This is a genomic window from Duganella vulcania (assembly GCF_009857655.1).
Classification (GTDB): Bacteria; Pseudomonadota; Gammaproteobacteria; order Burkholderiales; family Burkholderiaceae_D; genus Rugamonas; species Rugamonas vulcania.
Map to the genome: position 1 here is coordinate 1 of NZ_WWCX01000034.1, position 57,671 is coordinate 57,671.

48 protein-coding genes and 1 pseudogene (1 of these 49 running past the window's edge) are annotated in these 57,671 nt (G+C 66.5%); 29 read left to right on the forward strand and 20 right to left on the reverse strand.

Translation table 11 applies throughout. The features are described from left to right. A pseudogene (locus GTP90_RS18415) lies at window positions 1-465 on the reverse strand (DUF58 domain-containing protein); the annotation flags it as partial. Between the two features lie 6 nt (window positions 466-471). Further along, window positions 472-1,392 carry an AAA family ATPase gene (locus GTP90_RS18420; protein ID WP_161084929.1) on the reverse strand — a complete coding sequence of 307 codons (921 nt, stop codon included), beginning with the start codon at window positions 1,390-1,392 and terminating at the stop codon, window positions 472-474. 110 nt (window positions 1,393-1,502) lie between these two features. Between GTP90_RS18420 and GTP90_RS18425 the strand changes: the two genes are divergently transcribed. Next, complete coding sequence (locus tag GTP90_RS18425; RefSeq protein ID WP_161084930.1) at window positions 1,503-2,429, forward strand: histone deacetylase family protein; 927 nt, start codon at window positions 1,503-1,505, stop codon at window positions 2,427-2,429. A gap of 48 nt (window positions 2,430-2,477) precedes the next feature. On the opposite strand, the gene GTP90_RS18430 is transcribed toward GTP90_RS18425, so the two are convergent. Beyond that, on the reverse strand, window positions 2,478-4,463 hold the full coding sequence (locus tag GTP90_RS18430; protein ID WP_161084931.1) for an alpha/beta hydrolase family protein: 1,986 nt from the start codon (window positions 4,461-4,463) through the stop codon (window positions 2,478-2,480). Between the two features lie 56 nt (window positions 4,464-4,519). Beyond that, a complete protein-coding gene (locus GTP90_RS18435; RefSeq protein ID WP_161084932.1) occupies window positions 4,520-6,505 on the reverse strand; it encodes an OPT family oligopeptide transporter in 1,986 nt (661 codons plus the stop codon). Between the two features lie 134 nt (window positions 6,506-6,639). Between GTP90_RS18435 and ylqF the strand changes: the two genes are divergently transcribed. Beyond that, on the forward strand, window positions 6,640-7,590 hold the full coding sequence (ylqF, locus tag GTP90_RS18440) for a ribosome biogenesis GTPase YlqF (protein WP_161084933.1): 951 nt from the start codon (window positions 6,640-6,642) through the stop codon (window positions 7,588-7,590). A 20-nt stretch (window positions 7,591-7,610) separates the two neighbouring features. Here the strand turns inward: ylqF and GTP90_RS18445 are convergent, their stop codons facing one another. Further along, a complete protein-coding gene (locus GTP90_RS18445) occupies window positions 7,611-8,408 on the reverse strand; it encodes a DODA-type extradiol aromatic ring-opening family dioxygenase (protein ID WP_161084934.1) in 798 nt (265 codons plus the stop codon). Between the two features lie 153 nt (window positions 8,409-8,561). Here GTP90_RS18445 and GTP90_RS18450 point away from each other — a divergent pair, with 153 nt between their 5' ends. The 5 genes from GTP90_RS18450 to GTP90_RS18470 all read left to right on the forward strand — a co-directional run bounded on the left by GTP90_RS18450 (window position 8,562) and on the right by GTP90_RS18470 (window position 11,976). Then, the gene (locus tag GTP90_RS18450; protein ID WP_161084935.1) at window positions 8,562-9,467 is read left to right on the forward strand and encodes a cobalamin-binding protein; all 906 of its coding nucleotides are present in this window, start codon (window positions 8,562-8,564) and stop codon (window positions 9,465-9,467) included. Between the two features lie 83 nt (window positions 9,468-9,550). After that, entirely contained in the window at window positions 9,551-10,216 is a 666-nt protein-coding gene (locus GTP90_RS18455) for a thiol:disulfide interchange protein DsbA/DsbL (protein ID WP_161084936.1), read from the forward strand. An 8-nt stretch (window positions 10,217-10,224) separates the two neighbouring features. Beyond that, window positions 10,225-10,557: a hypothetical protein gene (locus GTP90_RS18460; protein WP_161084937.1), complete on the forward strand. Its 333-nt coding sequence runs from the start codon at window positions 10,225-10,227 to the stop codon at window positions 10,555-10,557. 49 nt (window positions 10,558-10,606) lie between these two features. Beyond that, complete coding sequence (locus GTP90_RS18465) at window positions 10,607-11,353, forward strand: SDR family oxidoreductase (RefSeq protein WP_161084938.1); 747 nt, start codon at window positions 10,607-10,609, stop codon at window positions 11,351-11,353. Between the two features lie 128 nt (window positions 11,354-11,481). Further along, window positions 11,482-11,976 carry an ester cyclase gene (locus GTP90_RS18470; protein ID WP_161084939.1) on the forward strand — a complete coding sequence of 165 codons (495 nt, stop codon included), beginning with the start codon at window positions 11,482-11,484 and terminating at the stop codon, window positions 11,974-11,976. Here the strand turns inward: GTP90_RS18470 and GTP90_RS18475 are convergent. Genes GTP90_RS18475 through GTP90_RS18505 form a run of 7 tightly spaced genes read right to left on the reverse strand, consistent with a single transcriptional unit; the run spans window position 11,936 to window position 18,498 of the window. Next, window positions 11,936-12,850 carry a LysR family transcriptional regulator gene (locus GTP90_RS18475; RefSeq protein ID WP_161084940.1) on the reverse strand — a complete coding sequence of 305 codons (915 nt, stop codon included), beginning with the start codon at window positions 12,848-12,850 and terminating at the stop codon, window positions 11,936-11,938. The genes GTP90_RS18470 and GTP90_RS18475 overlap by 41 nt on opposite strands. Beyond that, the gene (locus GTP90_RS18480) at window positions 12,843-13,703 is read right to left on the reverse strand and encodes an HlyD family secretion protein (RefSeq protein ID WP_161084941.1); all 861 of its coding nucleotides are present in this window, start codon (window positions 13,701-13,703) and stop codon (window positions 12,843-12,845) included. Before GTP90_RS18480 ends, GTP90_RS18475 begins: the two co-directional genes overlap by 8 nt. 25 nt (window positions 13,704-13,728) lie before the next feature. Further along, a complete protein-coding gene (locus GTP90_RS18485; RefSeq protein WP_161084942.1) occupies window positions 13,729-13,929 on the reverse strand; it encodes a DUF1656 domain-containing protein in 201 nt (66 codons plus the stop codon). Next, complete coding sequence (locus tag GTP90_RS18490; RefSeq protein WP_161084943.1) at window positions 13,919-16,153, reverse strand: FUSC family protein; 2,235 nt, start codon at window positions 16,151-16,153, stop codon at window positions 13,919-13,921. Before GTP90_RS18490 ends, GTP90_RS18485 begins: the two co-directional genes overlap by 11 nt. Window positions 16,154-16,164: 11 nt before the next feature. Further along, entirely contained in the window at window positions 16,165-16,662 is a 498-nt protein-coding gene (locus GTP90_RS18495) for a MarR family winged helix-turn-helix transcriptional regulator (RefSeq protein ID WP_161084944.1), read from the reverse strand. 48 nt (window positions 16,663-16,710) lie between these two features. Then, on the reverse strand, window positions 16,711-18,153 hold the full coding sequence (locus GTP90_RS18500) for an efflux transporter outer membrane subunit (RefSeq protein WP_161084945.1): 1,443 nt from the start codon (window positions 18,151-18,153) through the stop codon (window positions 16,711-16,713). A gap of 15 nt (window positions 18,154-18,168) precedes the next feature. Continuing rightward, window positions 18,169-18,498 (reverse strand): DUF4148 domain-containing protein, encoded by a 330-nt coding sequence (locus GTP90_RS18505; protein WP_161084946.1) that lies wholly within the window; start codon window positions 18,496-18,498, stop codon window positions 18,169-18,171. A gap of 167 nt (window positions 18,499-18,665) precedes the next feature. Between GTP90_RS18505 and GTP90_RS18510 the strand changes: the two genes are divergently transcribed. Continuing rightward, entirely contained in the window at window positions 18,666-19,025 is a 360-nt protein-coding gene (locus tag GTP90_RS18510) for a hypothetical protein (RefSeq protein WP_161084947.1), read from the forward strand. A 21-nt stretch (window positions 19,026-19,046) separates the two neighbouring features. Here GTP90_RS18510 and mgrA read toward each other — a convergent pair whose 3' ends face one another. Then, window positions 19,047-20,084, reverse strand: a complete 1,038-nt coding sequence (gene mgrA / locus GTP90_RS18515; RefSeq protein ID WP_161084948.1) for an L-glyceraldehyde 3-phosphate reductase — start codon at window positions 20,082-20,084, stop codon at window positions 19,047-19,049. A gap of 189 nt (window positions 20,085-20,273) precedes the next feature. Here mgrA and GTP90_RS18520 point away from each other — a divergent pair, with 189 nt between their 5' ends. From GTP90_RS18520 to GTP90_RS18530, 3 genes are read left to right on the forward strand one after another with little or no spacing between them, the layout of a single operon-like run. Beyond that, window positions 20,274-22,757 (forward strand): ABC transporter permease, encoded by a 2,484-nt coding sequence (locus tag GTP90_RS18520; RefSeq protein WP_161084949.1) that lies wholly within the window; start codon window positions 20,274-20,276, stop codon window positions 22,755-22,757. Window positions 22,758-22,765: 8 nt separating this feature from the next. Then, complete coding sequence (locus GTP90_RS18525) at window positions 22,766-23,467, forward strand: ABC transporter ATP-binding protein (RefSeq protein ID WP_161084950.1); 702 nt, start codon at window positions 22,766-22,768, stop codon at window positions 23,465-23,467. 11 nt (window positions 23,468-23,478) lie between these two features. Beyond that, window positions 23,479-24,234, forward strand: a complete 756-nt coding sequence (locus GTP90_RS18530) for a hypothetical protein (protein WP_254451929.1) — start codon at window positions 23,479-23,481, stop codon at window positions 24,232-24,234. A gap of 48 nt (window positions 24,235-24,282) precedes the next feature. On the opposite strand, the gene sodB is transcribed toward GTP90_RS18530, so the two are convergent. Beyond that, entirely contained in the window at window positions 24,283-24,861 is a 579-nt protein-coding gene (sodB, locus tag GTP90_RS18535; RefSeq protein ID WP_117014711.1) for a superoxide dismutase [Fe], read from the reverse strand. A gap of 125 nt (window positions 24,862-24,986) precedes the next feature. Next, on the reverse strand, window positions 24,987-25,967 hold the full coding sequence (locus GTP90_RS18540) for a LacI family DNA-binding transcriptional regulator (protein ID WP_117014710.1): 981 nt from the start codon (window positions 25,965-25,967) through the stop codon (window positions 24,987-24,989). 249 nt (window positions 25,968-26,216) lie between these two features. On the opposite strand from GTP90_RS18540, the gene GTP90_RS18545 reads away from it, so the two are divergent. Beyond that, a complete protein-coding gene (locus GTP90_RS18545; RefSeq protein WP_175048141.1) occupies window positions 26,217-27,209 on the forward strand; it encodes a glucokinase in 993 nt (330 codons plus the stop codon). Window positions 27,210-27,222: 13 nt separating this feature from the next. Here the strand turns inward: GTP90_RS18545 and GTP90_RS18550 are convergent, their stop codons facing one another. Continuing rightward, a complete protein-coding gene (locus GTP90_RS18550; protein ID WP_161084951.1) occupies window positions 27,223-28,089 on the reverse strand; it encodes an AraC family transcriptional regulator in 867 nt (288 codons plus the stop codon). Between the two features lie 252 nt (window positions 28,090-28,341). Between GTP90_RS18550 and GTP90_RS18555 the strand changes: the two genes are divergently transcribed. From GTP90_RS18555 to GTP90_RS18565, 3 genes are all read left to right on the forward strand, one after another. Next, on the forward strand, window positions 28,342-29,568 hold the full coding sequence (locus GTP90_RS18555) for an RICIN domain-containing protein (protein ID WP_161084952.1): 1,227 nt from the start codon (window positions 28,342-28,344) through the stop codon (window positions 29,566-29,568). Between the two features lie 124 nt (window positions 29,569-29,692). After that, window positions 29,693-32,344 carry a TonB-dependent receptor gene (locus tag GTP90_RS18560; RefSeq protein WP_161084953.1) on the forward strand — a complete coding sequence of 884 codons (2,652 nt, stop codon included), beginning with the start codon at window positions 29,693-29,695 and terminating at the stop codon, window positions 32,342-32,344. Window positions 32,345-32,539: 195 nt separating this feature from the next. Further along, window positions 32,540-34,654 (forward strand): beta-glucosidase family protein, encoded by a 2,115-nt coding sequence (locus GTP90_RS18565; protein ID WP_254451934.1) that lies wholly within the window; start codon window positions 32,540-32,542, stop codon window positions 34,652-34,654. Window positions 34,655-34,663: 9 nt separating this feature from the next. On the opposite strand, the gene GTP90_RS18570 is transcribed toward GTP90_RS18565, so the two are convergent. From GTP90_RS18570 to xseA, 3 genes are all read right to left on the reverse strand, one after another. Beyond that, window positions 34,664-35,248: a CPBP family intramembrane glutamic endopeptidase gene (locus GTP90_RS18570; protein WP_161084954.1), complete on the reverse strand. Its 585-nt coding sequence runs from the start codon at window positions 35,246-35,248 to the stop codon at window positions 34,664-34,666. After that, window positions 35,245-36,870, reverse strand: a complete 1,626-nt coding sequence (locus GTP90_RS18575; RefSeq protein WP_161084955.1) for a hypothetical protein — start codon at window positions 36,868-36,870, stop codon at window positions 35,245-35,247. The genes GTP90_RS18570 and GTP90_RS18575 overlap by 4 nt, the downstream gene beginning before the upstream one ends. A gap of 72 nt (window positions 36,871-36,942) precedes the next feature. After that, window positions 36,943-38,304, reverse strand: coding sequence for an exodeoxyribonuclease VII large subunit (gene xseA / locus GTP90_RS18580; RefSeq protein ID WP_161084973.1), 1,362 nt, complete (start codon window positions 38,302-38,304; stop codon window positions 36,943-36,945). A 1,337-nt stretch (window positions 38,305-39,641) separates the two neighbouring features. On the opposite strand from xseA, the gene GTP90_RS18585 reads away from it, so the two are divergent. From GTP90_RS18585 to GTP90_RS18625, 9 genes are all read left to right on the forward strand, one after another. Beyond that, entirely contained in the window at window positions 39,642-40,247 is a 606-nt protein-coding gene (locus GTP90_RS18585) for a MotA/TolQ/ExbB proton channel family protein (protein ID WP_161084956.1), read from the forward strand. A gap of 9 nt (window positions 40,248-40,256) precedes the next feature. Further along, window positions 40,257-40,691 carry an ExbD/TolR family protein gene (locus tag GTP90_RS18590; protein WP_161084957.1) on the forward strand — a complete coding sequence of 145 codons (435 nt, stop codon included), beginning with the start codon at window positions 40,257-40,259 and terminating at the stop codon, window positions 40,689-40,691. After that, window positions 40,692-41,753: a tetraacyldisaccharide 4'-kinase gene (gene lpxK, locus GTP90_RS18595; RefSeq protein WP_161084958.1), complete on the forward strand. Its 1,062-nt coding sequence runs from the start codon at window positions 40,692-40,694 to the stop codon at window positions 41,751-41,753. Next, window positions 41,734-41,910 carry a Trm112 family protein gene (locus tag GTP90_RS18600; RefSeq protein ID WP_161084959.1) on the forward strand — a complete coding sequence of 59 codons (177 nt, stop codon included), beginning with the start codon at window positions 41,734-41,736 and terminating at the stop codon, window positions 41,908-41,910. Before lpxK ends, GTP90_RS18600 begins: the two co-directional genes overlap by 20 nt. A 3-nt stretch (window positions 41,911-41,913) precedes the next feature. Then, entirely contained in the window at window positions 41,914-42,660 is a 747-nt protein-coding gene (gene kdsB / locus GTP90_RS18605; protein ID WP_161084960.1) for a 3-deoxy-manno-octulosonate cytidylyltransferase, read from the forward strand. A 211-nt stretch (window positions 42,661-42,871) separates the two neighbouring features. After that, entirely contained in the window at window positions 42,872-43,528 is a 657-nt protein-coding gene (gene adk / locus GTP90_RS18610) for an adenylate kinase (RefSeq protein WP_161084961.1), read from the forward strand. 181 nt (window positions 43,529-43,709) lie between these two features. Beyond that, on the forward strand, window positions 43,710-45,986 hold the full coding sequence (locus GTP90_RS18615) for a sodium-translocating pyrophosphatase (RefSeq protein ID WP_161084962.1): 2,277 nt from the start codon (window positions 43,710-43,712) through the stop codon (window positions 45,984-45,986). An 82-nt stretch (window positions 45,987-46,068) separates the two neighbouring features. Next, window positions 46,069-46,479, forward strand: coding sequence for a hypothetical protein (locus GTP90_RS18620; RefSeq protein WP_161084963.1), 411 nt, complete (start codon window positions 46,069-46,071; stop codon window positions 46,477-46,479). Next, on the forward strand, window positions 46,440-46,940 hold the full coding sequence (locus GTP90_RS18625) for a hypothetical protein (RefSeq protein WP_254451930.1): 501 nt from the start codon (window positions 46,440-46,442) through the stop codon (window positions 46,938-46,940). Before GTP90_RS18620 ends, GTP90_RS18625 begins: the two co-directional genes overlap by 40 nt. Here the strand turns inward: GTP90_RS18625 and GTP90_RS18630 are convergent. Further along, a complete protein-coding gene (locus GTP90_RS18630) occupies window positions 46,937-47,863 on the reverse strand; it encodes an acyltransferase family protein (RefSeq protein WP_161084964.1) in 927 nt (308 codons plus the stop codon). The two genes, GTP90_RS18625 and GTP90_RS18630, sit on opposite strands and share 4 nt — an antisense overlap. 146 nt (window positions 47,864-48,009) lie before the next feature. Here GTP90_RS18630 and GTP90_RS18635 point away from each other — a divergent pair, with 146 nt between their 5' ends. From GTP90_RS18635 to GTP90_RS18655, 5 genes are all read left to right on the forward strand, one after another. Next, window positions 48,010-48,768: an SDR family NAD(P)-dependent oxidoreductase gene (locus tag GTP90_RS18635; RefSeq protein ID WP_161084965.1), complete on the forward strand. Its 759-nt coding sequence runs from the start codon at window positions 48,010-48,012 to the stop codon at window positions 48,766-48,768. Between the two features lie 82 nt (window positions 48,769-48,850). Then, on the forward strand, window positions 48,851-50,641 hold the full coding sequence (ggt, locus tag GTP90_RS18640; protein ID WP_161084966.1) for a gamma-glutamyltransferase: 1,791 nt from the start codon (window positions 48,851-48,853) through the stop codon (window positions 50,639-50,641). Between the two features lie 48 nt (window positions 50,642-50,689). Next, the gene (locus tag GTP90_RS18645; RefSeq protein ID WP_161084967.1) at window positions 50,690-51,865 is read left to right on the forward strand and encodes a patatin-like phospholipase family protein; all 1,176 of its coding nucleotides are present in this window, start codon (window positions 50,690-50,692) and stop codon (window positions 51,863-51,865) included. Window positions 51,866-51,931: 66 nt separating this feature from the next. Continuing rightward, window positions 51,932-56,887, forward strand: a complete 4,956-nt coding sequence (locus GTP90_RS18650) for a two-component regulator propeller domain-containing protein (RefSeq protein WP_254451931.1) — start codon at window positions 51,932-51,934, stop codon at window positions 56,885-56,887. A gap of 125 nt (window positions 56,888-57,012) precedes the next feature. After that, on the forward strand, window positions 57,013-57,671 hold the 5' portion of the coding sequence (locus tag GTP90_RS18655) for a response regulator (RefSeq protein WP_161084968.1). It continues 58 nt past the right edge of the window; the window shows 659 of its 717 coding nt (coding positions 1-659); the start codon lies at window positions 57,013-57,015; its stop codon lies beyond the right edge, outside the window.

Below are 57,671 nucleotides of genomic sequence, written 5' to 3' on the forward strand. Positions count from 1 at the left end.
GGCGGCCGACAGCTTCACCACGCTGGCGCCGCCGGCCGGCACGTCGGTGACCTGGCGCGGCTCGCCGTCGGCCTGGAAGCCCAGCCAGACGGCGTAGCGGTCACGCTTGCCCGGGTTGTGCAGCAGCAGCTCGAACTGCGCGGCCTCGCCGGCGAACACCGGCTGCGCGCGGCCGGGCGCGAGCCGCAGGCGGGCCAGGTTGTGCGCGGTCTGGACCATGTCGGCCACGGCGCAGGCGCCGGCAAAGAAGGTCAGCGCGAAGCCCAGGCCGAGGTTGTAGTTGAGCGCGCCGATCAGCATCAGCAGCAGCAGGCCGGCGAAGGCCATGCCGGGCCGGGTCGGCATGATGAACACGCGGCGCATGGTCAGCGTCACCTCGCCGGTCTCGCTGGGGCCGAGCTGGAACAGCCACTGGTCGCGGGCCCGCCGGTACAGGCCTTGCAGCGAGGGCAGCGGGCCGGCCATGATGGTCTAGACGGGCACCGACTTTTGCAGCTGCAGCACCAGGTCGCGGCTGGCCAGCGCCACGCCGTGCGCGGCCTTCAGCGGCCGCAGCCGGTGCGCGCACACCGGCACCAGCACCGCCTGCACATCCTCCGGCAGCACGTGGTCGCGGCCCTCCAGCGCGGCCCAGGCGCGCGCGGCCTGCAGCAGCGCGATGGCGGCGCGCGGGCTCATTCCCTCGGCGAACAGGCCGTTCTGACGCGAGGCGGCGGCCAGCGCCTGCACGTAGTCGATCAGCGCCGGCGCGGCGTGGATGCGCTTGAGCGCCTGCTGCGCTTCGGCCAGCTCGGCCGGCGCCATGGCCGGCTGCAGGGCCTTGAGCAGCACGCGGCGGTCCTCGCCCATCAGCAGCGCGCGCTCGGCGGCGGCGTCCGGATAGCCCAGCGACAGGCACATCAGGAAGCGGTCGAGCTGGGACTCGGGCAGCGGGAAGGTGCCGATCTGGTGGGTCGGGTTTTGCGTGGCGATGACGAAGAACGGTTCCGGCAGCGCCCGCGTGACGCCGTCGGCGCTGACCTGGCGCTCCTCCATCGCCTCCAGCAGGCCGGACTGGGTCTTGGGCGTGGCGCGGTTGATCTCGTCGGCCAGCAGCACCTGCGTGAAGATCGGGCCGGGGTGGAACACGAAGCCGTTCTTCTCGCGCTCGTAGATCGAGATGCCGTTGACGTCGGCCGGCAGCAGGTCGCTGGTGAACTGGATGCGGTTGAAGCGCAGCCCCAGCGAGATGGCCAGCGCGTGCGCCAGCGTGGTCTTGCCCACGCCCGGCACGTCCTCGACCAGCAGGTGGCCGCCGGCCAGCAGGCAGGTCAGCGCCAGGCGGATCTGCTGCTCCTTGCCGACGATGATGTCGCCGACCTGGCGGGCCACTGCGTGCAGTTTGGTGTACATGGTATCGATGGGAGTTGGGCGCTGTTCAGATTCTATGCGAGAAACCGAGCGGGCGATACCATGCCGTCCATCTATGGTAGATTAGCGCCTACACGCAGCAAGACAAGCACATGACCACAGCCATTTACAGCCATCCCGATTGCGCCCGCCACGACATGGGCGACTGGCATCCTGAATCCCCCGCGCGCCTGCAAGCGATTGCCGACCAGCTGATTTCCTCGCACATCAGCGACCTGCTGGAATACCGCGAGGCGCCGCTGGTTGAGCTGTCGGACCTGGAGCGCAACCACAGCCGCAACGCCATCGGCATCGTGCGCGACAACGTGCCGGAACCTGGCGAGACCTACCCGATCGACGGCGACACCACGCTCAACCACTACAGCTGGCAGGCCGCGCAGCGCGCCGCCGGCGCCGCCGTGGCCGCGACCGACGCGGTCATCGACGGCGAGATCGACAACGCCTTTTGCTCGGTGCGTCCGCCCGGCCACCATGCGCGGCCGATCGAGCCGATGGGCTTCTGCCTGTTCAACAACGTGGCGGTGGCGGCCAAGCATGCGCTGGACGTGCGCGGGCTGGCTCGGGTGGCGGTGGTGGACTTCGACGTCCACCACGGCAACGGCACCGAGGAGGCGCTGCTGGATGAGCCGCGCGCGCTGATGGTGAGCTTCTACCAGCATCCGTTTTATCCGTACACCGACCCGCTGCCGATCAGCGGGCACATGGTCAACGTGCCGGTGCCGGCGCACACCAAGGGCGACGGGGTGCGCAAGGTCGTGCTGGAGCAATGGCTGCCGGCGCTACACGCGTTCAAGCCGGAGATGATCTTCATCTCGGCCGGCTTCGACGCCCACCGCGAGGACGATATCGGCGGCATGGGGCTGGTCGAGGCGGACTATGCGTGGATGACGCAGCAGGTGATGGAGGTGGCCAGGCTGTACGCCAGGGGCCGCGTGGTCAGCTGCCTCGAGGGCGGCTACAACCTGTCGGCGCTGGGCCGCAGCGTGGTGGCGCATGTGAAGGCGCTGGCCGACCTGTGACCGCTTCAGAGCGGTGCCCCAGGCCGGCATCCGCGGCCTGGGCGGGGCTTACTTGGCCTGCGCCAGGTTCAGGTCCAGGAAGGCCTCGGCCTGTTTCCAGAAGTCGATGCGGTTCTCCTCGTGGCGCCAGCCATGGCCCTCGTTGTTGTAGGTGATGTAGCGGACGTTGGGGTTATGCGCCTTGACCGCGTCGCGGAAGCTGTCCGCGTGCACCTGCGGCACGCGTCGGTCCTCCAGGCCGTGTGCCATCAGCAGCGGTTGCTTGAGCTCGGCCGCGCGCAGCAGCGGCGAATTGGCGCGGAACAGGGCGGCGTCGGCCTGCGGGTCGCCGACCAGCGTGCGCATGCCGTAGTTCAGGCTTTCCTCGGAAGCGTCCGACTGCGGCGTCGAGAACATCAGGCCGATATCGGTCACGCCCGCCCACTCGACGCCGCAGCGGAACAGGCCGGGCTCCTTGATCAGGCCCATCAGCGTGGCGTAGCCGCCGTAGCTGGCGCCCATCAGGCCGATGCGCCTGGGGTCCGCCCAGCCCTGCTTGACTGCCCAGCGCGCGGCGTCGGTCAGGTCGTCCTGCATGGCGGCGCCCCATTGCTTCCAGCCGGCCTTGAAGTGTTCGTAGCCGAAGCCGGTGCTGCCGCGATAATCCGGCTGGATCACCACGTAGCCGCGGCTGGCGAGGAACTGCGCCTCGGCGTCCCAGTCCCAGTAGCCGCCGCGGACGTAGGGGCCGCCGTGCACCAGCACCACCGCCGGGCGCGGACCGTCGGCCTTGCCGGGCGGCAGGGTGACGTAGGCGGGGATGTCGCGGCCGTCGCGCGCCTTGTAGCGGTGCAGGTCGCGCTGGCCCATCTGCCGCGGCTCGATGTCGGGATGCGCGCCGCCCAGCCCAGCCAGCTGGCCGGTGGCGCGCGTGTAGATGGCGTACTGGTCCGGCTGGCGGTCCGACGAGGCCACCACCAGCAGCACCGGCGCGGCCAGGCAATCCTGCGCGCAGCGGACGGTGTTGGTGGTGGCGGGCAGGGCGGCGTCGATCCTGGCCTGGTCGGCCTTGAGCGCGGGATGCAGCCAGTAGGTGGTGCCGGCGTCGGTCTGCATGTGGATGCCGAGCAGCTTGCCGCTCGCCCCGTCCAGTTCGGGCGTGCCGTTGAAGTCGAAGCCGGGGACCGAGATGAACGGCTGGTCGGCCAGCTTCATGGTCTTGAGATCGTAGCGGAACAGCGCGCCGTAGCCCTGGTGGCTGGCGCGCACATACAGGGCGTCGTCGGCAAGGAACATCGGCGTGAAGCGGGTGTCCTGCTGGCAGTTGCCGTTGGATAGTTCGGTCCAGCCGGTGTCCTTGCGGTAGGAACTGATGCAGCGTCCCTGCCGCACCGAGATCGCCACGCGCGGCGCGTCGTGGATGTCGGTCAGCCAGTCGCCCACCGTCTCCGGCTGCGGCCCCTCGAAGGTGGAGCTGAGCTGGGCGGTGCGGGTGTTGAGGCGGTACAGCCGGGAAGACTCGGGCGTGCTGTCGACCGCGTTCCAGTGGTAGCGCTCGACCAGGATATCGTCGGAGCCGTCATGCGTCACGTCGTAGAAGGCGTAGTCGGCGGTCAGCTTGTGGGTCTTGATCATGCTGCCCGTGACCTCCTGCTGGTGTTCCCAGTTGCCGGAAATGAGGTGCACCACATTGCTGCCGTCGACGTCGGCCGCCAGCTCGTCCTGGTTGCCGTCGAATTCGATGCGCAGGTTCTTGACGGTGAAGCCGATGCGTTTCTCGTTGACCCAGTGAACCGCGGTGATGGCCTCGGTGTTCGAGGTCTTGATGATGACCTTGAACTTGCCCAGGTCGGCGGTGTCGTGCACCACCAGGCCGGAGACGCCGCCGGGCAGCATCATCACCTTGGCCACGTGGCCGCCCTTGGGCGAGAGCGCCACGTGGCTGGTTTGCGGTTCCTGGAAGAAGGCTGCCGCGTCGGGCGCCGCGGCGCGCGCGACGCACGGCAACAGCAGGCTTAGCAGCAACGGGGTGTAGCGGAACGGCGATCTGGACATGGGACCCTCTATGATGTTTTTTTCAACATCCTAGAGGGTAATTGCTTTTTTGTCAATCAGGCGGCGACGGCGCGCCCGCTCCTGGCCGACCAGCGGTACAGGCCCCACACCATGGCCACGCCGAGGACCAGCGCCACGATCATGGTCTGCGCCTCGCTCAGCGAGTTGGCGATGGCCAGCGGCTCACCCTTGCCGCTGACCACGATCAGGCCGGCCAGCGCGACGTTGAACAGGCTCTCGCCGACGATGAAGCCCGACATCACCAGCACGCCCAGGCGCTTGGCGGTGTCGCCGCCGACCTTGTGCTCCATGGCGCGGTCGAACAGGTAGCCGGTCACGGCGCCGATGCACACCGGCGTGATCACGGCGCTCGGCAGGTAGATCGCCAGGCCCACGCCCAGCGGCGGCAGCGAGTACTTGCCGTTGCTTGAGCGCTTCAGGCCGAAGTTGATCAGCACCAGCAGCAGGCCGACCAGCGCGCCATAGGCCAGCAGGTCCCAGCGCAGCTGGCCGCCGATGACGCCCTTGGCCAGCGTCGAGATCAGCAGCGCCTGCGGCGCGGCCAGCGGCTGGTCCGAGATCGAGTTGAGGTTGGGCGCGCCGACGAAGCCGTTGGCGTGGTTGAGCAGCTCCAGCACCGGCGGCACCACGCAGGAACCGGCCACCACGCCGATCAGCAGGCCGACCTGCTGCTTCCACGGCGTGGCGTCGACCAGCTGGCCGGTCTTCAGGTCCTGCAGGTTGTCGTTGCCGATCACCGCCACCGCCAGCACCACGGTGGTGACGAACAGCGCGTAGGCGATCAGCGCCTGCGCCACCTCCGGGCCCATGACGCTGCGCCCGACCATGCCCACGCTCAGCGCGGCGCCGAGGATGGTGAGGATGGCGATGCCCGACACCGGCGAATTGGAGGAACCGATCAGGCCCGCCATGTAGCCGCAGACGGCGGCGGCGAACATGCCGGCGATCAGGATGTAGCCGATGCCGACCGCCACCAGCGGGAAGGCCAGCGACGACAGCGGGCCGCCCTGCAGGAAGGAGGCTAGCAGCCAGCCGGCCGGCACCATCGACAGCAGCGTGACCAGGCCGACCACGAAGATCGGCAAGTCCTGCTCGGTGCGGTCGACCACGCCGCCATTGAGCTTGGCCTTGCGCGCCGATTCCATCGCCGACTTCAGGCCGCCCAGGATCGGCTTGGCCAGGCCGGCCAGCGTGATGATGGCGGCCATGCCGATCACGCCGGCGCCCATCATGCGCACTTCCTTGGACCAGATGCCCAGCGCGTGGGCCGCGGCGTCGACGCCGGCGGCGGCCGGCGACAGGTGCGTCATCAACGGCACCATGATGCCCCAGGCGATGACCAGGCCGGCCAGCATCGCGATGCCGACCGTGATGCCCATCAGGTGGCCGGCGCCGATCAGGGCCAGCGAACTGGAAGCGCCGATGCCGGTGGCGCCGGTGCCGGTGCGGAAGTAGATGGCCACCTCGCCGGCCATCAGCTTGACGGCGGCGCCGGCCGCGAACACGGCGGAGGCGACGCTGCCCCAGATCACGGCCCACAGGCCGGCCTTGCCCTCGGCCGCGCCGGCGCGCGAGGCCATGCCGACTTTGAGCACCTCGGCGGCGGCCACGCCCTCGGGATACGGCAGGTCGGACTGCGACACCAGCGCGCGGCGCAGCGGCATGGTGTACATCACGCCCAGCACGCCGCCGATGGCGCAGGCGCCGAAGGTCGGCCAGAACGGCACCTTGGCCCACCAGCCGATCATCAACAGGCCAGGCAGCACGAAGATCACCGAGGCCAGCGTGCCGGCCGCCGAGGCGATGGTCTGGACGATGTTGTTTTCCTGGATGGTGGCGTCCTTGAAGGCGCTCAGCAGCGCCATCGAGATCACGGCGGCGGGGATCGAGGTGGCGAAGGTCAGGCCGACCTTCAGTCCCAGGTAGACCTGCGCCGCGGTGAAGACCAGCGTAATCAGAATGCCCAGGATAATCCCGCGGACGGTGATTTCCTTGGGGTTGGATAGTGCAGCTATGCTCATCTTCAGCACTCCGGTGGAGAAAATAATATTGTTTATATGGTCAGGAAACGGAAAAAGCGCCCCATGATATCCGAAGTCCAGACGGGGTAGCAGGTAAAATAGCGGATTGTCAGAACGAATTTGAAGGTCAGAGCATGTCGATACAATGGTACCCGGGGCACATGAACGCCGCCAAGAAGAAGGCGGCCGAGCAGATGGAGAACACCGATCTGGTGATCGAGGTGGTCGACGCGCGCCTGCCCGAGGCCAGCACCAACCCGATGGTGGAGGAGCTGCGCAAGTTCCGCCAGCGTCCGTGCCTGAAGATCCTCAACAAGATCGACCTGGCCGATCCGGCCGCCACGGCGGCCTGGGTGGCCTACTACAACGCGCAGGAGGGCGTGACCGCGTTCGCGATGACGACCAAGAAGCCGGCCGACGTGGCGCGCGTGCCGGAGCTGGCCAAGCAGCTGGCGCCGCACCGCGGCGTGCCGACCAAGCCGCTGCGCATCATGATCATGGGGATCCCCAACGTCGGCAAGTCGACCTTGATGAACGCCCTGCTGAAAAAGCGCGTGGCCAAGGTCGGCGACGAGCCGGCGGTGACCAAGCAGCAGCAGAAGCTCTACCTGGACAAGAACACCATCCTGGTCGACACGCCCGGCATGCTGTGGCCGAAGATCGCGCTGCCGAGCGACGGCTTGATGCTGGCCGCCAGCCACGCGATCGGCTCGAACGCGCTGATCGAGGAGGAGGTGGCTGTGTTCCTGGCCGACGAGATGCTCAAGCACTACCCGCAGCTGCTGGTGGCGCGCTACGGCTTCAAGGACATCGAGAGCTTCGACGGCATCGCGGTGGTGGAGGGCGTGGCGGCCAAGCGCGGCTTCCGCCAGAAGGGCGGCGACCTGGATTTCGAGAAGGCCTCGCACACCTTCCTGGGCGACTACCGCAGCGGCATCCTGGGCCGCATCTCGCTGGAGACGCCGGCCACCCGCAAGGAGCGGCTGGAGGAGCACAACGCCGAGATGGCGGTGAAGGCCGCCGAAAAGGCCGCCATCGCCGCCGCCAAGGCCGAAGCCTACGCCAACGGCAAGCGCGGGACCTAACCGCCTGGCCGCTTGGCGGCTTAGCCGAAGCGGAAGCTCGACACCGCCAGCGATCCCATGAACGCGTCCTCGTGATACGGCACGGACGCCGCATCATTCTCCGCCGCGCCCAGCACCACCATCAACGGCAGCAGATGCTCCTCGCGCGGATGCGCCATGCGCGCAGCCGGCGCCTGTTCCCAGGCCAGCAGCTGCGCCTTGCGTTCTTCCGGCGGCAGCGCCATCGCCGCGCGCAGCCAGCCGTCGAAGGCGTGCGAGGCCGCCGCGCCCTGCGCGTTGAAGGCGCGCAGATTGTGGTAACTCAGCCCGCTGCCGACAATCAGCACACCCTGCTCGCGCAAGGGCGCCAGCAAGCGGCCCACCTCCAGGTGCGTCAGCGGATCGAGCCCGCGCTTGAGCGACAACTGCACGATGGGTACGTCCGCCTCCGGATACACCGGATACAGGGCGCTGAAGGTGCCGTGGTCGAAGCCGCGCTGCGGATCGAGCCGCGCCGGATGGCCGCCGGCCTCCAGCAGTTGCTGGACCTGCGCCGCCAGCTCCGGCGAGCCGGGCGCCTGGTAGCGCACCTCGTAGGTGTGCGGCGGGAAGCCGCCGTAGTCGTAGATCATGGGCGGCGCGGCCGACGACGACAGCGTGAACTCGTGCTCCTCCCAATGCGCGGTGATCACCAGCACCGCCTTGGGCGTCACGCCGATCTGGCGCGGCATGTCGCGCAGCGACGCGTCCAGCCGGGCGTACAGATGGCCGACCTGGTCCATCATGAACGGCCAGGGGCCCCCGCCGTGGGACAGGAAATAGGTGGGCAAGACTTTCATGGCAAAGCTCCGGTATGAGTATGGCACCACTATAAGCACCGGCACGGCGCCGATCAATGCACGAAATGTAGATAGGTCCTATCTAAAATGTGAATGGTCGAGGCGCGCGCGTATAATCCCCGGCTTCCGCCGCCCGCCGCCATGCCCACGTCCATGACCACCACCACCTATCAAGCGCGTCTGCTGAGCACTGCCTTGCTGGCCTGCGCCACAGTGTGCGCCATACCCGGCGCCCACGCCGCCGTTACCGTGCGCGACGACGCCGGCAACAGCGTCACCGTCGCCAGGCCAGCGCAGCGCATCATCGCGATGGCGCCGCACATCACCGAGCTGCTGTTCGCGGCCGGCGGCGGCGAGCGCGTGGTCGGGGTGATGAACTACAGCGACTACCCGGAAGCGGCCAAGCGCCTCCCGCTGGTGGGCAGCAACGCCACCATCGACATGGAGCGCGTGCTGGCGCTGCGCCCGGACCTGCTGGTGGTGTGGAAAAGCGGGAATACCGCCGGCCAGCTGGAACAGCTCAAAAGCCTGGGCATCCCGATTTTCTACAGCGATCCGCAAAAGCTGGAGGAGGTGGCCACCAGCCTGACCCGCCTGGGCCAGCTGATGGGCACCGAGGCCGCCGCGCAGAAGGCCGCGCAGGACTACCGCCAGCGGATCGCCGGATTGTCCGCCACCTACGCGCAGCGGCCGGTGGTGCGGGTGTTTTACCAGATCTGGGAAAAGCCGCTGTTCACGCTCAGCGGAGAGCACATCGTCAGCGACGCGCTGCGCGTCTGCGGCGGCCGGAACGTGTTCGCCGCGCTGAAGGCGCCGGCGCCCACCGTCAGCACCGAGGCGGTGTTGCAGGAGAACCCGGAAGCGATCATCGGCGGCGTCGCGCACGACGCCGAATCGGGCATCAATATCTGGAAGCCTTACCGGGGCATGCTGGCGGTCCAGCGCGGCAACCTGTTCATGCTGGGCGGCGAACAGCTGGTGCGCGCCACGCCGCGCATCGCCGACGGCGTGGCGGCGCTGTGCGAGCGGCTGGAGACGGCGCGCCGGCGCCGGCCCTGAGGCTTAATGCCGCCTTAATTTGCATGGCGCGGAAAAAGTGGTAACCTCGCGGCGTTTGCCACTCACCTGATTGAAGGACTGTTATGCGTTTCCTGAGCTTCCTGCGGCCGCTGATCGCCACCGCCGCCTTCGTGGCCGCCGCCGCTGGCGCCCATGCCGCCGACTTCAAGAACGGCGTGGACTTCAATACGGTGGACCTGACGAGCCGCCCGGACACCGGCAAGAAGGTTGAAGTGCTGGAAGTGTTCATGTACCACTGCCCGCACTGCAACGCGCTGGAGGCGCCGTTGGCGGACTGGGTGCGCAAGCAGGGCGACAAGATCGTGTTCCGCCGCATGCACCTGGGCGAGGACGCGCAGGCCAAGGCCTTCTTCACGCTGGAGGCGATGAACGCGCTGGGCAACGGCATGCACGAGAAGCTGTTCCACGCCATCCACGTCGAACACAACCGCCTGAACACCGACCAGCTGCTGCTGGATTTCGTCGTCAAGAACGGCGTCGACAGGGCCAAATATCTGGAATTCTTCAATTCGTTCGCGGTCCAGACGAGGATGAAGCGCGGCACGCAGGTGGCGAACCAGTATAAAATCGACAGTGCGCCAACCCTGGTGATCGACGGCCACTACACGACCTCGCCCGCGCAGGCCGGCCACGACCTGGCATCGGTCCAGGCGGCGCACGCGGCGCTGTTCGCGGTGATGGATAGCCTGGTAGCCAAGTCGGCCCAGGAACGCGCAGCCAGGAAGTGAGGAGAGCCATGAAACAGATCAGCGACGAACAGAAGGCGGCCGAGGGCGAGGTCATGAAGATCTACAAGGAGTCTTCGCCGGTCATCGAAACCTTGTTCGAGTGGGCCTACATCAACCACGTGGCCTGGAGCCTGGCGGTGCTGGCGCTGGGCTTCATCGTCTGGCTGCTGATCGCGCTGACCAACGCCGAGAACCAGCGCAACGCGCTGATGACCAAGCAGTGCGCCGATCCCGTCTTCAAGGGGGAACTCGACAAGAAGTGCCTGCACACCGTGCACTCGCGCGAACACTGGTGGCAACACGTCGGCTACGCGCTGACGCACGTCAGCCCGGAACGATAAACCTTCCCCAAGCCCGCAGCAGCGGGCTTTTTGCTTGATTGTGTGCCCGATGAAACAAGTGATGGTGGTGACCGGCGGCGGCCGGGGCATAGGCGCGGCGACCGCGCTGCTGGCGAGCCGGCGCGGCTACGCGGTCTGCATCAACTATCTGCGCGACGCGCAGGCGGCCGAGCTGCTGCGCGCACAGATCGTGGCCGAGGGCGGCGAGGCGATCGCCGTGCAGGCCGACGTCGGCGTGGAGGCGGACGTGCTGCGGCTGTTCGCCACCGTCGACGCGGAACTGGGGCCATTGACTGCGCTGGTCAACAACGCCGGCGTGCTGGAACGGCAGTGCCGTTTGACGGAGATGTCGGTGGAGCGCCTGCAGCGCGTGTTCACCACCAATGTGGTCAGCTACTTCCTGTGCAGCAGGGAGGCGGTCAGGCGCATGTCGACCGCCAGCGGCGGGCACGGTGGCGGCATCGTCAACCTGTCGTCCGGCGCGGCGCGGCATGGCGGGGCGAACGTCTACATCGACTACGCCGCGTCCAAGGGCGCGATCGACGTGCTGACCCTGGGCCTGTCGAAGGAGGTCGCGGCCGAGGGCATACGGGTGAACTGCGTGCGGCCGGGCATCATTTACACCGACATCCACGCCAGCGGCGGCGATCCGGATCGCGTGGCGCGGCTGGCATCGACCGTGCCGATGCAGCGCGGCGGCCAGCCGGAGGAAATCGCCGAGACCATCCTGTGGCTGCTCGGCCCACAATCGTCCTACGTCAGCGGCGCCATCGTCGACGCGGGCGGCGCGCGATAACGCGACGATCGCGGCAAACGCGCGGCGATCTTCAACCGCCGCAAGCAACTGCTTCAACGGCCAGGCCAATTCCGGCGCGGCGGCGGGCGGCGCACAATCCGGGCATCCCCACAACGAAAGGACTGCCCATGAAACGCTCCCTCCTGCTGACCGCCTTGCTGCTGGCCGGCGCCGCGAACGCCCACGCCACCGACCTGACCGAGCAAGCGGCCCGCCGCTACGCCGCCTTCTGGAACACCGGCGACCCCGCGCTGGCCAAACAGGCGCTGTCGCCCGACTTCATGGACCGCACGCTGCCGGCCGGCCGCGAGCAGGGTGTCAACGGCCCGCTGCAGGCGTCGAAAGGCTTCCGCACCGCCGTCCCCGACCTGAAGGCCGAGATCACCGACATGGTGGTCAACGGCGACCGCGTCGCCGTGCACCTGCACTTCACCGGCCACTTCACCGGCAGCTTCGGCGCCACCAGCGGCAAGGGCCAGCCCATCGACTTCCGCGCCTTCGACCTGTACCGCGTGGCCGACGGCCGCATCGCCGAGAACTGGCACCTGGAGGACAACCTGACGCTGTTGCAGCAGATGGGCGTCATGCCAGGTCTGCAAAGCGCTCCAGCAAAAACGCAATAAGCAGCGCGATGCGCGGCGGCTGATAGCGGTTGCGGTGATACAGCAGGTTGAGCGGCGCGCTCTCGGTGAAGTACTCGTCGAGCACCGTCTCCAGCCGCCCGCTGCGTAAATCGCCGGCGATGTCGAGGATGGACTTGTAGGCGTAGCCCTGGCCGGCGATGGCCCACTTGCGTATCACCTCGCCGTCGTTGCTCTGCTGCGTGCGGCGCACGCGCACCGCGCGCTTCTCGTCCGCCTCGTCGTTGCTGCAATAGCGCCATTCCTGCATCGGCCCCAGCGCCGTCACCAGCACCAGCGTCGGCAACCGCGCCAGTTCCTCCGGCGTGGCCGGGCCGCCGGTCTGCGCGATCAGCGACGGCGCCGCGCACACCACCCGCCGGCTCGGCGCCAGCACGCGCGCCACCATCTCGCTGTCGGCCAGCTGGCCGTAGCGGATCGCCAGGTCGATATCGTCCTGCACCATGTTCGCGGTCGAATCGCTCAGCGTGAGCGCATACTGCAGCTCGGGATGGCGGGCGCGGAATTCGTCCAGCATCGGCATCAGCACATTGCGGCCCAGGTCCGACGGCGCCGAGATCTTCACCATGCCGCGCACATTGTCGCCGCCCGCGTGCAGGCCGGCCTCCGCCTCCGCCATCAGCGCCATCGCCTGCTCGCTGAAGTGGCGGTACATCTGGCCCTCCTCGGTCAGGCGCAGCTGGCGCGTGGTGCGCTCGAACAGCTTGACCTGCAGCGAGGCCTCCAGCCGCTGGATGCAGGCGCTGGCCGCCGCCGGCGACATGCCCTGCTTGCGGCCGGCGGCGGAAAAGCTGCCCAGCAGCGCCGCATCCAGGAACAGGCGGATGGTGCTGAAACGATCGGCGCCGTTATCCATGGATCACCACCGTGCAGGTCGTGCCGGCCACCAGGTCCAGTCCCTTCGGCAGCTGGTCGATGTGGATGCGCACCGGCACGCGCTGCGCCAGCCGCACCCAGTTGAAGGTCGGGTTGACGTCGGCCAGCAGCTCGCGGCCGGTGTTGGCGTCGCGGTCGGTGATGCCGTGGGCGATGCTCTCGATGTGGCCCTGCAGCTGGGCCGCGCCGCTCATCAGGTGCACCTCGACGGCGTCGTTCACCTTCAGCAGCGGCAGCTTGGTCTCCTCGAAATAGCCGACCACGTAGAACGAGGCGCTGTCGATCATTGCCAGCTTGGCCGCGCCGACGGCGGCGAAGTCGCCCGCGTGCACATTCAGGTTGGTGACGTAGCCGGTGACCGGCGCGCGCACCACGGTGCGCTCCAGGTTCAGCTCCGCCAGCCGGCGCGCCGCCAACGCGGCCTGGTACTGCGCAGCCGCCGTGCCGACCGCGAACTGCGCGGCCTCCTTGCTCTCGGCCGAGACGACGGTGTCGTCCAGTCCCGCGCGGCGGCTGGCCTCCTTGCCGCGCCGGCCTTTCTCCACCTGCTGCGACGCCAACATGGCGTCGGCCTGCGCCAGCGCGTCCTGGTAGCGCGCCTTGTCCACCTCGAACAGCACGTCGCCCTGCTTGACCAGCTGGTTGTCGCGCACCTTCACATCGGTGACGGTGCCGGCGACATCGGCGCTGATGGTGACCACGTCGGCCTTGACGCGGCCGTCGCGGGTCCAGGCGGACTCCATGTAGCGGTCCCAGGCCGAACGCCCCATCCACAGGGCGGCGGCCACCAGCAGCATGGTCAGGAAAAAGCGGAAGATTTTGGATGCGCTCACGGCGGCCTTTCTGATAAGGGGTGGTTTATTTGTACAGCGTGACCAGCAGGGCGCTGAAGATGCAGATGAACAGGCAAAGCCGCGCCAGCGCCGGATGCCAGCTGTGGCGGTAGGCGCCGAGGTGGCTCAGGGCGCTGTTGAGCACCAGTTGCAGCAGCACGCTGACGAGGAACAGCGGCAGCACGCCGGGCAGCAGTACGCCAAAAAAGTCTATCTCACGCGGCATCGGCGGTTTCTCCTGTAGTGATCTGGTCCAGCAGAGACGTGTAAATGGAATGCAGGTCGGTCAGCGCGGTTTGCAGCCGCAGCTGGCGTTCCGGCGTGGCGCTGGGCAGCGCGGCGCGCACGCTGGCGCCGGCGTCCAGGATAGCTTGCAGCGCCGCCTGGCCGCTGGCGCTGGACGGCGCCCGCAGGTGGGCGGCCAGTTCGCCCACCACCCGCTTCAGCGCGGCCGGCACCGGGCCGGGTTGCGACGTGGCGACCAGCTGGCGCAGCTCGATCACGGCGTGGCCCAGCTCCAGCAGGGTCAGGCCCTGGCGCACCACGGCGCGTACCGCCGCGCCGGGCGCGGGGCCGGAGGCGGCGTTCAGTTGGCTCAGCAGGTCGCGCACGCGGTTGTCGAAGCGGCGCTTCAGGCGGTACATCGGGGCGGTGCAGGCGCGCTGCGCCTCGCGCCACAGCGCGGCGGCCACGTGGTCCTTCTGGCCCATGGTGTGCTCGGGCAGCACCACCTTGAACATCAGGTAGGCCACCGCCACGCCCAGCGTCAGCGACAGCTCGCTGCTGATGAAGCTCTCCACGTCGTAGTGCATCAAGTTGGTCGGCACCACCAGCGTGGCGCAGAACATGCAGATGCCGATGCCCACGCCGGCCCAGCGCGGGCTGGTGATCAGGTAGCTGCCCAGCGCGAAGATCGGCAGCGCGGCGATGACCAGCGTGGGGAAGTCGTTGGCGCGGGCGACCAGGAAGAATTCGGTGAAGAAGGCCAGCGGCGTGGCCACCAGGAAGCCGGTCAGCACCTGCTGCACCATCGCGGTCGGGCGCGGCGAGGACGAAGCCAGCGCGCAGAAGATGGTCGCCATCAGGATGGCGTTGCCGACGTAGGGCCAGGCCAGCCAGTACCACCCGGCGGCCGTCAGCAGCAGGGCGACGCCGGCGCGGAAGCCGCTGGCGGCGACGATGGCCGGCGGCGTCTTCGGCGAGTAGGCGCCGGGATCGCTGACCTGCTGGCGCTTCTCCTGCGTCAGGCCGTGGTACAGGCAGGCGAAGGCCTCCATGTCGCGCGCATAGCGCTCCAGCAGTTCCACCGCCGTGTCGAAACTGATGCGCTGCGCGCGCTCCAGCGGTATCGCGCCTTCTGCGGCAAGGGGAGCGCCGGCGACGGTGCCGGTGGCCGGCTGCGCGCCAGCGGCATCGGTGGGCTGGCGCACGTCGGCAGCGGCGTCCATCTGCGCGCGGGCGGCTGCGGTATCGGCCGCCAGCCTGGCGCGCATTTGGGCCATGCGTTGCGGCGTCAGTTCGTCGCCCATGGCCTGCGCCAGATGGGCGTGCATCGGTTCGATCAGCGCCAGCACCGGCTTCGCGTGGGCCGGTGCGGCGCCGCGCAGGCGGTGGATCAGGCGATGCAGCGTGTAGAAGGTGGTCAGCACCGCCATGAAGGCGGCGTTGAAGGCGTGCAGCTGGCGCGTGTGCGCGCGCGCATGGCCGGCCTCGAAGAAGGCGGCGGCGCGGCCCGATTCCAGGGCGGCGATGTCGGCGGCGAACTTCAGGTGGTTCAGTTCCGTCTCGGCCGGCGACAGGCGCTGCTCCAGCACCTGGATGCTGAAGGCGATGAAGCTGGCGTAGCGCGCCTGCACGGTGCGCATCAGGGCGTGCGAATGGCGGCGCGGGAAGACAACGTCGTGCACCACGGCGGCGCAGATGATGCCCAGCCCGACCTCGGTCACGCGCGTGACGGCCAGCGTGAACACGTGTTCCGGCGTGTCGATCGCGGGCACGGCGATCATGCAGGCGGTGTATCCGGCCAGCACGAAGCTGTACGACTGCTGGTTGCGGTGCATGGCCGCGCCGGCGGTGCACAGCGCGATCCACAGCGCCACGCCGACGAACAGCAGCGGCGGCGATTGCGGGAACAGCGCCACCAGCAGCAGCGCCGCCGAACAGCCGACCAGCGTGCCGAGAAAACGGTAGAACGCCTTTTCCAGCACCATGCCGCTGCTGGGCAGGGCCAGGATGACGGTGGTGGCGAGGGCGGTATAGGGAGCGTCGAGGCCGAGCCGGAAGGCCAGCCACAGCGCGGAGAAGGAGGCCAGCATGGTCCTGGCGACGAACAGCCAGCGCGGGCCCTCGGTGTTGAACCAGCCGGCCGTTTCCTGCGCCAGCCAGCGCCATGCTCCCCTTGCCGCGCTTGGGTCCTGGGGGGGAGTGGCGGCGGCTTGGGAAGGGTTCATGGTGCTCGGTTCTAGGTCAGTGCTTCCAGGTTGTCCAGCTGCCTTTTGAGCAGCGCTTCAAGTACTTTAACTTCTTCGGCGGTGTAGCCGTCGTAGGCGCGGGTGGTGGTGCCCCATACTTCCGGCAGCACCTTCGCGGCCAGCTCGCGGCCGGCGTCGGTCAGCGTGATCATCACGCAGCGGCGGTCGCCGGGCCGGTTGCCGCGCGAGATCAGGCCCTGGGCTTCCAGGTCGTTGCACACGCGCGTCAGGTTGGCCGGCTTCTCCATGCAGGCCTCGCCCAGCGTGGACGCCGTCGAGGTCTCGTCTTCCGAGCCGTACAGCACGGCCAGCACCATGTAGCTGGCGTCGACCAGGTCGTATTTGCGCAGCGCCGCGTTGCTCAGGTCTTTCATCCGTTTCTGGATGTGGTAAGTCATGCGCAGCACGCGCATCAAATCCTCTGGGAACTCCGGCATTCGGGCATGGATGTTTTTCAGGCGTTTTTTAGTCGCTTCAAAACTGCTCATTGCCTGCTCCTCACTAATTTTCAAGGATTTGATTGTACTATCTAAGCGTCAGGGCAAATCCAGTTTTATGCCGCCGCCCAGCGCGGCCATCAACAATGTGTAGTTATCCAGTTGTTTGCTCGCCACTTGCGCCATCTGCTGCTCCTCGTTCAATAAGGTCAGCTGCGCATTGATCACATTCAGCGCATCGGTCATGCCGGCGCGGTAGGCGCGTTCGGCCAGCTCCTGCTGGCGCCGCGCCGCGGCCAGCGCGCGCTGCGCCAGCTGGTCCTGCCGCCGCACCGAATCGATGCGCACCACCGCGTTGGCCACGTCGGCCATCGCCTGCACCACGGCGGCGTTGTACTGCTCGACCGCGCCGTCATAGAGTGCGGTCTGGTTGCCGAGTTGCGCGCGCAGCCGGCCGCCTTCGAACACCGGCAGGCTGATGGCCGGCGTCACGCCGCGCATCGCCGAGCCGCTGTCCAGGAAATGGCCGAAGCCTAGCGACTGCAAGCCGACAAACGCCGCCAGGTTGATGTTCGGGTAGAACTCGGCCTTGGCGCCGGCGATGCGCGCGCCGGCCGCTTCCACGCGCCAGCGCTGGGCCGCGATGTCGGGCCGGTGGCCGACCAGCTCCGCCGGCAGCGAGGCCGGCACCGCGCCGCCATGGCCGGCGTCCAGGGCCAGCATCGGCCGGGCGATCGCGTCGCCGTCGCCCGGTCCCTTGCCGATCAATGCCGCCAGCTGGTTGCGCAGCAGGGCGATCGATTCGCCGATCTGCTCATGCTCGCGCCGTCCGGCCGGCAGCGTGGTCTCGATGCTCGCCACCTCGATCTCGCTGGCCAGGCCGGCGGCCTGGCGCTTGCGCGTGATCTCCAGGATGCGCTGGCGCTGCGCCAGGTTCTGCGCCACGCTGTCCTGCAGCGCGTACTCCAGCGACAGCTGGATGTAGCTGCGCACGACGGCCGACGCCAATGTCAGCCGCGCCATCTGCGCCTCGGCCGACGCCATGTGCACCTCGTCGAGCGCGGCGGCCAGCGCGTCGCGGTTGCGGCCCCACAGATCCAGGTCGTAGGCGCCGGACAGCGTGGCGGTGTTCTTCCACGCGTAGTTGCCGGCCAGCGGAGCGGGCACGGTGCTGTGCGCGGAATACAGTTCGCGGTCGATGCTGGCGGAGGCGGTTACCTGCGGCAGCGTGCCGGCCTTGGCGACGCCGGCCAGCGCCTCGGCCTGGCGCACGCGCGCCTGCGCGGCGCGCAGCGTCGGGCTATCGGCCAGCGCGGCGGCCACCAGGCGGTTCAGCTGCTCATCGTGCAGCGCCTGCCACCATTGCTGCTCCGGCCATGCGACATCGGCGCTGGCGGCGGCGATGGCCTTGCCGGGATTGAGCCCGGCCGGTTTCAGCGCGCTGGCCTGCGGCTGGATGTGGCCCATGTCGGCGCAGCCGGCCAGCAGCGCCAGCGCGAAGGCGGCGAGGGCGGTCGACTGGATGGCGCGCGGCGGTTTCACGGGACGGGCTTCCGATTACTTGACGTGGTGTTTCTTGGTCTGGGCGACGTCCATGTCGGCTTCGTTCTCGATCAGGGTGCCGTTCTTGCGCGCTTCCAGGAATTCGGCCTGCACTTGGGCGCGGGTCAGGCCGGCCGGTTGGGCTTTGGTGGTGGTGGCCAGCGCGCCGTTGGCGACGGCCGTTTGCGCGGCGGCGCTGCCGGCGGCGGTGCCCGTGGCGGCGGTGGTGGCCACAGCAGGCGCGGTGCTCTGCGCGAAAGCGCTGGTGATGGTGGTGGCCGTGGCGGCGATCGCGAAGGCGGCGGTGGCGGTGGCTTTGATGAGGTTTTTGGTCGTGATGCTCATGGCGTTACTCCTTGGTTTGGCTGCTGGGATGGAGTAACTATAGAGATGAATATTACATTTGTAAAGTAAAAAATACCTATGAGAACGATAGCCTTTATGCGCGGTCCCGCACGGAACGGCCACGGCGGCGGTGGTCAAATGGGTGTTTTCAGAGGGAGGAACAGATCATGTCTGACAGTACCTTGGACCCGGACAATATCCCGGTCGGCACCGACCGCACACTGGGTCGCGGCCATGGCACGCGGGCGCTGGGCCCCAGCGACAACTCCGACAGCGGCAGCGACGTCGCCGGCGAGCCGGATACCGGCCTCGATAGCGACACCGACGCCGAAGGCACCGGCGAGCGCGCCGGCGTGGACGTCGAAACGCTGCCGGCCGATACCGACATCGGCTTCGATCACGTCGAATCGATCCCGGTGGTGGATGGCGAGTTCCACGAGGAGGTGCCGGAGGAGGGCGCCGAGATCGAGCGCCCCGAGCGGCGCGACTGGTCGCGTACCGGCTCGTCGCCGGCATCGCGGCCTTAATGTAGGCGATCTGCGGGCGATCTATTTGTGGCTGGACGATCCGGCCCACAGATTGATGTCGCCTTCCTTGGCCAGCTGGTCGATGTCGGCCAGCTCCCTGGCGGTGAAGGCGAGGTTCTGCAAGGCCGCCACGTTCTCGCGGATCTGCGCGCTGCTGCTGGCGCCGATCAGCGTGGACGTGATGCGCGCATCGCGCAGCACCCAGGCTAGCGCCATCTGCGCCAGCGTCTGGCCGCGCGCCTTGGCGATCTCGTTCAGGCCGCGCACACGCGCCAGGTTTTCATCACTCAGGTGCGCCTTCTGCAGTGAGCCGCCACCCGGGCGGTTCACGCGTGAGTCCTGCGGAATCCCGTTCAAATATTTGTCGCTCAGGATGCCCTGCGCCAGCGCCGTGAAGGTGATGCAGCCCATGCCCTGCGCGGCCAGCGTGTCGAGCAGGTCTTCCTCGATCCAGCGGTTCAGCATATTGTAGGACGGCTGGTGGATCAGGCACGGCACCTTCCACTCGGCCAGCAGGCGCGCCGCCTCGGCGGTCTTCTCCGCCGAATACGACGACACGCCGACATACAGCGCCTTGCCCTGATGGACCGCGTGCGCCAGCGCGCCCATGGTTTCCTCCAGCGGCGTGTCCGGATCGAAGCGGTGCGAATAGAAGATGTCGACGTAATCGAGGCCCATGCGCTTCAGGCTCTGGTCAAGGCTGGCCAGCACATACTTGCGCGAACCGCCGCCCTGGCCGTAAGGGCCGGGCCACATGTCCCAGCCGGCCTTGGTGGAGATGATCAGCTCATCGCGGTACGGTTGGAAGTCGGCCTTGAACAGCTGGCCGAAATTGGTCTCGGCCGAGCCGTACGGCGGGCCGTAGTTGTTGGCCAGGTCGAAGTGGGTGATGCCCAGGTCGAAGGCGGTGCGCAGCATGTCGCGCTGCGAGGCGAGCGAGTTGGTATCGCCGAAGTTGTGCCACAGCCCGAGGGACATCAGCGGCAGTTGCAGGCCGCTGCGGCCGCAGCGGCGGTATTGCATCGCTTCGTAGCGGTGCGGCGAGGCGTGGTAGGTCATCTGGATACTCCGGGGTGGAAGAAGGGTGTCACGGATTATAGGCATGCCGGCCGGATTGTGCAGATCGTGGCGTGCAATCCAGCCGTCGATTCTGGCAAACCATCGCGGCTGCTGGCGTTTCGTCGCATTCCGGCGGACGCCACGCGGCGGTTTTGGCAAGCTGCCGGTTTTATCCTGGAAGCCGGCCAGATGTTCAGACTATCGTTATCCATGCTGCGGCGCGACTGGCGCGCGGGCGAGTTGCGCTTCCTGCTGGCGGCGCTGATGCTGTCGGTGGCGGCGCTGTCGTCGGTGAACTTCTTCACCGCGCGCATGGGCGCCGGCATCGCGCGCAACGCCAACCAGGTGCTGGCCGCCGACCTGGTGCTGGCTTCCGACCAACCCTTGCCCGACGACCTGCGCGCCGAGGCTCAGCGGCGCGGCCTGCGCAGCGCCGGCACGGTCGCGATGCTGAACATGGCGCTCGCCGGTACGGACGGGCAGGGCGCGTCGATGCTGGTCGCGCTCAAGAGCGTGAGCGACGCCTACCCGTTGCGCGGCCACATGAAGCTGTGCCGCGAAGGCCAGCCGGACGCCGTGGCAGCGTCCATCCCGGCGCCCGGCACCGTGTGGGTGGATCCGGCCCTGACGGCGGCGCTGCACCTGCGCCTCGGCTCCACGCTGCGCATCGGCGAGCGCGCGCTGACGGTGGCCGGCGTGATCGCCTCCGAGCCCGACGCCGCCGCATCCTTCCTCACGCTGGCGCCGCGGGCGATGATCAACAGCGCCGACCTGATGTCCACCAATCTGCTGCAGCAGCACGCCATCGCCACGCACCGCCTGCTGGTGGCTGGCGAACCGGCGCAGGTGGCGGGGTTCGAGCAATGGGTCAAGGCGCGCATCGCCGCGGCGCCCAGGCTGGGCATCGAAATCAACTCGCTCGCCTCGGCGGGCAAGGAGAACCAGTCCATGCAGGACCAGGTGCGGCAGTTCCTGTCGCTGGTCGGGCTGTTGTCCGCGCTGCTGGCCGGGATCGCGGTGGCGATGGCCGCGCGCCGCTACGTGCAGCGCCACCTCGACGCCTGCGCCGTGCTGCGCTGCTTGGGCCAGACGCAATCGCAGCAGATCCGCATGTACTTGCTGGAGTTCCTGATGCTGGGCGTGGCCGGCAGCGTCATCGGCGTGCTGCTGGGATTCGGCTGCCACTTCGTGCTGCTCGAATGGCTGGGCAAGCTGGTGGACGCCGACCTGCCGCCGCCCGGCTGGCAGCCCGCGCTGCAAGGCATGGTGGCGGGGCTGGCGCTGTTGCTTGGCTTCGCGCTGCCGCCGCTGCTCCAGATGCGCAACGTATCGCAGGTACGCCTGCTGCGCCGCGAACAGGAAGCGCCGCAGGCGCGCACCATCGCCAGCTACGCGCTGGGCGCCGGCGTGTTCACCGCGCTGCTGGTGTGGCAGACCGACGACGTCATGCTTGGCTTGATCGCGGCCGCAGCGTTCGCGCTGTGCGGCTTGGTGTTCGGCCTGGCGGCGTGGCTGGGCGTGGGCGCGCTGCGGCCGATGCGCGGCCTGTTCAACCATCCGGCATGGCGCTTCGCCGTCACGGACATGCGCCGCCGCCCGGCCGCGAGCATCACGCAGATCGTCGCGCTGGCGCTGGGCTTGACCGCCTTGCTGCTGCTGACGGTGGTGCGCGGCGACCTACTGTCGGCATGGCGCCAGGCCACGCCGGACGGCGCGCCGAATCACTACATCATCAACATCGAGCCGGACCAGCGGCAGGCGCTGGAGTCGCGCCTGAAGCGCTACGGCCAGCCGGCCATGCATGTGCTGAGCCGTGGACGGCTGGTCGGCATCAACGGCAAGCCCGCCAAGTCGGACGATCCGCGCGCCAGGGAGATGGTCGAGCGCGAAATGGAAATCGAGCAGGCCGATACGCTGCTGGCGCCCAACACCATCACCGCCGGCCGCTGGTACGACGGTACCGCCGCCGAAGTATCGGTCAACGAGGGCATCGCCGAAATCCTCGGCATCAAACTGGGCGACCGACTGACCTTCGATGTGGCCGGCGAGACGCTGGACGTCAAGGCCACCAGCCTGCGCAAGGTGGACTGGCGCGCTCACCAGGTGGGCGCCTCCTTCGAAGTGGCGCCGGGCCTGATGACCGCCATGCCGGCCACGCTGGCGACGACCGTGTACGTGCCGGCGGACGACCAGCGCTTCTCTTACCTGCTGGCGCACGATTACCCGAACGTGAGTGTGCTCGACATCAGCGCCTTCATCCAGCGCATGCAGGACACGCTGGCGCAGGTCAGCGCGGCGGTGGAATTCCTGTTCGCGTTCACGCTGTTGTCCGGATTGCTGGTACTGTACGCTGCGATGGCAGGATCGCTGGACGCGCGCAAGCGCCAGGCCGCGCTGCTGCGCGCATTGGGCGCCACGCGCCGGCAGCTGTCGCAGGCGCAGTGGATAGAGCATCTGCTGACCGGCGCCCTGGCGGGCTTGCTGGCGGCCGGCGGCGCGACTGCCGCCAACTGGGCGCTGGCGCGCTTCAGCTTTCACCTGGCATGGCAATGGTCGCCGTGGTTGTGGACCGCCGGCCTGCTGGCTGGCGCGTTGTGCGCGCTGGCCGGCGGCTGGGCGGGCTTGCGCAACGTGCTGAATCAACCGCCCTTACTCAGTCTTCGGGAAAATTAGGAGTAGCAATGACCAATATGAACCTCGCGGCCAGCCTGCTGCGGCCAGCGATAGCGGTAAAGAACCTGGGCAAGCGCGTGAGCGACGCCACCGGCGAACTCACCATCCTGCACGACATCGACCTGACGGTGCAGGCCGGGGAGACGCTGGCCATCGTCGGCGCGTCCGGCTCGGGCAAGTCCACGCTGCTGGGCATCCTGGCGGGGCTGGACCTGCCGACCAGCGGCACGGTGGAGCTGGAGAACACCGACATCTTCCAGCTCACCGAGGACGGCCGCGCCGTGTTCCGGCAGCAGAACGTGGGCTTCGTGTTCCAGTCGTTCCAGCTGCTGCCGCACCTGACCGCGCTGGAAAACGTCATGCTGCCGCTGGAGCTGCGCGGCGAGGCGCGGGCCAGCGAGAAGGCGAAGGCCATGCTGGAGCGGGTCGGCTTGTCGGCCCGCCTGCGGCACTATCCGAAGTACATGTCCGGCGGCGAGCAGCAGCGGGTGGCGCTGGCGCGGGCCTTTGTCTGCGAGCCGCCGTTGCTGCTGGCCGACGAGCCGACCGGCGCGCTGGACGCGGCCACCGGCGCCGCCGTCATCGAGTTGATGTTCGCGCTGAACCGCGAGCGCGGCTCGACGCTGGTGCTGGTCACGCACGATCTGTCGATCGCCGCGCGCTGCGGCAGAACCGTCACCATGAACGCCGGCCGTTTGAGCGCCGCTTGAGAGAGGAACGAATGCGATTGCCACAGCTGATGTTGATCCCGGTGCTGGCGCTGGCCGGCGCCGCCGCGCACGCCGACGGCCTGGCCGATTTGAAGGCGGCATTGGAGCACCTGCAGGAGCCGGTGCCGTTGAAGGCCACGCTGGATTCGAACGTCTGGCGCCGCAACGGCGAGGGCAAGGACGCCGACGAAACCAGCGGCCAGGCCGCGGTCGGCATCGAGGACGGCCAGCGCGGCATGCAGCTCAGTTATAGCCGCGACATGCTGGCCAGGCTCGATGCGGAAGCGACGGCGGTCGCCCGCAATCCCAACGCCAAGACGCCGACGCTCAACGCCGCCCGCGAATTCAGCCCGACCGATTTGCGGCCCATGATCTCGGCCGCCAGCAGCCTGGCGCAGATGCTGGAGAAGACCAGCTTCCTGACCGAGAAGGCCGACGTCTACCAGGGCAAGCCGGCGCGCGTGCTCACCTTCGCGCAGGGCATCGACGTGCTGGCCGACAGGGACCGCAAATACGTGAAGGAATTCGATGGACGGCTGAACGTGTGGATCGCCGCCGACGGCACGCCGCTGGCCAGCCGCATCACGCAGAGCATGCATGGCCGCGCCTTCATCGTCATCAGCTTCGAGGCGAAGAACGAAGAATCCAGCGTCTACGCGCTGGCGGGCAACCGCCTGGTATCGATTCGTAAGGAAAGCCGGAACACCGCATCGGGCGCGGGCGAGAAGAGCGAGTTCAAGATCGTGAAGACCTTGCAGCTCCAATAAAAAAAGGGTCAAGTCCCGGACTTGACCCCTTGGCCTGCAAGCTTACAATCAGGCGAAGTTGGCTGCTGCGAAGTCCCAGTTGGCCAGCTTGAAGAAGGTCTCTACATACTTAGGACGCGCATTGCGGTAGTCGATGTAGTAGGCGTGTTCCCACAGGTCGCAGGTGATCAGCGCTTTGGCGTCGGTGGTCAGCGGGGTGGCTGCGTTGGAGGTGTTGACGATGTCCAGCGAACCGTCGGCTTTCTTCACCAGCCAGGTCCAGCTCGAACCGAAGTTGCCAACGCACGACTTGGTGAACTCTTCCTTGAACTTGTCGAACGAACCCCACTTGGCGTTGATCGCGTCGGCCAGCGCGCCGCTTGGTGCGCCTTTGCCGTTCGGGGTCAGGCCGTTCCAGTAGAAGGTGTGGTTCCACACTTGTGCCGAGTTGTTGAAGATGCCGCCGGACGATTTCTTGACGATCTCTTCCAGGGACAGGTTTTCAAACTCGGTGCCCTTGATCAGGTTGTTCAGGTTGGTGACATACGTTTGATGGTGCTTGCCGTAGTGGTATTCCAGCGTCTCTTGCGAGATGTGCGGCGCCAGGGCGTCGATGGCGTATGGCAGTGGTGGCAGGGTATGTTCCATTGTTCTTCCTTGTGTTGGTTTGACGATGTGAAAAAATCGAGGTGATTCTTGCCGAAACGTCCGTCATTGTAAAGCGGTTGCGCCATCGGTGCAGAAAAGGCCAGATTTCCGTGTGGCTATCTCGATCAGCGCACGCGGCGCGTGGTTTCGCGCACGATCAGCTCCAAAGGCGGCACTTCGCCGCGCGCTTCCTCGCCGTTGATGATGCGCAGCAGCGCCTGGGTGGCGATGCGGCCGATGTCATACAAGGGCTGGCGTATAGTCGTTAGTGGCGGCGTGGTATAGGACGAGCCGGGCAAATCGTCGAAGCCGACCAGCGAGATGTCGTCCGGCACGCGTATGCCCTTGCGGTACAGCGCCAGCCGCGCGCCATACGCGCTCAGGTCGTTGGCCGCGAACACGGCGGTGAATTGCTGGTGCGTGTCGAACAGCCGGTTCATCGCCAGCATGCCGCTGGCCTCGTGGTAGTTGCCCTCGACGATCAGGTCCTGGTCCAGTTCGATATTAGCCTCGCGCAGCGCGCGCGTGTAGCCGGCCAGGCGCTCGGTGGCGTCGATGTTGTTGGCCGGGCCGGAGATGAAGGCGATCCGCCGGTGCCCCAGCTCGATCAGGTGGTGCACCGCCATGCAGGCGCCCGATTCGTTGTCCAGCTTGAAGCCCAGCGCGCTGCGGGTCTGCAATGCGCGGCCGGTGGAGACGATGGGACGCTGGCTGGAAAAGCCCAGCACGGCCTGGTCCGACATGCGGCCCGACAGCAGGATGATGCCGTCCACCTTGCGCGCCAGCAGCAGGCGCATGCGGTCGGCCTCCTCCTCGGCGTTCCAGTGGCCGCTGACGATCACCGAGGCGTAGCCGGTGCCTTTCAGGCCGTCGTCCACGCCGCGCAGCGTTTCGTCGAAGAAGGGGGAGGAGATGTCCTGCACCACGATGCCGATGGTCATCGAGCGGCCTTTTTTCAGGCCCTGCGCCATCTGGTTGGGCGCGAACTTCATCTTGTCGATGGCGGCCAGCACGGCCAGGCGCTTGTCGTCGGACACCTTGGCGGTGCCGTTGAGGATGCGCGACACGGTGCTGGGGGACACGCCCGCCTGGCGTGCTACATCCATCAGGGTCGATGGGCCGGAGGAGTGGGGGACGTCTGCCAAGGCAATTCCTGTTGTGATCGTTATTCTGTGAAAACCTTTTCGCCGAAGATTACCATAAAATTCACGCGCTTCCGGCCAAATCCGCCCCCGGTGCCGCATTGACTTTCACCACGATACGGTATTTAATGAAAAAGGTGCTTGAAATCGTTTTCATAAGCGATGTGGCATATAATCAGGGCGCCGGCAAACTACAAGAAACCAGGAAGAGACATGCAACGCGAATCGTTTTCGCACCTCGCCAATGGCCCGCGCCTGCTGGCCGACATTGGCGGCACCAGCGCCAGCTTCGGGCTGGAGACGGCCCCCAACCGGATCGAGGCGATCTGGATCACCGACTGCGCGGCCTATCCCACGCTGGGCGCGGCGCTGGTGGCCTACCTGTCGCAGCCGGCCACGGTGGCGGCGGGCGGCTACCAGGCGCGCTTCGCCGGCATCGCCATCGCCAACCCCATCGACGGCGACTGGGTGACGATGACCAACCACCACTGGTCGTTTTCGATCGAGGCGGTGTGTTCGCAATTCAGTTTGAAATCGCTGGTGGTGGTGAACGACTTCACCGCGCTGGCCAGCGCCTTGCCCTACCTGGCGCCGGACCACAAGCGCCAGATCGGCGGCGGCGCCGCGCGCGCCGGCGCCACCATCGGCCTGGTGGGCGCGGACGCGGGCTTGGGCGTGTCGGCCCTGGTGCCGGCCGGCGAGCGCTGGATCGCCATCGACAGCGAGGGCGGCCACAGCACCTTCGCGCCGATGAACGAGCGCGAGATCGACATCCTGCGCTACGCGCGCCGCTACCACGAGCATGTGTCGAGCGAGCGGCTGGTGTCGGGCATCGGCCTCTCGCTGGTGTACCGCGCGCTGGCCGAGCGCGCGCGCGTCGAGGCGCAGGACCTGAACACCGCGCAGATCATGGAGCGCGGCCTGCACCGCCTGTGCCCCGTGTGCGAGGAGACGCTGGACGCCTTCTGCGACATGCTCGGCACCGTGGCCGGCAACGTCGCGCTGACGCTGGGCGCCAAGGGTGGCATCTACATCGGCGGCCGCATCGTGCCGCAGATGAGCGAGTTCTTCGAACGCTCCGGCTTTCGCGCGCGCTTTGAGCACAAGGGCCGCTTCTCGGACTATCTGTCGCACATCCCCACCTTCGTCATCACCGAACAATATCCCACCCTGATCGGCATGTCGGCCATGCTGTCGGCCGGCTGATTTCAGCGCCAACCTACAACGCCATCTGCGGCTCCAGCGGCAGGCACAGCTCGCAATCCTGCGCCTCGACGCAGGCGTCGCGCTGGTCCGGCTCGTAGCGCTCGAAGCAGGGCCGGGCCGCCGCCTTGTAGCGGCCGTACAGCACGCCGTCGCGCAGCAGGCGGTGCCACGCATCCTTGCTCAACACGCGCGGACCGATGAAGCGCAGCACCGCGTGCGCGCCGCCGGCGATGGTCTTGATCGGCATGCCGGCCGGCGCCACGAAATCCCCCGGCACCTCCACGCAGACATCGTAGCGGCACTTCTCCGGCGCCGTGATGTCGGGATCGTCCAGCCCCATGCCGAAGCGCGGCGACGGCGGCAGGTTGTGCTGCCGGCACCAGGCGTCGAGCTGCGACCACTGCGCCGCGCTGTCCTGGTCGTAGGGGCCGAAGTGGCGCGTGTAGGCCACGCGCGCGGTCGGCAGGCGGACGATGCGCACCGGCCCGTTCTGGCCGGCCACCGGGCCCAGGCTGCTGGCGGCCGCCATGTCGCGCTGCCGGTCGCGCCAGCGCGACGGCGACAGGCCGAAGTGCTGGCGGAAGGCGCGGGCGAAGCCGTCGGCGGTGTCGAAGCCGCAGTTCTGCGCGATGGCTGCCACCGAATCGGACGAGTACAGCAGCTGCGAGGCGCCGGTCTCCAGCCGGCGCCGGCGCACGTAGGCGTGCGGCGCCTCGGCGCTCCACTGCTGGAAACGGCGCAGAAAATGGTAGCGCGACAGATGCGCCTGCGCGGCCAGGCAGTCGAGGTCGAGGTTCTGGCCCAGATGCCCGTCGATATAGTCCAGCACCTGGTTGAGCCGGTGCTCCAGCGGACGGGACGTCGGGGATGGCATGTGCATGGGTACTTGCTCCGGATTATAAAACGGGAAATGCTGTCAATATAAAAAGACAAGTGAAACGTTTCCATCATAGTCATCTCTTTTCGTCAAGGCCAGCACCGTTACATGTGTGTGGTTGAAAAGACACTCCGAAGGCTGCGCAACTTTGAACGGGTGGAGGACTGTCGATCTGTCTATGCTTTATCTGTGTGCAATGTTGTTTTTGGTATCGCACACGGAAGATCTCTTAAAAATAACTATGGAGACTCAGCTATGACAACAAGCAGACTATTCAAACTATCGCTCGCGGCCGCCATCACGCTGGCCTACAGCGCGCCCGGCATGGCCGCGTCGACCTGCGACCGTTACGCCTCGTACCCGGTGCTGGGGGAGACCTACACCGTCATCACCAACTTCTGGAACGACAAGGCCACCGGTTCCCAGTGCATCAACGTCAACCAGGACACCGGCGAATGGAACCTGAGCAGCGCGCCGTCCTCGCCCGACAGCACGCCGGCCGCCTATCCGGCCATCTACAAGGGCTGCCACTGGCACTCGTGCACCAAGGACAGCGGCCTGCCGCTGCAGCAGAGCGCGCTGACCTACGCGCCGACCCGCTGGCGCACCACGCCCGGCGCGGCCGGCGGCTGGGACGTGGCCTACGACATCTGGTTCAACACCACGCGGGAGGCGCCGGCCAGCGGCCAGCCGGACGGCGCCGAGATCATGATCTGGATCAACCACAACGGCTCGCCGCAGCCGGCCGGCAGCAAGACCGGCAACGTCAACCTCAACGGCATGAACTGGGATGTGTGGACCGCATGGAACACGCCGAACGGCTGGCCGCGCTGGAACATCGTCTCCTACGTCGCGACCTCGCCGGTGAACGAGGTCAATTTCGACCTGGTGCCGTTCTTCCGCGACGCGGTCGGGCGCAAGTCGGTCGACAGCAACTGGTGGCTGCTGGACGTCGAGGCCGGCACCGAGATCTGGACCAACGGCTCCGGCTTCAGCAGCAGCAACTTCGACGTGCAGTTCCACACCGACCCGGTCGCCGGCATCGACCCGAGCAAGTGGTACGCCGTGGTCAACAAGAACAGCGGCTCCTGCGTCGACGACGCCGAATATGCGACCAGCAACGGCGCCGTGGTCCAGCAATGGGCGTGCGACAGCCGCGGCGCCGCTAACCAGCAGTGGCAGTTCACGCCCACCGACAGCGGCAACTACCGCATCAGCAGCCGGCAGGCGCCGGCGCTGGCGTGGGACGTGGCCGGCTGGGGCACGGCCAACGGCTCGGCGGTCCAGCTGTGGACCTACGGCGGCGGCAGCAACCAGCAATGGCAGGCGGTGGACCAGGGCGACGGCCATTACAGATTCGTCGGCCGGGCCAGCGGCAAGTGCCTCGACGTGCCGGGCGCCTCCACCTCGAACGGCGCGCGCTTGCAGGTATGGGATTGCAACGGCACGCCGGCGCAATCGTTCAAGTTGATCGAGCAGTAAGCAGGGAGTAGTAAAAGTTCATCGCTTCGCCCGCCGCGAAGTTGCCGGCCCCGATGCGGGGGCCGGCTTTTTTACAATAATAAACAGGAGACCTATTTTGCACGCGATGACGAAGAAAACAATAATGAGCCTGGCGATAGCCAGCGCCTTCAACCTGGCCGCACACCACGCCTACGCCGCACCGGCGGACGCCGCCGACGCCGCACCCAAGGTGGTCGGCACCGACACCGACAAGGACGGCATCCCCGAAGTGAAGGTGACGGCGACCCGCTACTCCACCTCGCTGCTGAAGACCCCGCTGGCGGTGACCGCCTTCACGCAGGACAAGCTGACCCGCCAGGGCATCACCACCCTCAAGGGCATTTCCGGCGAGCTGCCCAATGTGCAGATGACCGAGGCCAACGACTCGGCGGTGCAGATCACCATCCGCGGCATCAGCGCCACCAACTTCACCGAGATCGGCGACCCGTCGGCCGGCCTGCACGTGGCCGGGCTGTACTCGCCGCGTCCGCAGGGCGCGCAGGCGCTGATGTTCGACCTGGAGCAGGTGGAAGTGCTGCGCGGCCCGCAAGGCACGCTGTTTGGCCGCAACTCCACCGCCGGCAGCATCAACATCATCCCGGCCAAGCCGGAATTTGGCAGCACCTACGGCAGCAGCTCGTACGAGATGGGCAGCCTGCACATGAAGCAGCTCAACATGATCCAGAACATCGCGGTCAACGACTGGCTGGCGCTGCGCGCCACGTTCATGAAGGTGAAGAAGGACAGCCGCCTGAACCAGCTGCAGGACTTCACCGGCTACACCGACAAGGGCTTCGCCTCGGTCTTCCCGCCCGGCACCCCGCTGGTGGACCAGCGCTACAACAGCAAGGTGGACGCGGCCCACGCCTACAACAACCAGGACGAGTGGGCCGGCCGCCTGGCCGCGCGCATGAAGTTCGGCCGCGATGTCGAGTGGCTGCTGACGGCGGAAAAATTCCAGAACAACGGCGCCGGCTACGTCAACGTGCGCGACTGCGACCAGGGCGCCGGCACCCGCTACGCCTGCACCCGCGGCCAGTGGGATGTGCTGATCAACGTGCCGGGCAAGACCGACATGACGATCAACACCGTGCGCTCGCAAGCCACGTGGAACGTCAATTCCAACACCACGCTGGACTACGGCTTCGCCTGGGCCGACCAGCAGCGCAGCCAGGTGCACGACGACGACAACGGCTTCCATCCGCTGCCGTTCCAGGTCGAGGTCAGCCTGCCGCTGCAATCGGGCGGCAACTGGGGCACGTGGCCGGTCAAGGACAACGCCACCCGCACCCACGATTCGCGCTACAAGTCCACCGTCAACGAGCTGCAGCTGAAGCAGAATTTCGGCGCCGTCAAATATGTCGCCGGCCTGTTCTGGATGCACGAGAAAAACCAGATCAACTTCTCGCAGGAGACGCTGGTCTACGGCCCGTACGGCGCGCCGATTTCGCAGTACTACGCGCAGCCGGACCGCGAGATCGACGCCAAGGCCGCCTTCGCGCAGGCCGACTGGACCTTCGCGCCGACCTGGACCGGCACGGTGGGCGGCCGCTTCAGCCGCGACAGCAAGACCGACAAGGGCGGCCTGAATTACGGCGGCGACAGCTGGGGCGGCAACTACCCGAACGCCTACTACCTCGGCCTGTACAACCCCGGCGTGCCTGGTTCGCCGGGCTGGCGTCCGCACAACGGCAACGACCTGACCACGGCGATGGGCCCGAACAACGGCCCGCAAGCCTTGCTCGGCTTCGGCGCGCCGACCCCGAACGACCACGCCGACAGCTGGCGCAAATTCACCTGGCGCCTGGGTTTGAACAAGCAGATCAACGCGCAGGAAATGGCCTACGGCTCGGTCTCGACCGGCTATAAATCCGGCGGCTTCGGCGACAAGCACGACCTGTGCGGCGGCATGCAGTGCGTGACCGGCCCATCGCCGAACATCTCGTACACGCCGTACGGCCCGGAGACGGTCATCAACTTCGAACTGGGCTACAAGGCCAAGCTGCTGGAGAACCGGCTGGGCCTGTCCGTGGTGGCCTTCTTCCAGCGCTACAAGGACATGCAGATCACCGGCGACAACTTCTTCGCCCAGATCATCCCGCGCAGCCCTTGCACCTCCGATCCGGCGTGCGACATCCAGCACGGCTGGCAGACCGTCAACGTGGCCAAGGTCAACATCCCCGGCCTGGAGATCGAGTGGGACTACAAGCCGTGGGCCGGCGCCAAGGTGGGCGGCTTCGCCAGCTACATCAAGCCGACCATCCACGACTACGATTCCTACAACGACGCCTATCTGTGCAACGAGCGCATCGAGTTCAACTCGGTATCGAAGTGCCCCGAGGTGTACAGCGGACCGGAAGCGCGCCTGCGCGGCCGCCGCGCGCGCAACCTCGACGGCAACACGCTGCCGAACGCGCCGAAATACACCTTCGGCCTGAACATGTCGCAGGACTTCAATCTCGACAGCGGCTACAAGCTGACGGCGTGGGGCGGCATGCGCTACCAGAGCAAGATCTACTTCGACCTGCTCAACTTCGACGATCCGCACATCGGCCTGTCGCAGAAGGGCTACGCCAAGGGTGACGTCTCCCTCAAGGTGACCAACCCCGACGACAAGTGGTACCTTGAAGGTTATGTGCGCAACGTGACGGACACCTGGGCCAAAACCTGGGGCGGTGCGGCGACCGGCGGCCAGATGCAGGCCGGCTACGTCGAACCGCGCACCGTCGGCGCGCGCTTCGGCATCAACTACTAACGCGCAAGCGGCACGGCAGGCGGCGGTTCGCCGCCTGCCTTTACAGAAGGAGATATCTTGAATTCAGAATTGAATCTGCGCCCGCTGGCCATCGCGCTGGCGGCGGCCCTGACGGCGATTGCTTCCACCGTGGTGGTGCTGGCCACCTCGCTGCCGGCCCACGCGGCCGAAGCGGCCGTTCCCGAGCGTCCGTGGATGGACGTCAAGCTCGGCGCGGACCGCCGCGCGACGCTGGCGCTGCAGGCCATGACGCAGCGGGAGAAACTGGACTGGGTGATGGGCTGGTTCGGCTCCGATTTCCGCGACAAGAAACGCAATCCCGCCGCGCTGCCTTTCTCGGCGGGCTATATTCCCGGCACGCCGCGCCTGGGCTTGCCGGCCCTGTTTGAAACCGACGCCGGTTTGGGCGTCGCCTCGCAGGCCACGAAGACGCCGCGCGAGCGCACCTCGCTGCCATCCGGCCTGGCCACCGCCGCGACGTGGGACCGCAAGCTGGCCTACAACGGCGGCGCGATGATCGGCGCCGAGGCGCGCGCCTCCGGCTTCAACGTGATGCTGGCCGGCGGCGTGAACCTGCTGCGCGAGCCGCGCAACGGCCGCAATTTCGAATACGCGGGTGAAGACCCGCTGCTGGCGGCCACCATGGTGGCGCAGCAGATCAAGGGCATCCAGTCGAATCACGTCATCGCGACGATGAAGCACTTCGCCGTCAACGACCAGGAGACCGGCCGCTTCATCCTCGACAGCCGCATCGGCGACGCCGGGAACCGCATGTCCGACCTGCTGGCATTCCAGATGGTGCTGGAGCAGTCCGACCCCGGCTCCGTCATGTGCGCCTACAACCGGCTGAACGGCGCCTACGCCTGCGAGAGCGACTACCTGCTCAACCAGGTGCTGAAGAAGGACTGGGGCTACAAGGGCTACGTCATGTCCGACTGGGGCGCGGTGCACAGCACCGTGGCCGCCGCCAACAACGGCCTCGATCAGGAATCGGCGTGGGAGTTCGACAGGACCGCGTACTTCGGCGTCGCGCTGGAGGAGGCGGTCGCCAACGGCCATGTGCCGCAGGCGCGCCTGGACAATATGGTGTTCCGCATCCTGCGCGCCATGTTCGACAAGGGCGTGGTCGACCACCCGGTGGCCGAAGGCGGGGCGATCGACTTCGCCGCGCACGGAGTGGTCAGCCGCACCGGCGCCGAGGAGGGCATGGTCCTGCTGAAGAACGCCGGCGGCGTGCTGCCGCTGAAGGCCGGCGCGAAGAAGATCGTCGTCATCGGCGCGCACGCGGACGTGGGCGTGCTGGCCGGCGGCGGATCGTCGCTGGTGTATCCGGTGGGCGGCAGCGCCGTCACCGGCATCGGGCCGGCCACCTGGCCCGGCCCGGTGGTCTACCATCCGTCGTCGCCGTTGAAGGCGATCCAGGCGCGCGCGCCGGGCGCCAGTGTGGTCTATCACGATGGCGTTGACGCCGCAGCCGCCGCCCGCGCGGCGGCCGATGCCGATGTGGTGCTGGTGTTCGCGCAGCAGTGGGTGGGCGAATCGGTGGATGCCGCCTCGCTGTCGCTGCCGGACAACCAGGATGCGCTGATCTCCGCCGTGGCCAAGGCCAATCCGAAGACGGTGGTGGTGCTGGAGACCGGCGGCCCCGTGCTGATGCCTTGGCTGGGCCAGAGCGCCGCCGTGCTGCAGGCGTGGTACGCAGGCACCAGCGGCGGTGAGGCCATCGCCCGCGTGCTGTTCGGCGAAGTGAATCCGTCGGGGAGGCTGCCTGCCACGTTCCCGGTATCGGCAAGCCAGTTGCCACGGCCTGTGCTCGATGGCGATCCGAAGGACGAGAGCAAGCGCTTCGACGTCAACTATCACGAAGGCGCGGCGGTCGGCTACAAGTGGTTCGACCTGAAAGGACTGAAGCCGCTGTTCCCGTTCGGTCACGGCCTGTCGTACACGCAGTTCGCCTACTCCGGCCTGGCCGCCAGCCAGAAGGACGGCAAGCTGCAACTGCGCTTCAAGGTGACCAACACCGGCGCGGTGAAGGGCAAGGACGTGCCGCAGTTGTACGTCGCGCCGCAGGGAGCCAAGTGGGAAGCGCCCAAGCGCCTGGCCGGTTGGGACAAGGTTGAACTGGCGCCTGGCGAAAGCCGGGAAGTCAGCGTGACCGTCGATCCGCGCCTGCTGGCGGTGTACGACAGCGGCAGCAAGAGCTGGCGCATCGCCAAGGGCAGCTACAAGGTGCTGCTGGCGCACAGCGCGGCCGATGCGGATGCGGCCAGCATCAACGTCGCACTGGAGGCGCGCACGTTCAAGCCGTAGGTATCGCCGTCAGGACTGGGGCTGGAGCTTGCGTATCTCGCCTTTAACCATATACAAGCCGACGGTGTCCACCGAGGCATGGATGATTATCGCGGCTACCAGTCCGACATACATCGCTATCAAACCGAGGCCCATGCTGACTGCGAAAACCCCGCACGCCTGTGTCAGCACACGCATGTTCAAGCCGTTGAAGCGATAGGCTCGCGTATGAGCAATGACGAAGATCGCCGAAGTGAGCCAGATGCCCGCCAGCGGTTGGAGCGCGCCGCGAAACAGCAGCTCTTCGCCGAATCCCGCCGCCAGCGAGATCCAGATTGGATTCCGTCCGCTCAGGTCCAGGCGGCCGTAGCTTTCAACGGTACTCTTCGTTGTGTTTGCGTTCGCCGCGTAGCGGTAGCCGATCTGCGTGGCGGCCCAGTACAGGCAGCCGACACCCAAGCCTATGGCGGCCTGATAATACAGCGGCAGGCCGGCAAGCAGCGATGCGAGATATGGCGGCTGGTGGAAACAAAAGATGATCAACGCCGCCAGGCCAGAAAATGCCGCACATGTGGCGAACTGCCTGCGCAATCCGATTTTCCTGGCGTGGCTCATTGGCGCATCAACCGGGTCAGCGTCTTATCGATATCGATCGCGTAGAACGCGGTACGGAATTGATACGGCGACTGGCAGGGAACCGTCAGCTTGCCGCCGTCCTTCAAGCCGAACGCCACTGCGTGGCGCGTCTGGCAAGCGTTCGTCATCGCCGGACCGGTGGCGGCGTCGCCGAATACCGGATGGCCTTCGATGCTGGTGGCGTAGCTGTCCTGGTGGATGGACTTGCAGACCTTCATGCCGTCCAGGATGATGCCCTGCGGCGTTTCGGTGGTGCCGCTGCGGCCCTCGCAATCGTCGGCCATCAGCTTGACCACGGCGCGCAACACCATCCGGTCGCGTAGCGCCTGGCTCGGTGGGTGCAATGCCGCCAGCCCGGTCTTGGGCAGCACGTCGTTCCACTGCTGTTCCATGGTCGCGCCGGACGACAGCAGCGCGGGCAGCACCTGCGCCTTGCAGTTCGCCGTATCGCCACATTCCAGCGCCTGCGGGAAGTCGGGCACCTGGCCCTGGCGCAGCTGATGATAGAAGCTGTCGAAGCGCGCCAGCGCGCTGCCCGCTCCCTGGCGCGCCGCCAGGCTGTAGACGTAGGCCGGCAGGCCGCACAGGTATTCAAGCCGCTGGCTGCCGATCTGGCGGGGCGTCAGCGCGCGCCAGCTTTTGCCTTCCGTGTACAGCATGCATTCGGCCAGCGCCTTGTCCAGCTGCGCTGCCGCCTCCGGACGCGTGAGCCAACCCTGCTGCACCGACGTGAGCCAGCGCAGGAATTCGCCGCCGCCTTCGTTGATCAGTCGCGCATCGGGATAGACATCGACCGCGTCGCGCAGCTGGAAGCGGTGGCTGAATTCGTGCGAGACCAGCAGCGTCAATTTGGCGTTTTCCTCCGGCCCCGGCGCCTGCGGCCAGTTGAACAACGCCAGCCGCAGGATGTTGCCGGCATCGCCGCCGACATTCGGACCGCCTGGCTCGCTGGCGGCGATGGCCGCGATCACCGGGCGGCTGAAGACCGCCTGCGGCAGCTGCTTGCCCAGGTAGGCGACCGTGCCGTCGGCCACTTCGCGGATCCGCGCGACCGTCGCCGCGGACAGGCGCGGATCGTAGTAGTCCAGCGAGGCACTGGCCTGCGGCGTGAGCATCAGCATGGCGGGCGTGTCGCCGCCGGTGGTGGCGGGTGCGGTTGCGATGTCGCGATAACGGTGGCCGTCCATGACGATGTCCGCCGCGTGGTAGCGGTAGGTCACGGGCCCGCAGCTGTCCGCCAGCGCGTAGTTGGAGCTGTGGACGTACATGCCCCCGGGTGCGGGAAAGGAGCCGGGATAGCCGCTGATTTTCTGCATCGTGGCCGGTACGCGGAAGCGCGCGGTGCAGGCGCCGCTGCTCTTCAGCTGATCGCCTTCGGGCACGGCGCAATCGTTCTGCTTCCGCCATGCGGCACGGATCTCCTGGCCGCCGCGTCCATCCTTGAGGAAGGCGAGGGCGGTGCAGTGCTCCGGCAGCGCGAAGCTCACTTCCAGCGCATCGGCGGAGACCAGCTTGATGTCGACGTCCACCGATGCCGAGTGGGCGGTGAGCGGCAGCAGTGCTGCGCCCAGCAGGTGCAGCCAGGTACGCGGATTTTTCATTGACGCCTGAAGTCGTGAGAGGTTGCGAAAAATATCACAACATCCGGCACGACACAAGCCGCCCGCAGCTTCCTAGTCCAGCGAGGGCTGTACCGACTCCACGCCCACTTGCGCGCTGCCCTCGGCCAGGCGCAAGTTGAGCGTGCTGCGTGGCTTCAGCTGGGCCGGCGCGCGGACGATGGCGCCTTGTTCGTCTGTGACGATGGCATAGCCGCGTTCCAGCGTGCGCTGTGGATTCAATAGCTCCAGCTGCGACGACAGCGCGGCCAGCGCGTCGCGCCGCTGCGCAAGTTGCGTGGAGACGCTCATCGTCATCCGGTGCTGGAAGTCCGACGCCCGCGAGCGCGCCGCCGTCACATCCGGCTTGCGCGCGCCGAGGCGGCCGCTCAGGCGGTCCAGCTGGAAGCGCGCCTGCGACAGCGGGGCGCGGTTCGCGTGCGTCATCGCGGTGGACAGCGCCAGCAGCTTGAGGCGCTGCTGGCGAATCTGCGCGCCTGGGCTGAGCAGGCGCCGCGTGTAGTTATCCAGGTTCTGCGACGCGTCGCCCACGCTGCGCCGCATCGCGCGCCGCAGGTCGATCACGTCGGCGCGCAGGGACGCCATCCAGTCCGCGCGCGGTGTGACCGCCAGTTCTGCGGCGGCGGTCGGCGTGGCGGCGCGCAGGTCGGCGGCGAAGTCGCAGATCGTGAAGTCGGTCTCGTGGCCGACGCCGGAGATCACCGGCATGCGGCAGTTGGCCACGGCGTAGGCCACATCCTCGTCGTTGAACGACCACAGGTCCTCGATGCTGCCGCCGCCACGGCAGACGATCAGCACATCGCAGTCATTGCGCAGCGAGGCGGCATCGATGGCGGCGGCGATCTTCTCGCCCGCGCCCTGCCCCTGCACCGGTGTCGGATACAGCACGATGTGCACATGCGGTGCGCGCCGCTTCAGTGCGGTCAGCACGTCGCGCAGCGCCGCCGCCTGCGGGCTGGTGACGATGCCCACAGTGCGCGGGAACAGCGGCAAGGCGCGCTTGCGCTCCGGGTGGAACAGGCCGGCCGCGTCCAGTTTTTCCTTGAGCCGCTGGAAGGCCTCGAACAGCGAGCCGACGCCGGCGCGGCGTATCGCTTCCACATTGATCTGGTAGTCGCCGCGCGCACCGTACAGCGTGACCAGCGCCCGCACCTCGACCTTGTCGCCCTCGCGCGGAATAAAGCCGGCATATTGGGCGCGGCCGCGGAACATCACGGCGCGCACCTGGGCCGCGTCGTCCTTGAGCGTGAAGTACCAGTGGCCGGAACTGGCCTTGGTGAAATTGGACACCTCGCCGGAAATCCATGTGAGCGGGAAGGTGCGCTCGAGCAAACGCGCAACAGCCTGGTTGAGCGCGGTCACGGTCATTACAGGGGCGGCGGCAGGGGCGGGGGCGTTGTGGTCGTCGAAGATCATAGGTTTCAATAAAGGAAACTATCCACACTTTGCGATTTCAGTCACACAGCGGTCATAGAGCATCTAAAGCGGTAAGTATTATAGGTAGGTATATGATTTTAAAGGGTAAACATTTCTGCCGTATTTGCGTGCAACAAGGAAAAACCCTTATGGATCAAGCACTTTGGCATAGCCACCGGCAGTTACGCACAAAGTTATCCACAAAAGATGTGTGGAACTTTTGTGAGCGATAGCTATTTTCTTCTTGTTTATTTTGCCATGCCTAAAATTTACGCAAAGAAAGTATATTGAGATAAATCAAAGGCTTAGGTGGTGGTGCATGGTATTACGCACACTTTTATCCACAGAAGATGTGCAAAACTCCGGACTTGCCCCCAGGCGCCGTATGGCTGGGAATGAGGGGGCAAGAGTCGTCGGCATGGCCGGGGCGCCGGGCTGGGGATAAAAAAGCGCTTGCTTCCTTTTTGTGCAGGACAATAAAAACGATATAAATCAATGGCTTTGATCATGCCGTGCTGCCTTGCTCACAATCTTATCCACATAAAATGTGCAGAAGTAACAGCTTTGCTGTGATAGCCCGGCATTATCGATAGCCGACTTGCGCGGGCCGGTGGAAAACCCGGTTTTAGCTATGAAAAGTGGTGAAAACAGGTATCTTGCACGGTTTTTACTCACGGCAAAAAATCCCTTATAAATCAACGATCTTTCACCATGTGGAAGGCGTTGCTCACAATCTTATCCACATTAAGTGTGCAGAAGTCCACATCCATACCAGCCCGCCAGAAACGTGATTTTGGCCGGTTTTGCCTGCGCTATTTTTACGCATGAAAAAAATATCCTTATAAATCAAAGACTTTGTTTGGAGTGGGTAGCCTTGCTAACAATCTTATCCACATTTTTTGTGCAGAACTCCACATCCGGCTCCGTCGAGCCACTTTTGGTGGCTGAATGCCCCGTTTGTCAGCCTTATGGGGCCGTATGCCAGATTTTTGCGCACGGAAATAAAATTGATTGAAATCAACCACTTGGGGTAGGGTTGAGTGCCTTGCTCACAATCTTATCAACAGAATATGGGCATAACTGGGCACAACTTTTGCAGAGCAAAAAACGGGCCCGGATACTCCAGCTGCGCTATTTTTGAGCTTTGAAATTTTGTTCTTTAAAATCAATGGCTTGGATGGTCGTGCTGGTCATTGCACACACAATTGTCCACAGAAAATGTGCAGAACTCTGGCGGCGCCTGGGCGAGCGCGTTCCGCCTGTCATCCGCCACTTGCCGTGGACGGCCCAACAAGATACATTGCGCCTTCGGGTGTTTATCTAGACAGGAGTCCCTTTTGCTCGCCATATTACAAGCCGCCGGTTGGCCTATCTGGTTGTTGTTGGTCGCATCGATCGTCGCGACCGCGCTGATCATCGAACGCTTGCTCTATCTGCGCCGCAGCAAGATCCTGCCGAAAAAGCTGCTCGATGAAGTGGTGCAGGTCTACCGCGGCGGCAATATCACGCCGGACGTCATCGACAAGCTGGAGAAAAGTTCGCCGCTGGGCGTGGTGCTGTCGGCCGCGCTGCGCAACATCGATTCGCCGCGCGAGGTGATGAAGGAGTCCATCGAGGAGGCCGGCAGCGGCGTGGCGCATACGCTGGAACGCTTCCTGACCACGCTGGGCACCATCGCGACGCTGGCGCCGCTGATGGGCTTGTTCGGGACGGTGGTCGGCATGATCGAGATTTTCGGCGCGCAGAACGCGACCGGCTCCAATCCGGCGCAGCTGGCGCACGGTATCTCGGTGGCCTTGTACAACACCGGCTTTGGCCTGGCGATCGCGATGCCGACGCTGGTTTTCTATCGCCACTTCCGCGCGCTGGTGGACAGCTTCATCATCGAGATGGAGCAGCAGGCGGTGAAGTTTGTCGATGTTGTGCACAGCAAGCGCAAGTAAGGACGCCGCATGAACTTCCGCAAAGGCCGGCATCGCGAAGACCCCGAGATCAACCTGATCCCGTTCATCGACGTGCTGCTGGTGATCCTGATCTTCCTGATGGTGACCACCACCTACAGCAAGTTCACCGAACTGCAGATCACGCTGCCGACCGCCGACGCGCAGAAGGCGGCCGACAAGCCGTTCGAGCTGGACGTGACGGTGGACGCCAAGGGCAACTACACGATCAATGGCGAGCCGGTGTCGTTCCATGACGTGGCCGGCTTCGCGCAGGCCATGAAGAACGCGGCCGACAAGGGCGGCGCGGCCGGCAAGTCGCCGGTGGTGATCGTCAACGCCGACCAGTTCGCGATGCACCAGATGGTCATCAACGTGATGGAAGCGGCGCGCATCGCGGGCTACGAAAAGCTGACCTTCGCCGCGCAGACCAGCACCGCGAAATAAGTGTCGACCTCTCCCACCAAATCGTCAGCGCTCGAAACGACGCTGACGCGCAACTGGCTGCGGCGCGGCCCGCTCGCTTGCGCCTTGTGGCCGGTGTCGCTGCTGTTCCGCGCGCTCAGTGGCCTGCGGGCGGCCTTGTTCCGCGCCGGCGTGCTGAAGTCCTCGCGCCTGCCGGTGCCGGTGGTGGTGGTGGGGAATATCTACATCGGCGGCACCGGCAAGACGCCGCTGACCATCTGGCTGGTGCAAGCCCTGCAGGCGGCCGGCATGAGGCCGGGCGTGATCTCGCGCGGCCACGGCAGCGACGGCGGCAACGCGCGCGAGGTGGGCGCCGCGTCCACGCCGGCGCAGGTCGGCGACGAGCCGTTGCTGATTAAGCAGCGCACCGGCTGTCCGGTGATGGTGGGCCGCGACCGCGCCGCCACCGGCCGCGCGCTGCTGGCCGCGCATCCCGAAGTGAACATCCTGCTGACCGACGACGGCCTGCAGCACTATGCCCTGCGGCGCGACGTGGAGATCATCCTGTTCGACGGCCGTGGCGCCGGCAATGGCTGGCTGCTGCCGGCCGGCCCGCTGCGCGAGCCGGTATCGCGCCGGCGCGACTTCACCGTCATCAACACGCCGGTGCTGACCGGCGAGCTGGCGCGATCGGTCGGCGCGGCCGGCGCGGCGCCCATCCAGATGACGCTGGCCGGCGCGCACGCCGAGCAGCTCATCGACCGTACGCAGCGCCGCCCGTTGACGGCCCTCGCGCAGCCGGGCCTGCGCGTGGCCGCCGCCGCCGGCATCGGCAATCCGGCGCGCTTCTTCGGCATGCTGAAGGCCGCCGGCCTGCACGTCACGGAACTGCCTTTGCCCGACCATCACGACTTCCAGGACCGCCCGTTTGACGCGCTCGACGCCGACCTGATCTTGATGACAGAGAAGGATGCAGTAAAATGTGCGCAAATTGAAGAACTCAGAGACGACCCGCGACTATGGGTCGTCCCGGTGACGGCGCACCTTGACGGCGCGCTGGCCGACCAAATTGTGGAGAAATGTCGTGGACGCTCGATTGCTTGATATCCTGGTATGCCCGGTCTGCAAAGGCCCCCTGGAGTACGATAAAAATGCCCAGGAAATGATTTGCAAGGGCGACCGCCTGGCCTTCCCGATCCGAGACGGCATCCCCATCATGTGGGCCGACGAGGCGCGCACGCTGCAGGACAAGGCGGACTAGGCGGTGTCCTTCATCGTCATCATCCCGGCCCGCCTGGCCTCGACCCGCCTGCCGAACAAGCCGCTGGCCGACCTGGGCGGCAAGCCCATGGTGGTGCGCGTGGCCGAGCGGGCGCAGCAGGCCGGCGCCGCCCGCATCATCGTCGCCACCGACCACGAAGACATCCGCGCCGCCTGCGAACAGCACGGCGTGGAAGTATGCATGACCCGCGCCGACCATCCGTCCGGCACCGATCGCATCGCCGAAGTGGCGCGCGCGCTCAATCTGCCGGCCGACGCGGTGGTGGTCAACCTGCAGGGCGACGAGCCGCTGATCGACCCGGCGCTGCTGCAAGCGGCCGCCGCGCGCATCGGCGCCGGTGTGCCCATGTCCACCTGCGCCCATCCGCTGCACGACGCCGCCGACGCCTTCAACCCGAACGTGGTCAAGGTGGTGCTGGACAAGGCCGGCAGGGCGCTTTATTTTTCGCGCGCGACCATACCCTGGAACCGCGACGCTTTTGCGCAGTCTAAATCCTCGCTGCCGGACGGTTACGTACCGCTCCGTCACATCGGACTGTACGCCTACCGCAACGACTTCCTGCAAGCCTACCCGGCGCTGGAGGTGTCGCCGCTGGAATCGATCGAAGCACTGGAACAGTTGCGCGTGCTGTGGCACGGCTATCCCATCGCGGTCCACGTGACCGATTCGGCCCCGGCGGCCGGAGTGGATACGCCGGAAGACCTGGCCCGCGTCCGGCAGTTCTATTGATTTGTATCAAACAACACGTCAGCCAGCAGTCAGTAACAACTGATATAACGAAGACAACGGTGCGATATTCATACGGAATATCTCTCCGTACCCCGGTTTCGCCACCTAAGAACGGTTCAAACCGTCACAAATTGGCGTTGAGACGAAGTTTTGTGGTAAGTTTCGTACGATCCAATACCAACTAACCCACATTCTGTTTTAGGAATTTTTCATGCGTCTTATTCTTTTAGGAGCACCAGGTGCCGGCAAGGGCACCCAGGCTAATTTCATCAAGGAAAAATACAATATTCCGCAAATCTCGACCGGCGACATGCTGCGTGCCGCGATCAAGGCGGGCACGGAGATGGGCTTGGCCGCCAAGAAGGTGATGGACGCGGGTGGTCTGGTATCGGATGACATCATCATCGGCCTGGTCAAGGACCGTCTGGCCGAGCCGGACTGCGCCAACGGCTACCTGTTCGACGGCTTCCCGCGCACCATCGCGCAAGCGGATGCGATGAAGGACAGCGGCGTCGTGGTCGACTACGTGCTGGAAATCGACGTGCCGGACGAGTCGATCATCGAACGCATGGACGGCCGCCGCAGCCATCCGGCCTCGGGCCGCGTGTACCACGTCAAGTTCAACCCGCCCAAGGTCGAAGGCAAGGACGACGTCACCGGCGAACCGCTGGTGCAGCGCGACGACGACAAGGCCGAAACCGTCAAGAAGCGCCTGGACGTCTACCATAACCAGACCGAAGTGCTGCTCAGCTACTACAACAACTGGGCGCAGTCGGGCCAGCCAGGCGCGCCGAAATACCGCCGCATCGCCGGCGTCGGTCCGGTAGAGCAAATTCGTGACAGCGCGTTTGCCGCGCTGGCGGAATAAGCGTTAAAGTAGAGCGGACCGAGTGTCCGCTTTTTTTGCGCTTGCAAATCGGCTGGATGCCATCCCGTTTTATGAAGTGTTGCAGTTCGCAGGTTTAGTTGGCTGCGCTTGCCTACCCGGCGGGCGTTGGTTTTCTGAAGTGTGGGTTTGTAGGCTCGATCAATAAAAATAAGGGGACACTATGGCAGCTAGTCTTTGGCTTGCAGTTGCGTGCGGCGTTATCGCCGTGATTTACGGTTTATGGTCTCGAAGCTGGATTTTGCGCCAGGACGCGGGCAACCCGCGCATGCAGGAAATCGCACTGGCCATCCAGCAGGGCGCCGCCGCCTACCTGGCGCGCCAGTACCGCACCATCGGCATCGTCGGCCTGGTGCTGCTCATTCTTATCGCCGCCTTGCTCGACATGAAGACCGCCGTCGGCTTCCTGATCGGCGCGGTGCTGTCCGGCGCCTGCGGCTTCATCGGCATGAACGTCTCGGTGCGCGCCAACGTGCGCACGGCCCAGGCGGCCACCAAGGGCATGAACGAGGCGCTCGACGTCGCCTTCAAGGGCGGCGCGATCACCGGCATGCTGGTGGTCGGCCTGGGCCTGCTGGGCGTGGTGCTGTTCTATATGTTCCTGGTGGGGATGGCGCCGGGCGCGCCGAATCCGCCGCTCAATCCGCACGATGTGATCAAGCCGCTGATCGGCCTGGCCTTCGGCGCCTCGCTCATTTCCATCTTCGCCCGGCTGGGCGGCGGCATCTTCACCAAGGGTGCGGACGTCGGCGCCGACCTGGTGGGCAAGGTGGAGGCCGGCATCCCGGAGGACGATCCGCGCAACCCGGCGGTGATCGCCGATAACGTCGGCGACAACGTCGGCGACTGCGCCGGCATGGCGGCCGACCTGTTTGAAACCTATGTGGTGACGCTGATCGCCACCATGCTGCTGGGCGCCTTGCTGATCACGTCGGCGCCGACCTCGGCCATTGTCTATCCGCTGCTGCTGGGCGCGGTGTCCATCATCGCCTCCATCATCGGCTGCTCGATGGTCAAGGCCAAGCCCGGCAAGAAGATCATGTCGGCGCTGTACACCGGGCTGTGGTGGGCGGCCGGCCTGTCGCTGATCGGCTTCGCCGTCGTCACCTGGCAGATCTGGCCGGACGAGGCCATGCGCATGAAGATGATGGGCTGCACCGTGGTCGGTATCGTGCTGACCGGGCTGATGGTCTACATCACCGAGTACTACACCGGCACCGATTTCCATCCGGTCAAGCATATCGCCGAAGCGTCGACCACCGGCCACGGCACCAACATCATCGCCGGCCTGGGCGTGTCGATGAAGTCCACTGCCTATCCGGTGCTGGCGGTGTGCGCGGCGATCCTGGTGTCATACCAGCTGGGCCAGCTGTACGGCGTGGCGATCGCGGCCACGTCGATGCTGTCGATGGCCGGCATCGTCGTGGCGCTGGACGCCTATGGCCCGATCACCGACAACGCCGGCGGCATCGCCGAAATGTCGGGCATGCCGGAATCGGTGCGCGCCATCACCGATCCGCTGGACGCGGTGGGCAACACCACCAAGGCCGTCACCAAGGGCTATGCGATCGGCTCGGCCGGCCTGGCCGCGCTGGTGCTGTTCGCCGACTACACGCACGCGCTGGAGTCGAGCGGCAAGAGCGTCACCTTCGACCTGTCGAACCCGATGGTGATCGTCGGCCTGGTCATCGGCGGCCTGATTCCCTACCTGTTTGGCGCGATGGCGATGGAGGCCGTGGGCCGCGCGGCCGGCGCCGTGGTGGTGGAGGTGCGCCGCCAGTTCCGCGACATCAAGGGCATCATGGACGGCACCGGCAAGCCGGAGTACGACAAGGCTGTCGACATGCTGACCGCGTCGGCGATCAAGGAAATGATCATCCCGTCGCTGCTGCCGGTGGTGGTGCCGATCATTGTCGGCATGCTGCTGGGGGCGGCCGCGCTGGGCGGCATGCTGATGGGGACCATCGTCACCGGCCTGTTCGTGGCGATCTCGATGACCACCGGCGGCGGCGCCTGGGACAACGCCAAGAAATACATCGAGGACGGCCACTTCGGCGGCAAGGGTTCGGACGCGCACAAGGCGGCCGTGACCGGCGACACCGTCGGCGATCCTTACAAGGACACGGCGGGGCCGGCGGTCAATCCGCTGATCAAGATCATCAACATCGTGGCGCTGCTGCTGGTGCCGCTGCTGCCGGCCTCGGGCTGGCTGGCGGTATCTGCGCCTGCGCCGGTCACGGCGATCACCGCGCCGGCGCCGACGATGATCACGTCGCCAGGCGATGGCATGATGAAGCCGGCCGACGTGCCGCCTCCTCCACAGCCCTCGGCGTCGGCGCCGATGACGGAAGGCGCACAACCGGCGCCGGGCGCGCCGGCAGTGGAGCCTGCCGCGGCAACTCCCGCCGCCTCGGCGGAGGCGCCACCGCCAGGCAAGTAAGCGTTACCAATTGTTTCAAACGCTTCCCTCTGGTGCTACACCTGCTAATAATGAAAGGTGTAGCACTACGCGAGGTGACGCCATGAATTTGTTGAAACCGGCATTGCTGTTGGCGTTCCTGCTGGGAGCGCTGACCTGCCCATATGCCTGGGCGCAGGGCCATAGCCACGGAGGAGGGGGCCACGGCCATTTCCATGGCGGCTGGGGAGGCGGCCATGGCTATCATCACGGCCGCGGCTATGTGCGCGGCGGCGTCTTCGTCGGAGCGCCTGTCTACTGGCCGCGTTACCGCTACTACGGGCCCTACTACGACGGGTATTATTATCCGTCCGGCTACTACGCCGACCCGCCGCTGTACCTGCCGCCACCCGACGCCGGCGTATCGTCGAGAAGGCTTTACTACTGCGACAACCCGCGTGGCTACTACCCCAACATCACAAGCTGCCTGCTGCCATGGCGCATGCTGGTCGCCACCGTGGTGCCGCCGCCATGACGTCGCGCGCCGTACTTTGCCTGATGCTGGCGCTGTCGGGCGGATCGGCAGGGGCCCAGGCGCCGGGCCCCGCCAAGATCGTAGCTCCGGCCAGTCCCGAGCTTCGCGAATATGCCAAACTGCCGGTCTGCACGCTGAGCGCGGACGGCCTGCGGTTGGCCGTCGAACCGTGCCGCACCGCGCCGGCGCGCAAGCCGATGCCACGCCGTCCCGTCCCGCAGATCATCCAGCGCATGCCCGTCGTCAAGCAGGCACCGCAGGTTGCCATGCCCGCCGCGCCGCCATCGCCGTCGTTGCAAACCTTGCTGAATCCTCCCAACGCACCGAAGGCCCTGAACAACTGTGGCCCCACCGGCTGCAACGACGCCAACGGCACCCACATCAACAATGCCGGTCCCGGCACCGTCATTTCGCCCTCGGGCAAAGTCTGCAACCGCAACGGCATCTGGGTGCAGTGCTAATGCTGCCGCACGCCCACCGGCGCGCTGCGCGACAGGCGGTGAAGACCCACAGTCACGGCCAAAATGACGACGGTCGAGATGACGAGGTCGAGCGGGGCGTTGTGAGTGGGGTGCACAAACAGATAAGTGTGGATCAGGAAGATTTCGAGCAGGTAGTCCTCAAGCTCTGCGAGCCGGGACAGTCCATGCCAGCGGATTCCGGTGGCGTTGGCCAGCCATACGCAACAGGCGATGCTGGTCAGGGCGATCAGCGCGGTATTGGCGCCCTTGAACCCGGTGCTGTGAGCCGCCAGCAATGCGACGCATCCGAGCGCGGCGGCCAGCGCTGCCGGCCAGGCGCGCAGTCGTGGCATCGACATGCCATACGCCACGCCGACGATGAAACCCAGCGATGTCAGCCAAAGTTCATGGCCGATCTGGGACTGCTCTTCAAGGTAAATCGCGATCACGGTTGACGCCACCGCGACGACCACGGCGCGCGGTGTCGACCAGCAGGCCTTCGCCAGCAATGGATAGCTCAGGTAAAACACCAGCAACAGCGTAAAAAACCACAAGCCGGCGCCCAGCCCGCTGCGGTTGGGGATGCCCATCCAGTTCAGCACGCCCGACAGCCCGAGAAAATGCACCAGCGTGTGCCAGTGAAATAACACGCCGCCGCGCAGCATGACCACGACTGCAAGAAATCCCAGGACGACCCAGTAGCGCACGCCCAGCCGCTCCAGTTTATTCCGCCAGAACCGGCCGATGTCGAGCTCCGCCCCGTATCGCAGCGAAGTGAAGTACCCCGACGAAAACGCGAAGATAAACAGTCCGACAGTCACCGGTATCCACAAAATCGACGGCGAAAACCAGTGGCCGGCGAGCACCGTGAAGACCGCGATCACCTTGGCAATAGAAAAGTTGAGGCTGATCCTGGCGTCCATGTCTGACTCCTTCGCGGTCGGACGCAAACCGTAGCATGGCAGGGCGGGCGCCCCCTTGCGCTTTTTCCTCAATCCTGGCGAAAAATTCGCTACAATTGCGATGTGACGTTAACGTAAACGTCAAATAAAAACAGATAGGGACACACATGCAAATTCAGAACAACGTATTCATCGTCACCGGCGGCGCGTCGGGCCTGGGCGCTGCCACCGCGCGCATGATCGTGGGGCAGGGCGGCAAGGTCGTGCTGGCCGACGTGCAGGTCGAGCCGGGCGAGGCGCTGGCCGCCGAGCTCAAGGCTGTCTTCGTCAAGTGCGACGTCACCTCTGAAGCCGACGGCACGGCCGTGGTGGACGCCGCCCTCGCGCTGGGCACGCTGCGCGGCCTGATCAACTGCGCCGGCGTGGCGCCGGCCGTCAAGACCGTCGGCAAGGACGGCCCGCACCCGCTGGATGTGTTCCAGCGCACCGTCAACATCAACCTGGTCGGCACCTTCAACATGGCCCGCCTGGCCGCCGACGCCATGGGCAAGACCGCCGCCACCGACAGCGGCGAACGCGGCGTGATCATCAACACCGCCTCGGTCGCGGCCTTCGACGGCCAGATCGGCCAGGCCGCTTACGCCGCCTCCAAGGCCGCCGTCGCCGGCCTGACCTTGCCGATGGCGCGCGACCTGTCGCGCAGCGCCATCCGCGTGATGACCATCGCCCCCGGCATCTTCGAAACCCCGATGTTGATGGGCATGCCGGAGGAAGTGCGCACCGCGCTGGGCAATATGGTGCCGTTCCCGCCGCGCCTCGGCCGCCCGGACGAATACGCCCACCTGGCCAAGGCCATCATCGAGAACACGATGCTGAACGGCGAAACCATCCGCCTGGACGGCGCCATCCGCATGCAGCCGAAGTAAACGGTTTACACGATTTCGTGTAGGATGCCAGAGTGATCGGGCGCGCGGCCCTGGCCGCGCGCCTCTTATTTTTGGAGAGTCCATGTTTCGTCTGAAGCCTTTGGCGCTGAGCCTCGCGCTGTCCCTTCCGCTGCTGGCCGCGTTGAACGCGCCGGTCTACGCACAACGCACCGGCGCCGATGTGGCGCCCGAAATCGCCACCGGTTTCGCCGAAAAAGCCGGCAAGTCCGCGCAAAAATTCATGGTGGCGGCGGCCAATCCGCTGGCCACCCAGGCCGGCTACCAGATGCTCAAGCAGGGCGGCGCCGCGATCGACGCGGCCATCGCCACCCAGCTGGTGCTCACGCTGGTCGAGCCGCAATCGTCCGGCATCGGCGGCGGCTCCTTCCTGCTGTACTCCGACGGCAAGCGCGTGCAATCCTACGACGGCCGCGAAACCGCGCCCGCCACGGCGGACGAACATCTGTTCCAGGACAAGGACGGCAAACCGGTCTCGCGTGAAATCGGCGTGATCGGCGGCCGCTCGGTCGGCGCGCCCGGCGTGCTGCGCATGCTGGAGCTGGCGCACAAGGAGCACGGCAAGCTGCCATGGAAGGCGCTGTTCGCGCCGGCCATCAAGCTGGCCGAAGACGGCTTCAATGTCAGCCCGCGCCTGAACGCGCTGCTCAACTACGACCGCTATCTGGCGCGCGACCCGGTCGCCAGGGCCTACTTCTTCGGCGAGGACGGCAAACCGCGCCCGGTCGGCTACCTGCTGAAGAACCCCGAACTGGCGCGCACGCTGCGCGAGATCGCCGACGGCGGCGCCGACGCCTTCTACAAAGGCCGCATCGCGCGCGACATCGCCGCCAAGGTGGCCGGCCATCCGACCAATCCCGGCAAGCTGACCGCCGCCGACATCGCCGGCTACCAGGCCAAGGAGCGCACGCCAATCTGCAGCGACTACAAGGCCTGGACCGTGTGCGGCGCGCCGCCGCCGTCGTCGGGCGGCATCGCCATCGCGCAGATGCTGGGCATCCTGGAAGTGAAGGACATCAGCCCGTACAAGCCGGTCAACGGCATGCTGACGGCCGAGGGCATCCACCTGTTCAGCGAGGCTGGACGCCTGGCCTACGCGGACCGCAACCGCTACGTCGCCGACACCGATTTCGTGCCGCTGCCCGGCAAGGGCGTCACCGCGCTGCTGGACAAGGACTACCTGAAGCAGCGCGCCTCGCTGATCGGCGAGAAGTCCATGGGCCGCGCCAACTACGGCACGCCGGCCACGATGCAGGTCGCGTGGGGCGCCGACACCGCCATCGACAAGCCATCGACCTCGCACCTGGTGGCGGTGGACGCCTACGGCGGCGGCCTGTCGATGACCACCTCGGTGGAAGACGCCTTCGGCGCGCGCCAGATGGTCGACGGCTTCATGCTGAACAACCAGCTGACCGACTTCTCCTTCGATTCGCAGGACGAAAACGGCCCGATCGCCAACCGCGTGCAGGCCGGCAAACGCCCGCGCAGCGCCATGTCGCCGACGCTGGTGTTCGACAAGGGCACGCACAAGCTGGTGCTGGCCACCGGCTCGCCGGGCGGCTCGGCCATCATCAACTACGTGGCCAAGGTGTTGGTCGGCACGCTGGATTGGCAGCTCGATGTGCAGCAGGCCATCAGCCTGCCCAATATCGGCAGCCGCAACGGCCCGACCGAACTGGAAGCGGGGCGCGTGGCGCCGGCGGTGGTGGAGCAGCTCAAGGCGCGCGGCCACCAGGTGCGCGAGTTCGAGCTCAACTCAGGCCTGCAGGGCATCCAGCGCCGCACGGCCGGCGGCAAGGAGCAGTGGTTCGGCGGCGCCGATCCCCGTCGCGAAGGTGTCGTATTAGGCGACTAAAGCCGTCAAACGCTCCCCAAATCCGGCATACCCTGCTAACCTTGTCGTATGGGAATTCAAAAGAAAACAGGATTGATCCTGACGGGCGGCGGCGCCCGCGCCGCCTACCAGGTCGGCGTGCTGCAGGCGATCTCGGAGATACTGTGGGAAGCGGGCTGGCCGCCGGCGCGCAATCCGTTCGACATCATCTGCGGCACCTCGGCCGGCGCCATCAACGCCACCGCGCTGGCCTGCCGCGCCGATAACTTCGGCGAGGGCGTGCAAAAGCTGCTCGACGTCTGGCAGCACATCGAAGTGGGGCAGGTCTACCGCGCCGACTCGCTGGGCGTGATCCGCTCCGGCGCGCGCTGGTTGTCGCTGTTGTCGTTCGGCTGGCTGCTGCGCAAATGGCGCGCCGCGCCGCCCGCGTCGTTGCTGGACAATACCCCGCTGGTCGGCCTGCTGCACCGCATGCTCGATCTGCCGCGCCTGGACTCGGTGCTGTCCGAGGGCCTGCTGCACGCGCTGGCCGTCACCGCCTCGTCCTACACCGCCGGCAACCACATGACGTTCTACCAGACCGCCGCCGACATCGCGCCGTGGATACGCATGCAGCGCGTGGCCCTGCAGGACCAGATCGGCGTCGAGCATCTGCTGGCGTCGTCGGCGATCCCGTTCATCTTCCCGGCCACGCCGCTGTACATGGGCGGCCACCGCGAATACTGCGGCGACGGTTCGATGCGCCAGCTGGCGCCGATCTCGCCGGCCATCCACCTTGGCGCCAGCAAGGTGCTGGTGGTCGGGGCGGGGCGCCTGACCGAGCCGGCCCGCAGCGCCGCCGAGAAAAGCGCGGCGCGCTATCCCAGCCTGGCGCAGATCGCCGGCCACGCCATGTCGTCGATCTTCCTCGATAGCCTGGCGGTCGACATCGAACGGCTGGAGCGCATCAACAAGACGCTGTCCATGCTGCCGCCGGAGCTGCTGTCGCAGACGCCGCTCAAGCCGGTGCAGCTGCTGGTGATCGCGCCGTCCGAGCGGCTCGACGACATCGCCAGCCGCCACATCGCCAGTCTGCCGGCGCCGATACGCACCATGCTGTCCGGGATAGGCGCCACCGAAACGCGCGGCGCCGCACTCGCGTCGTACCTGTTGTTCGAATCGACATATACTTGCGAGTTGATCCGGCTCGGACAGCGCGACACGCACGCGCGCAAGGACGATGTGCTGGCGTTTTTCGAATCCTGAATTTTGCGCATGGATACCTGACCGACGGGACTCTTTTTGCTGTTTTTGACACACCTCTGTAGCCGCTTGCTGCTGCCCGTCCTGCTGTTGTGGGGCCTGGGCGCGGCCGCCGCATGGGCCGGGGCGCCGCCGCGCACGCTGCGCTTCGAGCAGCTCAGCGTCGAACACGGACTGGCGCAGGAATCGGTGCTGGCCATCGCCCAGGACAAGCAGGGCTTCATCTGGCTGGGCACCCAGGCCGGCCTGACCCGCTTCGACGGCTACCGCACCGTCACCTACAAGAGCGCCGTCTCCGACCCGCGCAGCCTGACCGACAACTGGGTGCGCGTGCTGCACCTGGACCGCGCCGGCCAGCTGTGGGTGGGCACCGACGGCGGCCTGGATCGCTACGACCCCACCACCAAGACCTTCACCCACTTCCTGCCGCACGAATCGGCGCAGCGCGGCAACGGCAACCGCCACGTGCGCGCCATCGCCGACGATGGCGAGGGTGGCCTTTGGCTGGCCAGCGCCGACGGCCTGCATCACTTCAACCCGGCCAATCAGCGCTTCACCAGCTGGCACCACGATCCGGCCGATGCCGGCAGCCTGGCCAACGACCAGGTCAACGCGCTGGCGCTGGACGCCGCGGGCCGCCTGTGGGTGGCCACCGCCACCGGCCTCGATATGCTGGCGCCGGGCGAGGCGCGCTTCCAGCACTTCACCATCGACGCCCACGGCGACAGCAAATTCAACGCCGTGCTGGCGCTGCAGGTCGACAGCGCGCAGACGCTGTGGGTGGGCACGCTGGGCGGCCTGGAACAATGGCGTTTGCTGGGCAAGGAGCCGCAGCGCCGCCGCCTCGGCCCGCGCGAGGGCATGAAGCCGGGCATGAGCGTCACCACGCTGTATGTCGACGCCGAGACCAACGTCTGGGTCGGCACCCAGGCCGACGGCCTGCTGCGCTGGCTGCCGGCGGAGAACCGGCTGGTACAGTATCTACATCAATTCAGCGATAGCCACAGCGTGGCGGACAACCAGATCTCGGCGCTGTTCCGCGACCGCGTCGGCACCTTCTGGGTCGGCACCTGGAACGACGGCGCCAGCCGCGTGGACCTGGGCAGCGGCGGCTTCGCCCGCATCGTGCGCCAGGCCGACATCCCCAACACCCTGTCGGACAACAAGGTGCGCGCCATCGTCGCCGAGGCGCGCGGCCAGCTGTGGCTGGGCAGCAGCGGCGGCCTGAATCTGTACGATCCGGTCAGCGGCGAGGGCAAGGTGTGGCGCCACGATCCGCAACGCGCCAACAGCTTAAGCGACGACCAGGTCACCGCGCTGTGGCGCGAGAAGAACGGCAATATATGGATCGGCGGGCGGGCCGGCGTCAACCACCTGGACGTGGCGAGCGGCGCGATCAAGGCGCTGTCCTTCGTGCGCGGCGATCCGGCCAGCGACACCATCCGCAACATCGTCGGCGACCGCAGCGGCATCTTGTGGATCGCCTCGCGCGGGGGGCTGCACCGGCTCGACCCGCAGACCATGGACGTGCGCACCTTCCGCCACGATCCATCCGACATGAGCAGCCTGGCCGACAACGTGGTGCGGCCGATACTGGAGGACCGCAAGGGCCAGCTGTGGGTGGGTACCTTCAACGGCCTCGATCTGCTGGACCGCAAGACCGGCACGTTCCGCCACTTCCGGCGCGACCCCACCGACCCTTTCAGCCTCAGTCACGACGAGGTGCACTACCTGTACGAGGACGGGCGCGGCACCATCTGGGTCGGCACGGCGGCGGGCCTGAACAAGATGGAAGTGGCGGCCGACGGCGCCATCCGCTTCCGCCGCTACCTGCGCAAGGACGGCATCGCCGACGACGCCATCGCCTCCATCCTGCCGGACGACGCGGGCAATCTCTGGTTGAGCACCAACAGCGGCCTGTCGCGCCTGAACACCGAGACGGGCCTGGTGCGCAACTACGGCGGCGCCGACGGCACCATCGAAGGCGCCTACTTCGACGGCTCCGCGCTGCGTACGCCGGACGGCACGCTGTACTTCGGCGGCTTCAATGGCATCACCGCGTTCGCGCCGCCGGAGGTGCGCGAGAACAGCGTGGCGCCGACCGTCGCCATCACCGACTTCCAGATCTTTAACAAGTCGCTCAAGCCGGGGCAGGGCGACCATCCCGACGTGCTGAAGGTGGCGATCGAGCACACCAACGCGCTGACGCTGCTCGAAGGCGATTCCGTGTTCTCGCTGGAGTTCGCGGCGCTGCACTACGCCGCGCCGCAGCGCAACCGCTTCGCCTACCAGCTGCAGGGCTTCGACGAGGACTGGGTGGTCACCGATTCCACCAAGCGCTTCGCCACCTACACCAACCTCGATCCCGGCAAGTACACCTTCCGCGTCAAGGCCGCCAACAAGGACGGCATCTGGAACGACAACGCGGCCACACTGGAGATCACCATCCTGCCGCCGTTCTGGAAGACCTGGTGGTTCCGCGGCCTGTTCGGCGTGGTGCTGGCCGGCGCCGCCTGGGCCGCCTATCACGCGCGCGTGCGCAGCCTGCATCACCAGCAGCAGCGGCTGGAGGAGCTGGTCGGCTCGCGCACGGCGGAAGTCGAACAAAAGAACCTGCTGCTGGAACAGCAGAAGCGCGAACTGGAGCAGCGCCGCCTGGAGGCCGAGGCCCAGCGCGCCGAGGCCGAGCAGCGCCGCGTCGACACCGAGCGGCAAAAGGTGGAAGTCGAACGGCAGAAGGAGAACGTCGAACAGGCGCACCGCAACATCTCGGTGCTGAGCGAGCTGGGTCGCGAGATGAGCGCCACGCTGGACATGGAAACCTCCATGCGCACGCTGTACCGCCACGTGCATCACCTGATGGACGCCCAGATCTTCGGCATCGGCTTCGTGCGCGAGGACGAGGGCGTGATCGACTTCCCCTTCGCCATCGACGCCGGCGTGCGCACCTTGCCCTACCAGCGCCCCCTGGACCAGCCCAACCAGCTGGCCGTGTGGTGCCTGACGCAGCGCAAGCCGGTGTTCATCAACGACTTCCAGGCCGAATACCGCAACTACATGGATGAATCGGGCCTGGATATGCTGGTGACCTGCGTGCGCGAGGACGGCGCGCCGGCCGCCGTGGCGCAGTCGATGATGTACGCGCCGCTGGTGGCCAACGACAAGGTGGTCGGCCTGCTGTGCGTGCAGAGCGTCGAGAAGAACTGCTACCAGCAGGTGCACATGGACATGCTGCAAACGCTGGCCTCGCACGCCGCCGCCGGCCTGGAAAACGCGCGCGCCTACCAGCAGCTGGAAGAAACGCTGCAGGAGCTGCGCCAGACCCAGGCCCAGTTGCTGCAGCAGGAACGCCAGGTGCGCCTGCACACCGAGGAGCTGGCGCTGGCCAACCGCGCCTTGCAGGAGAACGACGAGCGCCTGCGCCTGGCCAAGCAGAAGGCGGAAGACGCCACGCGCCAGAAGTCCGAATTCCTGGCCAATATGAGCCACGAGATGCGCACTCCGCTGGCCGGCGTGATCGGGATGCTGAACTTCGCGCTGCGCGACAGCCGGCTGGCGGTCGGCACGCGCGAGCAGATCCTGCGCGGCCAGGCCAGTGCGCAGTCGCTGCTGTCGATCATCAACGACCTGCTGGACTTCTCGAAGATCGAGGCGGGTAAGCTGACCATCGAGAACATCGACTTCTCGCTGTCGGCGGCGGTGGAGAACGTGGTCAGCCTGTTCGAGGAGCAGGCTGCCGCGCACAGCGTGGAATTCAGCCTGGAGTTCGGCGAAGGCCTGCCGCAGTTCGTCGTCGGCGACCCGACGCGCCTGCGCCAGGTGCTGGTCAACCTGGTCGGCAACGCCTTCAAGTTCACCGAGCACGGGTCGGTGCGGATGCGCGTCGAGCGCGTGCCGCAGGAGGACGACGCGCGCGCCCGCGCCGGCTACAAGGGAGCGCTCAACCGCATCCGCTTCAGCGTCGCCGACACCGGCATCGGCATCGAGGCCGCCGCGATCCCGCGCCTGTTCCAGCAATTCGAGCAGGCCGACGCCTCCACCACGCGCCGCTACGGCGGCACCGGCCTGGGACTGGCGATCTGCCGCCAGCTGGTCGAGCTGATGGGCGGCGGCATCAACGCCGTCAGCGCGCCGGGCGAGGGCAGCGTGTTCTCGTTCGAACTGCCGCTGGCGAACGGCGTGCCGCCGCCGCTGGTGCCGCACGTGCCGCGCGAGCCGCACAGCCACCAGCTCAAGGTGCTGTGCGCGGAGGACTTCCCGACCAACCAGATCATCATCCGCATGATGCTGGAAGACCTGGGCCACAAGGTCGATATCGCCGCCAACGGCGCGCTGGCCGTCAAGGCCTGTTCGCTGACGCGCTACGACTTGATCCTGATGGACGGCCGCATGCCGGAGATGGACGGCGCCAGCGCCACTCGCATGATCCGCTCCGGCGGCACCGAGGCGATGCCGGTACGCGACCAGGAACTGATGATCATCGCGTTGACCGCCAACGCCAGCGAGGAAGACCGCAGCCGCTACCTGGCCTCCGGCATGGACGACTTCCTTACCAAGCCGATCGACGAGGACAAGCTGCACTTCCAGTTGAGCCGCGCGATCGAACGCCAGCTGCAGCGGGGCTTCCAGCTGCCGCGCATGGCGCCGCGCCACGACCCCGCGCACGGCACGGCGGAACTCGATGCACTGTTCGGCGTGGCACCGGCCTCGGAGGAACCGGCCCGGCTGGCGCAGCACAGCGGCGGCAGCGATCTGAAACTGCGCCTGCGCAGCGCCTTCCTGCAGGATGCGCCGCTGCGGCTGGCGGACCTGGAGCGCGCCGTCGAGCAGGCCGACGCCGATACCGCCAGCCGCCTGCTGCACGGCATGAAGGGCAGCGCCGGCTATCTGGAGGAGCAGGAGCTGCAAGCCCTGTGCGGCGAGCTGGAACTCGACGCCGACCATGGCAACTGGGCGCGCATCGCCGAAGCCATGCCCCAGCTGCGCGCGTTGTTGGCGCGGGCCGGCGCGGCTAGCACTTCGTAAGCTGACGTAATTCATACAAAACCTTCGATGTCCAGGACATATTGACCCTGTTTTTCATGTAATATCGTTGCTAAGTGCCGTACTGAGGTCACACTAAAGTAGTCGTTAAGGGCACAGGGAGTCTCATGAAAGTTTTGGTAGTCGACGACGACGTCGTCTCGCGCATGGTGTTGATGCACCTGATCGACAGCTGCGGCAAATTCGATATCGTCGAAGCGGAAGATGGCGCGGACGCCTGGCAGCAGCTGGAAGACGGCTTGCGTCCTGCGATCTGTTTCTGCGACCTGCGCATGCCGCGCCTGTCCGGCATGGAGCTGCTCCAGCGCGTGAAGGGGCATGCGGAACTGAACACCATGCCCTTTGTGCTGGTGACGTCCGCCAACGACAAGGACACCGTACAGGAAGCCACCAACGCCGGCGCGGCCGGCTACATCGTCAAGCCGTTCCAGGCCGAGCAGGTCAGGGTCCACCTGGTCAATTTCCTCGACCAGGCGGCCAACGGCTACGACCATCACGCGGAAGATCCCGCCGCCACCTTGCGCCGGCTGGGCATCAACGCCGAGCGCCTGCTGGTCTACCTGAGCGGATTCCAGAACCAGCTGACCGTCGCCACCGGCGACCTGGAAGCCCTGCTGGCCAAGGGGCAGCAGCAGGAGGCGCACGCGCGCGTCGAACGCCTGCACGCCGGCTGCGTCACATTGGGGCTGGACGGCGCGGCCGCCGTGCTGAAGGGCCTTGCGCCCGGCAAGCTGTCCAACGAGGCGGTGCAGGCCGTGCTGGCCGA

Excerpts from the sequence above, each read along its gene's own strand:
- GTP90_RS18420 (WP_161084929.1), bottom strand. The coding sequence starts at position 1,392 with ATGTACACCAAACTGCACGCAGTGGCCCGCCAGGTCGGCGACATCATC.
- GTP90_RS18425 (WP_161084930.1), top strand. The coding sequence starts at position 1,503 with ATGACCACAGCCATTTACAGCCATCCCGATTGCGCCCGCCACGACATG.
- GTP90_RS18430 (WP_161084931.1), bottom strand. The coding sequence starts at position 4,463 with ATGTCCAGATCGCCGTTCCGCTACACCCCGTTGCTGCTAAGCCTGCTG.
- GTP90_RS18435 (WP_161084932.1), bottom strand. The coding sequence starts at position 6,505 with ATGAGCATAGCTGCACTATCCAACCCCAAGGAAATCACCGTCCGCGGG.
- ylqF (WP_161084933.1), top strand. The coding sequence starts at position 6,640 with ATGTCGATACAATGGTACCCGGGGCACATGAACGCCGCCAAGAAGAAG.
- GTP90_RS18445 (WP_161084934.1), bottom strand. The coding sequence starts at position 8,408 with ATGAAAGTCTTGCCCACCTATTTCCTGTCCCACGGCGGGGGCCCCTGG.
- GTP90_RS18450 (WP_161084935.1), top strand. The coding sequence starts at position 8,562 with ATGACCACCACCACCTATCAAGCGCGTCTGCTGAGCACTGCCTTGCTG.
- GTP90_RS18455 (WP_161084936.1), top strand. The coding sequence starts at position 9,551 with ATGCGTTTCCTGAGCTTCCTGCGGCCGCTGATCGCCACCGCCGCCTTC.
- GTP90_RS18460 (WP_161084937.1), top strand. The coding sequence starts at position 10,225 with ATGAAACAGATCAGCGACGAACAGAAGGCGGCCGAGGGCGAGGTCATG.
- GTP90_RS18465 (WP_161084938.1), top strand. The coding sequence starts at position 10,607 with ATGAAACAAGTGATGGTGGTGACCGGCGGCGGCCGGGGCATAGGCGCG.
- GTP90_RS18470 (WP_161084939.1), top strand. The coding sequence starts at position 11,482 with ATGAAACGCTCCCTCCTGCTGACCGCCTTGCTGCTGGCCGGCGCCGCG.
- GTP90_RS18475 (WP_161084940.1), bottom strand. The coding sequence starts at position 12,850 with ATGGATAACGGCGCCGATCGTTTCAGCACCATCCGCCTGTTCCTGGAT.
- GTP90_RS18485 (WP_161084942.1), bottom strand. The coding sequence starts at position 13,929 with ATGCCGCGTGAGATAGACTTTTTTGGCGTACTGCTGCCCGGCGTGCTG.
- GTP90_RS18490 (WP_161084943.1), bottom strand. The coding sequence starts at position 16,153 with ATGAACCCTTCCCAAGCCGCCGCCACTCCCCCCCAGGACCCAAGCGCG.
- GTP90_RS18495 (WP_161084944.1), bottom strand. The coding sequence starts at position 16,662 with ATGAGCAGTTTTGAAGCGACTAAAAAACGCCTGAAAAACATCCATGCC.
- GTP90_RS18505 (WP_161084946.1), bottom strand. The coding sequence starts at position 18,498 with ATGAGCATCACGACCAAAAACCTCATCAAAGCCACCGCCACCGCCGCC.
- GTP90_RS18510 (WP_161084947.1), top strand. The coding sequence starts at position 18,666 with ATGTCTGACAGTACCTTGGACCCGGACAATATCCCGGTCGGCACCGAC.
- mgrA (WP_161084948.1), bottom strand. The coding sequence starts at position 20,084 with ATGACCTACCACGCCTCGCCGCACCGCTACGAAGCGATGCAATACCGC.
- GTP90_RS18520 (WP_161084949.1), top strand. The coding sequence starts at position 20,274 with ATGTTCAGACTATCGTTATCCATGCTGCGGCGCGACTGGCGCGCGGGC.
- GTP90_RS18525 (WP_161084950.1), top strand. The coding sequence starts at position 22,766 with ATGACCAATATGAACCTCGCGGCCAGCCTGCTGCGGCCAGCGATAGCG.
- GTP90_RS18530 (WP_254451929.1), top strand. The coding sequence starts at position 23,479 with ATGCGATTGCCACAGCTGATGTTGATCCCGGTGCTGGCGCTGGCCGGC.
- sodB (WP_117014711.1), bottom strand. The coding sequence starts at position 24,861 with ATGGAACATACCCTGCCACCACTGCCATACGCCATCGACGCCCTGGCG.
- GTP90_RS18540 (WP_117014710.1), bottom strand. The coding sequence starts at position 25,967 with ATGGATGTAGCACGCCAGGCGGGCGTGTCCCCCAGCACCGTGTCGCGC.
- GTP90_RS18545 (WP_175048141.1), top strand. The coding sequence starts at position 26,217 with ATGCAACGCGAATCGTTTTCGCACCTCGCCAATGGCCCGCGCCTGCTG.
- GTP90_RS18550 (WP_161084951.1), bottom strand. The coding sequence starts at position 28,089 with ATGCACATGCCATCCCCGACGTCCCGTCCGCTGGAGCACCGGCTCAAC.
- GTP90_RS18555 (WP_161084952.1), top strand. The coding sequence starts at position 28,342 with ATGACAACAAGCAGACTATTCAAACTATCGCTCGCGGCCGCCATCACG.
- GTP90_RS18560 (WP_161084953.1), top strand. The coding sequence starts at position 29,693 with ATGAGCCTGGCGATAGCCAGCGCCTTCAACCTGGCCGCACACCACGCC.
- GTP90_RS18565 (WP_254451934.1), top strand. The coding sequence starts at position 32,540 with ATGGACGTCAAGCTCGGCGCGGACCGCCGCGCGACGCTGGCGCTGCAG.
- GTP90_RS18570 (WP_161084954.1), bottom strand. The coding sequence starts at position 35,248 with ATGAGCCACGCCAGGAAAATCGGATTGCGCAGGCAGTTCGCCACATGT.
- GTP90_RS18575 (WP_161084955.1), bottom strand. The coding sequence starts at position 36,870 with ATGAAAAATCCGCGTACCTGGCTGCACCTGCTGGGCGCAGCACTGCTG.
- xseA (WP_161084973.1), bottom strand. The coding sequence starts at position 38,304 with ATGATCTTCGACGACCACAACGCCCCCGCCCCTGCCGCCGCCCCTGTA.
- GTP90_RS18590 (WP_161084957.1), top strand. The coding sequence starts at position 40,257 with ATGAACTTCCGCAAAGGCCGGCATCGCGAAGACCCCGAGATCAACCTG.
- adk (WP_161084961.1), top strand. The coding sequence starts at position 42,872 with ATGCGTCTTATTCTTTTAGGAGCACCAGGTGCCGGCAAGGGCACCCAG.
- GTP90_RS18615 (WP_161084962.1), top strand. The coding sequence starts at position 43,710 with ATGGCAGCTAGTCTTTGGCTTGCAGTTGCGTGCGGCGTTATCGCCGTG.
- GTP90_RS18620 (WP_161084963.1), top strand. The coding sequence starts at position 46,069 with ATGAATTTGTTGAAACCGGCATTGCTGTTGGCGTTCCTGCTGGGAGCG.
- GTP90_RS18625 (WP_254451930.1), top strand. The coding sequence starts at position 46,440 with ATGGCGCATGCTGGTCGCCACCGTGGTGCCGCCGCCATGACGTCGCGC.
- GTP90_RS18630 (WP_161084964.1), bottom strand. The coding sequence starts at position 47,863 with ATGGACGCCAGGATCAGCCTCAACTTTTCTATTGCCAAGGTGATCGCG.
- GTP90_RS18635 (WP_161084965.1), top strand. The coding sequence starts at position 48,010 with ATGCAAATTCAGAACAACGTATTCATCGTCACCGGCGGCGCGTCGGGC.
- ggt (WP_161084966.1), top strand. The coding sequence starts at position 48,851 with ATGTTTCGTCTGAAGCCTTTGGCGCTGAGCCTCGCGCTGTCCCTTCCG.
- GTP90_RS18645 (WP_161084967.1), top strand. The coding sequence starts at position 50,690 with ATGGGAATTCAAAAGAAAACAGGATTGATCCTGACGGGCGGCGGCGCC.